The sequence below is a fragment of the Streptomyces sp. SN-593 genome (assembly GCF_016756395.1).
GTDB lineage: Bacteria > Actinomycetota > Actinomycetes > Streptomycetales > Streptomycetaceae > Actinacidiphila > Actinacidiphila reveromycinica.
The window spans coordinates 2,362,347-2,418,303 of sequence record NZ_AP018365.1; the positions used below are offsets into that span (position 1 = coordinate 2,362,347).

Annotated in this window: 52 protein-coding genes, 1 other RNA gene and 1 pseudogene (2 of these 54 only partly in view); 25 read left to right on the plus strand and 29 right to left on the minus strand. The window is 73.1% G+C overall.

Annotated features, from left to right (window positions below):
* The 6 genes from RVR_RS09640 to RVR_RS09665 all read right to left on the minus strand — a co-directional run.
* Nucleotides 1–1,186, minus strand: the beginning of a protein-coding gene (locus RVR_RS09640) for a type I polyketide synthase (protein ID WP_202233437.1). 8,333 nt of this gene lie to the left of the window's left edge; the window shows 1,186 of its 9,519 coding nt (coding positions 1–1,186); its start codon is at nucleotides 1,184–1,186; its stop codon lies beyond the left edge, outside the window.
* A 154-nt stretch (nucleotides 1,187–1,340) separates the two neighbouring features.
* On the minus strand, nucleotides 1,341–2,558 hold the full coding sequence (locus RVR_RS09645; protein WP_202233438.1) for a cytochrome P450: 1,218 nt from the start codon (nucleotides 2,556–2,558) through the stop codon (nucleotides 1,341–1,343).
* 90 nt (nucleotides 2,559–2,648) lie between these two features.
* Nucleotides 2,649–3,200 (minus strand): ferritin-like domain-containing protein, encoded by a 552-nt coding sequence (locus tag RVR_RS09650; protein WP_202233439.1) that lies wholly within the window; start codon nucleotides 3,198–3,200, stop codon nucleotides 2,649–2,651.
* Entirely contained in the window at nucleotides 3,197–4,237 is a 1,041-nt protein-coding gene (locus RVR_RS09655) for an SDR family oxidoreductase (protein WP_202233440.1), read from the minus strand. The genes RVR_RS09650 and RVR_RS09655 overlap by 4 nt, the downstream gene beginning before the upstream one ends.
* 106 nt (nucleotides 4,238–4,343) lie before the next feature.
* A complete protein-coding gene (locus RVR_RS09660; RefSeq protein ID WP_202233441.1) occupies nucleotides 4,344–5,303 on the minus strand; it encodes a 3-oxoacyl-[acyl-carrier-protein] synthase III C-terminal domain-containing protein in 960 nt (319 codons plus the stop codon).
* A gap of 288 nt (nucleotides 5,304–5,591) precedes the next feature.
* Nucleotides 5,592–7,220: an AMP-binding protein gene (locus RVR_RS09665; RefSeq protein ID WP_202233442.1), complete on the minus strand. Its 1,629-nt coding sequence runs from the start codon at nucleotides 7,218–7,220 to the stop codon at nucleotides 5,592–5,594.
* A gap of 140 nt (nucleotides 7,221–7,360) precedes the next feature.
* Between RVR_RS09665 and RVR_RS09670 the strand changes: the two genes are divergently transcribed.
* From RVR_RS09670 to RVR_RS09705, 8 genes are all read left to right on the plus strand, one after another.
* Nucleotides 7,361–7,501: a hypothetical protein gene (locus RVR_RS09670; protein WP_202233443.1), complete on the plus strand. Its 141-nt coding sequence runs from the start codon at nucleotides 7,361–7,363 to the stop codon at nucleotides 7,499–7,501.
* On the plus strand, nucleotides 7,498–8,370 hold the full coding sequence (locus tag RVR_RS09675) for a diiron oxygenase (protein ID WP_202233444.1): 873 nt from the start codon (nucleotides 7,498–7,500) through the stop codon (nucleotides 8,368–8,370). The genes RVR_RS09670 and RVR_RS09675 overlap by 4 nt, the downstream gene beginning before the upstream one ends.
* Nucleotides 8,360–8,599 carry a hypothetical protein gene (locus RVR_RS09680; protein ID WP_202233445.1) on the plus strand — a complete coding sequence of 80 codons (240 nt, stop codon included), beginning with the start codon at nucleotides 8,360–8,362 and terminating at the stop codon, nucleotides 8,597–8,599. Before RVR_RS09675 ends, RVR_RS09680 begins: the two co-directional genes overlap by 11 nt.
* Complete coding sequence (locus tag RVR_RS09685; protein WP_346731506.1) at nucleotides 8,599–9,441, plus strand: aminoacyl--tRNA ligase-related protein; 843 nt, start codon at nucleotides 8,599–8,601, stop codon at nucleotides 9,439–9,441. The genes RVR_RS09680 and RVR_RS09685 overlap by 1 nt, the downstream gene beginning before the upstream one ends.
* A 34-nt stretch (nucleotides 9,442–9,475) precedes the next feature.
* On the plus strand, nucleotides 9,476–10,027 hold the full coding sequence (locus tag RVR_RS09690; RefSeq protein ID WP_202233447.1) for a ferritin-like domain-containing protein: 552 nt from the start codon (nucleotides 9,476–9,478) through the stop codon (nucleotides 10,025–10,027).
* A gap of 20 nt (nucleotides 10,028–10,047) precedes the next feature.
* Nucleotides 10,048–10,704 (plus strand): phosphopantetheine-binding protein, encoded by a 657-nt coding sequence (locus tag RVR_RS09695; protein WP_202233448.1) that lies wholly within the window; start codon nucleotides 10,048–10,050, stop codon nucleotides 10,702–10,704.
* A gap of 61 nt (nucleotides 10,705–10,765) precedes the next feature.
* Complete coding sequence (locus RVR_RS09700) at nucleotides 10,766–11,320, plus strand: methyltransferase family protein (RefSeq protein ID WP_202233449.1); 555 nt, start codon at nucleotides 10,766–10,768, stop codon at nucleotides 11,318–11,320.
* A 252-nt stretch (nucleotides 11,321–11,572) separates the two neighbouring features.
* A complete protein-coding gene (locus tag RVR_RS09705) occupies nucleotides 11,573–13,051 on the plus strand; it encodes an MFS transporter (protein ID WP_202233450.1) in 1,479 nt (492 codons plus the stop codon).
* A gap of 16 nt (nucleotides 13,052–13,067) precedes the next feature.
* On the opposite strand, the gene RVR_RS09710 is transcribed toward RVR_RS09705, so the two are convergent.
* The 3 genes from RVR_RS09710 to RVR_RS09720 all read right to left on the minus strand — a co-directional run bounded on the left by RVR_RS09710 (nucleotide 13,068) and on the right by RVR_RS09720 (nucleotide 16,732).
* A complete protein-coding gene (locus RVR_RS09710; protein WP_202233451.1) occupies nucleotides 13,068–13,718 on the minus strand; it encodes a PAS domain S-box protein in 651 nt (216 codons plus the stop codon).
* A 747-nt stretch (nucleotides 13,719–14,465) separates the two neighbouring features.
* Nucleotides 14,466–15,089: a LuxR C-terminal-related transcriptional regulator gene (locus RVR_RS09715; protein WP_202233452.1), complete on the minus strand. Its 624-nt coding sequence runs from the start codon at nucleotides 15,087–15,089 to the stop codon at nucleotides 14,466–14,468.
* A 1,088-nt stretch (nucleotides 15,090–16,177) separates the two neighbouring features.
* On the minus strand, nucleotides 16,178–16,732 hold the full coding sequence (locus tag RVR_RS09720; RefSeq protein WP_237404663.1) for a TetR/AcrR family transcriptional regulator: 555 nt from the start codon (nucleotides 16,730–16,732) through the stop codon (nucleotides 16,178–16,180).
* Nucleotides 16,733–16,928: 196 nt separating this feature from the next.
* On the opposite strand from RVR_RS09720, the gene RVR_RS09725 reads away from it, so the two are divergent.
* On the plus strand, nucleotides 16,929–17,879 hold the full coding sequence (locus tag RVR_RS09725) for a zinc-binding dehydrogenase (protein WP_202233453.1): 951 nt from the start codon (nucleotides 16,929–16,931) through the stop codon (nucleotides 17,877–17,879).
* 312 nt (nucleotides 17,880–18,191) lie between these two features.
* Here RVR_RS09725 and ku read toward each other — a convergent pair whose 3' ends face one another.
* Complete coding sequence (gene ku / locus RVR_RS09730) at nucleotides 18,192–19,148, minus strand: non-homologous end joining protein Ku (RefSeq protein WP_202233454.1); 957 nt, start codon at nucleotides 19,146–19,148, stop codon at nucleotides 18,192–18,194.
* Between the two features lie 675 nt (nucleotides 19,149–19,823).
* On the opposite strand from ku, the gene RVR_RS09735 reads away from it, so the two are divergent.
* A complete protein-coding gene (locus RVR_RS09735) occupies nucleotides 19,824–20,282 on the plus strand; it encodes a CBS domain-containing protein (protein ID WP_202233455.1) in 459 nt (152 codons plus the stop codon).
* Complete coding sequence (locus RVR_RS09740) at nucleotides 20,279–21,574, plus strand: ArsB/NhaD family transporter (protein WP_202233456.1); 1,296 nt, start codon at nucleotides 20,279–20,281, stop codon at nucleotides 21,572–21,574. Before RVR_RS09735 ends, RVR_RS09740 begins: the two co-directional genes overlap by 4 nt.
* 73 nt (nucleotides 21,575–21,647) lie before the next feature.
* Here RVR_RS09740 and RVR_RS09745 read toward each other — a convergent pair whose 3' ends face one another.
* Nucleotides 21,648–22,550, minus strand: a complete 903-nt coding sequence (locus RVR_RS09745) for a LysR family transcriptional regulator (RefSeq protein ID WP_202233457.1) — start codon at nucleotides 22,548–22,550, stop codon at nucleotides 21,648–21,650.
* A gap of 150 nt (nucleotides 22,551–22,700) precedes the next feature.
* Here RVR_RS09745 and RVR_RS09750 point away from each other — a divergent pair, with 150 nt between their 5' ends.
* The 5 genes from RVR_RS09750 to eda all read left to right on the plus strand — a co-directional run bounded on the left by RVR_RS09750 (nucleotide 22,701) and on the right by eda (nucleotide 27,116).
* Nucleotides 22,701–23,414, plus strand: a complete 714-nt coding sequence (locus tag RVR_RS09750) for an SDR family NAD(P)-dependent oxidoreductase (RefSeq protein WP_202233458.1) — start codon at nucleotides 22,701–22,703, stop codon at nucleotides 23,412–23,414.
* 195 nt (nucleotides 23,415–23,609) lie between these two features.
* An RNA gene (gene rnpB / locus RVR_RS09755) (RNase P RNA component class A) lies at nucleotides 23,610–24,012 on the plus strand.
* Nucleotides 24,013–24,472: 460 nt separating this feature from the next.
* Complete coding sequence (locus tag RVR_RS09760; protein ID WP_202233459.1) at nucleotides 24,473–25,297, plus strand: alpha/beta fold hydrolase; 825 nt, start codon at nucleotides 24,473–24,475, stop codon at nucleotides 25,295–25,297.
* Nucleotides 25,298–25,559: 262 nt separating this feature from the next.
* The gene (gene yaaA / locus RVR_RS09765) at nucleotides 25,560–26,336 is read left to right on the plus strand and encodes a peroxide stress protein YaaA (protein WP_202233460.1); all 777 of its coding nucleotides are present in this window, start codon (nucleotides 25,560–25,562) and stop codon (nucleotides 26,334–26,336) included.
* Between the two features lie 162 nt (nucleotides 26,337–26,498).
* A complete protein-coding gene (eda, locus tag RVR_RS09770) occupies nucleotides 26,499–27,116 on the plus strand; it encodes a bifunctional 4-hydroxy-2-oxoglutarate aldolase/2-dehydro-3-deoxy-phosphogluconate aldolase (protein ID WP_202233461.1) in 618 nt (205 codons plus the stop codon).
* A 232-nt stretch (nucleotides 27,117–27,348) separates the two neighbouring features.
* Here eda and RVR_RS09775 read toward each other — a convergent pair.
* The 3 genes and pseudogenes from RVR_RS09775 to RVR_RS09785 all read right to left on the minus strand — a co-directional run.
* Nucleotides 27,349–28,086 (minus strand): annotated as a pseudogene (locus RVR_RS09775) (histidine phosphatase family protein); the annotation flags it as partial.
* A 28-nt stretch (nucleotides 28,087–28,114) separates the two neighbouring features.
* Nucleotides 28,115–28,858: a zinc ribbon domain-containing protein gene (locus RVR_RS09780; protein ID WP_202238511.1), complete on the minus strand. Its 744-nt coding sequence runs from the start codon at nucleotides 28,856–28,858 to the stop codon at nucleotides 28,115–28,117.
* Nucleotides 28,855–29,790 carry a Nif3-like dinuclear metal center hexameric protein gene (locus tag RVR_RS09785; protein ID WP_202233463.1) on the minus strand — a complete coding sequence of 312 codons (936 nt, stop codon included), beginning with the start codon at nucleotides 29,788–29,790 and terminating at the stop codon, nucleotides 28,855–28,857. The genes RVR_RS09780 and RVR_RS09785 overlap by 4 nt, the downstream gene beginning before the upstream one ends.
* A 180-nt stretch (nucleotides 29,791–29,970) precedes the next feature.
* On the opposite strand from RVR_RS09785, the gene RVR_RS09790 reads away from it, so the two are divergent.
* From RVR_RS09790 to RVR_RS09805, 4 genes are all read left to right on the plus strand, one after another.
* Nucleotides 29,971–31,263: a hypothetical protein gene (locus RVR_RS09790; RefSeq protein WP_202233464.1), complete on the plus strand. Its 1,293-nt coding sequence runs from the start codon at nucleotides 29,971–29,973 to the stop codon at nucleotides 31,261–31,263.
* An 85-nt stretch (nucleotides 31,264–31,348) separates the two neighbouring features.
* Entirely contained in the window at nucleotides 31,349–31,501 is a 153-nt protein-coding gene (locus RVR_RS09795) for a hypothetical protein (RefSeq protein ID WP_202233465.1), read from the plus strand.
* 99 nt (nucleotides 31,502–31,600) lie between these two features.
* Nucleotides 31,601–31,987 carry a hypothetical protein gene (locus tag RVR_RS09800; RefSeq protein ID WP_202233466.1) on the plus strand — a complete coding sequence of 129 codons (387 nt, stop codon included), beginning with the start codon at nucleotides 31,601–31,603 and terminating at the stop codon, nucleotides 31,985–31,987.
* A 216-nt stretch (nucleotides 31,988–32,203) separates the two neighbouring features.
* On the plus strand, nucleotides 32,204–33,484 hold the full coding sequence (locus tag RVR_RS09805) for a sensor histidine kinase (protein ID WP_202233467.1): 1,281 nt from the start codon (nucleotides 32,204–32,206) through the stop codon (nucleotides 33,482–33,484).
* 36 nt (nucleotides 33,485–33,520) lie between these two features.
* Here the strand turns inward: RVR_RS09805 and RVR_RS09810 are convergent, their stop codons facing one another.
* The 5 genes from RVR_RS09810 to RVR_RS09830 form a co-directional block, all read right to left on the minus strand.
* Nucleotides 33,521–34,873: an IS4 family transposase gene (locus tag RVR_RS09810; protein ID WP_237404605.1), complete on the minus strand. Its 1,353-nt coding sequence runs from the start codon at nucleotides 34,871–34,873 to the stop codon at nucleotides 33,521–33,523.
* A 247-nt stretch (nucleotides 34,874–35,120) separates the two neighbouring features.
* A complete protein-coding gene (locus RVR_RS09815; RefSeq protein ID WP_202233468.1) occupies nucleotides 35,121–35,408 on the minus strand; it encodes a hypothetical protein in 288 nt (95 codons plus the stop codon).
* A 197-nt stretch (nucleotides 35,409–35,605) separates the two neighbouring features.
* Entirely contained in the window at nucleotides 35,606–36,463 is an 858-nt protein-coding gene (locus RVR_RS09820; RefSeq protein ID WP_202233469.1) for a hypothetical protein, read from the minus strand.
* Nucleotides 36,464–36,607: 144 nt separating this feature from the next.
* Entirely contained in the window at nucleotides 36,608–37,540 is a 933-nt protein-coding gene (locus RVR_RS09825; RefSeq protein WP_237404664.1) for an N-acetylmuramoyl-L-alanine amidase, read from the minus strand.
* A gap of 43 nt (nucleotides 37,541–37,583) precedes the next feature.
* Complete coding sequence (locus RVR_RS09830) at nucleotides 37,584–38,255, minus strand: class I SAM-dependent methyltransferase (RefSeq protein WP_202233471.1); 672 nt, start codon at nucleotides 38,253–38,255, stop codon at nucleotides 37,584–37,586.
* A gap of 180 nt (nucleotides 38,256–38,435) precedes the next feature.
* Between RVR_RS09830 and RVR_RS09835 the strand changes: the two genes are divergently transcribed.
* Nucleotides 38,436–39,650 (plus strand): cytochrome P450, encoded by a 1,215-nt coding sequence (locus RVR_RS09835; RefSeq protein ID WP_202233472.1) that lies wholly within the window; start codon nucleotides 38,436–38,438, stop codon nucleotides 39,648–39,650.
* A gap of 61 nt (nucleotides 39,651–39,711) precedes the next feature.
* Here RVR_RS09835 and RVR_RS09840 read toward each other — a convergent pair whose 3' ends face one another.
* From RVR_RS09840 to RVR_RS09860, 5 genes are all read right to left on the minus strand, one after another.
* A complete protein-coding gene (locus RVR_RS09840) occupies nucleotides 39,712–40,980 on the minus strand; it encodes a cytochrome P450 (RefSeq protein ID WP_202233473.1) in 1,269 nt (422 codons plus the stop codon).
* Nucleotides 40,977–41,585 carry a GTP-binding protein gene (locus RVR_RS09845; RefSeq protein WP_202233474.1) on the minus strand — a complete coding sequence of 203 codons (609 nt, stop codon included), beginning with the start codon at nucleotides 41,583–41,585 and terminating at the stop codon, nucleotides 40,977–40,979. Before RVR_RS09845 ends, RVR_RS09840 begins: the two co-directional genes overlap by 4 nt.
* Nucleotides 41,566–41,922 carry a DUF742 domain-containing protein gene (locus tag RVR_RS09850; RefSeq protein ID WP_202233475.1) on the minus strand — a complete coding sequence of 119 codons (357 nt, stop codon included), beginning with the start codon at nucleotides 41,920–41,922 and terminating at the stop codon, nucleotides 41,566–41,568. Before RVR_RS09850 ends, RVR_RS09845 begins: the two co-directional genes overlap by 20 nt.
* Nucleotides 41,919–42,332 (minus strand): roadblock/LC7 domain-containing protein, encoded by a 414-nt coding sequence (locus RVR_RS09855; protein ID WP_202233476.1) that lies wholly within the window; start codon nucleotides 42,330–42,332, stop codon nucleotides 41,919–41,921. The genes RVR_RS09850 and RVR_RS09855 overlap by 4 nt, the downstream gene beginning before the upstream one ends.
* Nucleotides 42,333–42,592: 260 nt before the next feature.
* Nucleotides 42,593–44,722 carry an ATP-binding protein gene (locus RVR_RS09860; protein ID WP_202233477.1) on the minus strand — a complete coding sequence of 710 codons (2,130 nt, stop codon included), beginning with the start codon at nucleotides 44,720–44,722 and terminating at the stop codon, nucleotides 42,593–42,595.
* Nucleotides 44,723–45,398: 676 nt separating this feature from the next.
* Here RVR_RS09860 and RVR_RS09865 point away from each other — a divergent pair.
* Nucleotides 45,399–46,391, plus strand: coding sequence for an aldo/keto reductase (locus tag RVR_RS09865; protein ID WP_202233478.1), 993 nt, complete (start codon nucleotides 45,399–45,401; stop codon nucleotides 46,389–46,391).
* Between the two features lie 272 nt (nucleotides 46,392–46,663).
* Entirely contained in the window at nucleotides 46,664–48,109 is a 1,446-nt protein-coding gene (locus RVR_RS09870) for an MFS transporter (protein WP_202233479.1), read from the plus strand.
* Nucleotides 48,110–48,258: 149 nt separating this feature from the next.
* On the opposite strand, the gene RVR_RS09875 is transcribed toward RVR_RS09870, so the two are convergent.
* The 4 genes from RVR_RS09875 to RVR_RS09890 form a co-directional block, all read right to left on the minus strand.
* Nucleotides 48,259–49,140 carry an alpha/beta fold hydrolase gene (locus tag RVR_RS09875; RefSeq protein ID WP_202233480.1) on the minus strand — a complete coding sequence of 294 codons (882 nt, stop codon included), beginning with the start codon at nucleotides 49,138–49,140 and terminating at the stop codon, nucleotides 48,259–48,261.
* Between the two features lie 133 nt (nucleotides 49,141–49,273).
* The gene (locus RVR_RS09880; protein WP_202233481.1) at nucleotides 49,274–50,356 is read right to left on the minus strand and encodes a prenyltransferase/squalene oxidase repeat-containing protein; all 1,083 of its coding nucleotides are present in this window, start codon (nucleotides 50,354–50,356) and stop codon (nucleotides 49,274–49,276) included.
* Complete coding sequence (locus RVR_RS09885; RefSeq protein WP_237404665.1) at nucleotides 50,353–51,174, minus strand: class I SAM-dependent methyltransferase; 822 nt, start codon at nucleotides 51,172–51,174, stop codon at nucleotides 50,353–50,355. Before RVR_RS09885 ends, RVR_RS09880 begins: the two co-directional genes overlap by 4 nt.
* Complete coding sequence (locus RVR_RS09890) at nucleotides 51,174–52,685, minus strand: glycosyltransferase family 4 protein (RefSeq protein ID WP_202233482.1); 1,512 nt, start codon at nucleotides 52,683–52,685, stop codon at nucleotides 51,174–51,176. Before RVR_RS09890 ends, RVR_RS09885 begins: the two co-directional genes overlap by 1 nt.
* 231 nt (nucleotides 52,686–52,916) lie before the next feature.
* Here RVR_RS09890 and RVR_RS09895 point away from each other — a divergent pair, with 231 nt between their 5' ends.
* Complete coding sequence (locus tag RVR_RS09895; protein ID WP_202233483.1) at nucleotides 52,917–53,657, plus strand: TetR family transcriptional regulator; 741 nt, start codon at nucleotides 52,917–52,919, stop codon at nucleotides 53,655–53,657.
* 608 nt (nucleotides 53,658–54,265) lie between these two features.
* Nucleotides 54,266–55,177, plus strand: a complete 912-nt coding sequence (locus tag RVR_RS39125; RefSeq protein ID WP_430393121.1) for a response regulator transcription factor — start codon at nucleotides 54,266–54,268, stop codon at nucleotides 55,175–55,177.
* Between the two features lie 594 nt (nucleotides 55,178–55,771).
* Here the strand turns inward: RVR_RS39125 and RVR_RS09905 are convergent.
* Nucleotides 55,772–55,957: the final stretch of a hypothetical protein gene (locus tag RVR_RS09905; RefSeq protein WP_202233484.1), read on the minus strand. It continues 1,092 nt past the right edge of the window; the window shows 186 of its 1,278 coding nt (coding positions 1,093–1,278); its start codon lies beyond the right edge, outside the window; its stop codon occupies nucleotides 55,772–55,774.

Here is a 55,957-nt window from a genome sequence, read left to right on the forward strand (position 1 = left end):
ACGGCCCCTGCGCGGCCTGGACGCTCAGGCCCAGCTCGGCCAGCGGGATGGCGGGGTTGGGGTGCTCGTAGTTGAGGCTGGCCGGGACGTGGCGGCGCTCGATGCTGAGCAGTACCTTCAGCAGCCCGGCGACGCCGGACGCGCCTTCCAGGTGGCCGATGTTGGTCTTCAGCGAGCCGACGCGCAGCGGCCGGTCCGCCGGCCGGCCGGTGCCGAGCGCGGCGCCCAGCGCCGCCGCCTCGATCGGGTCGCCGACCTTGGTGCCCGTGCCGTGCAGCTCGACGTACTGGACGTCGTCCGGCCGGACGCCCGCGGCCCTCACCGCGTCGCGGATGACGTCGCGCTGCGCCTGCTCGCTGGGCACGGTCAGGCCGTCGGTGAGGCCGTCGTTGTTGACGGCGCTGCCCAGGATCAGGCCGTATATCCGGTCGCCGTCGGCGCGGGCCCGGTCCGCCCCCTTGAGCACGACGACGGCGCCGCCCTCGCCGCGGACGAAGCCGTTGGCGCGGGCGTCGAAGGTGTGGCAGCGCCCGTCGGGGGACAGCGCGTTGAACTGCTCGGTCATGGCGGTGGTGCCCGGGTCGAGCATGAGGTTGACCCCGCCGGCCAGGGCGAGGTCCGCCTCGCCTCGCCGGATGCTCTCCGCGGCCAGGTGCACCGAGACCAGCGAGGAGGACTGCGCGGAGTCGACGGTCAGGCTCGGCCCCCGCAGGCCCAGGCTGTAGGAGACCCGGTTGGCGATGATCCCCCGGTTCAGGCCGGTGAGCGTGTAGCGGGACAACCGGCCCTGCTGGCGGGCCATCAGCGTGGCGTAGTCGCTGGCGATGCTGGCGGCGAACACGCCCGCGCGGCCGCCGGCGAGGTCGGCCGGGACGATGCCGGCGTCCTCCAGCGCCTCCCAGCACAGTTCGAGCATGACCCGCTGCTGCGGGTCCATCGCGGCCGCCTCGTTCGGCGAGACGCCGAAGAACGCGGCGTCGAACGCGTCGACGTCGTCGATGAAGCCGCCCGGCCAGTCGGGCCCGTCGGGAGCCGTGGTCCGGTTCCGTTCGGACGCCCTGCCGATGGCGTCGCGGCCCTCGCGCAGCAGGTCCCAGAGCTCCTCCGGGGTGGAGGCTCCCGGCAGCCGGCACGCGATGCCGACCACGGCGATATCCGGTCCGCCAGCAGTGGGGGATTCAGTCATCACTATCTCCACTAAGGTCCGACCAGTGCCAGGACGGGACTGGAGCCGGGAACGCTTCCGGTGTGCTGCCGGGCCGGCCCGCGGCGCCTCCGGCCGCCGTGCGCGGCTCGCCGGGCACGGCTGCCGGAGGAGCCGGGCGTTGCCGCCCTCGCGGTCAGCGGAGGGTCACGGGCAGGTTCTCGTAACCGCGGATCGTCAGCCGGTCCCGGCGGGTCGGCTCACCGGCCGGCGCGACGTCGGGGAACCGGTCGAGCAGTTCGGTGAAGGCCACCGTGCCCTCCAGCCGGGCGAGCGGCGCGCCGAGGCAGTGGTGGATGCCGGCGCCCATGGACACCGGCTGGATGGCGGTGCGGGTCGGGTCGAAGCGGTCGGGGTCCTTGTAGCGCTTGGGGTCGCGGTTGCCGGCGCCGAGCGCGAGCAGGGCCCACTCGCCCATCGGGATGCGGGTGCCGGCGATCTCGGCGTCCTCGCGGGCGACGCGGGCGATGAGCTGCACCGGCGAGTCGAAGCGCAGCACCTCCTCGACGAAGTTGTCCGCGGCGATCTGCTTGGCGTGCAGCCCCGCGGCGACCTCCGGGTGCTTGAAGAGCAGGTTGAGGCCGTTGCCGAAGATGTGCGTGGTGGTCTCGATCCCCGCGGCCAGCACCACGCCGAGGTTGCAGACGAGTTCCTCCGCGGTCAGCGGCGCGTTCTCCTGGTCGGTGATCTGCACGACCGCGCTCACCAGGTCGTCGCCCGGCTCGGTGCGGCGCCGGGCCACCAGGTCCTGGAAGTACTTCTCGAACTCGGCGTACGCCGTGTCCGCGATGAGGGTGTCCTCCTCGGTGGGGGTCACCTCGAACACCAGGGTCCAGTCGTTGGCAAGCTGCTTGAACCGCGGCCAGTCCTCCTTCGGCATGCCGAAGAGCTCGCCGACGACGCCGACGGACAGGTTGAAGGCGAAGCGGTCCATGAAGTCGACCGGGGAGCCGTCCGACGTCGCGTCGGCCATCTCGTCGAGCAGGTCCCGAGCGATCTGCCGGATCATCGGTTCGAGCGCGGCGACCCGGCGGGCGCTGAACGCCCGGGCCATCACGTCGCGCATCCGGGTGTGGTCCGGCGGGTTGGTGTCCAGGATGCTGTTGGTCAGGGCGACGACCGACGGGTGCAGCTTCCACTCGGCGGCGGTGAACAGCCGGTTGTACCGGTCGTCCCAGGGGCCGAACTCGCTGGCGCGGAGCGTCTCGTTGATCGCGTCGTACCCGGGCACCATCCACAGCTTGTCGCCGAGCGGGGCGACCGGGCCCAGCCCGTGCGCGGCGGCGTAGTGCGGGTAGGGGTCGTCCCGGCCCTCAGGGGTGAGAAGCTCCCCCAGAATCTCGTTTGCATCCATGCGCTGACTCCTCAAGTTGCCTGATGTGGCGGTGGCGTTGGGGCCGGGAGCGGTGTGCGGCGGGTCGGCCGGACCGGCCTCGGACCCGGATCACTGGGCGGCGAAGCGTTCCTCGAACTCGGCCATGGCCTTGCCGTAGATCTCGACGTCGGCCGCGGTGTAGCGGGCGAGGGTGTCCTCGATCTCCTGCTTGCCGTAGCGCTGTTCCATGTCCTGGAGGGCCTCGCGGACGTAGCGCACGTGCCACCGCTCGTCGAGCATGATCTTCTCGATGGTGGCCCGCACCGGCGCCGGGGTGTTCGCCTCGCGCAGGTGCTGGTTGTAGTGGCCGATGGTCCGCTTCTCGAACACCAGCGTGATGGCCATGACCTCCATCAGACTGGCCGGCACACCGACCGCGTCCATGTACCGGTCCTGGTACGCGTCACGCATCGGGATCGCCCGCTGGTCCAGCGAGTCGATGCAGTTCGTCCAGTACGAGGCGTGCGCCGACTCGTCCGCGAAGTGGTGCGTCACGTCCTTCTGCAACGGGCCGCGGATCGTCCGCGCCACCCGCCCGAAGAACATCGCCCCGCTCATCTCCGACGACCGGTAGAAACTCGCTATCCACAACTCGTTCTCGGACAGTCGGATGTCACTCACGAGGTCCTCCCCCAGCGGGTGCGCACGAGGTACTCGGCGGTCTGCGACACCAGCGCGTCGGGGTCGGGCGCCTGGTAGCCGGGCCACGCCTTGTGCAGCCGGGTGTTGGTGAAGACCTTCGGCCGGAAGAGCTGCGCGGAGAACGGCGAGACCGACTCCAGCGCGTCGAGCACCGGTCCGTGCGGCAGGGTGCGGAGCCCGTTGATCAGGTTGGCGAAAGCCGCCTCGTCGACCAGCAGCGGGCGCAGGATCTGGCGCCGCAGGAAGCTGCTGTCCTGCTCGAACGCGGTGAACATCAGGTCCACGATCCGGCCGAGCCGCGGGGTCTGCTCCAGGTCCGGGCACACGTGGTAGTAGCCGGGCTCCGCGGACAGCAGCGCCATCGTCGCGTCGACGGTGAACTTCCCCGTCCCCAGCGACACCGGGATGTCGGAGAGGCCGGGCATCAGCGACAGCAGGCCGTAGTAGAGCAGCTTGAGCGTGTTGTGCACCGCGTTGTACTGGCTGACGTGCCCGGTGTCGTCGTCGGCGATGATCGTGGGCACCCGTGCGATGGTGGCGGGCAGCCCGCTGTCGAGGACCAGGCGCTCGGCGGCGTGCTTGGACCACTCGTAGTAGTTGGCGAAGTGGACGGCGTCCGGGTCGTCGTCGGACCGTCCGGCGGCGCGCGGCTCCAGGACGGGGCCGGCGGGCTCCTCCGCGATGTCGCCGACGGCGAGTCCCGCGGTGTACAGGGTCGAGAGCAGGACGACGCGCTCCAGGTCGGGGCAGCGCTGGGCCAGTTCGACGACCTGCCGGGTGCCGCCGATGTTGACCGCCTCGGCGGTCTCCTTGTCGACGGCGAACTTGGTGACCGCGGCGGTGTGCACGATGTGCGTGATGCCGGCGGTCGGGACGCCGTCCAGCGCGCCGGGCACGGTGAGGTCGGCCTCGGCGCGGCCGTAGGCGAGCACGTCGCCGTAACCGCCGTGCTCGCGCAGTGCCTTGACGAGCAGTCCGCCCACGTAGCCGGCGGCGCCCGTTACCAGGACGGTCATGACTCGGTCACCTCCGGGAGGCGGACGCGGCAGACCGCCTCGTGCCGGACGAGGCGGAACTCCTGCGGTGGGCAGGCGGGTTCGTTCGAGGGCCGGCGCTGGTCGCTCACACCGCCTCCAGGATGGTGGCCTGCCAGTTCAGGCCGAACCCGGCCATCGTCAGCAGCAGCCGGTCACCGGACCTGATCCGTCCGGACTCCACGAGCGCGGCGAGGTTCAAGACGTTGTCGGCGGAGATCACGTGCCCGGCCTCGGGCAGCGTGACGCTCACCACCTTCTCGGTGTCGATCTTGAAGAGGTGGGCGAGGACCGTCCAGGCCACGTCGTTGGTGTTCTGGGTGACCACCCAGTCCAGGTCGGTGGCCTTCATGTCCGCCCGCTGGAGCGTCTGGGCGATCAGCCGGTGCATGTAGCTGAAGTAGCTGCCGACCGTCTCGTCGTCGCTCGCCATGCCCAGACCGCCGTTGGTGATCTGGTGGCTGGCGACGAGCCGGAAGGCGCCCTCGCTCGGCTCCCTGGTGACGACGCAGGCGGCCGCGCCGTCGGAGATCACGTTGTACGCCTGCTCGTAGACCGCGTTCTCGGGGAACCGGTCGGCGGTCACGCACAGGACGCGCTGCCACGACGGCTCGGTGGCGAGCATCGCGCCGGCGATCCGCAGCGAGCCGAGCATCGAGGTGCACGCCTGCTGGTTGAGGCCGATGGCGATCGCGCCGTCCAGCTCGAAGTCCGCCTGGAGCCGGCTGACCGGGAAGTCCATCAGGTGCTTGACGTCCCGGGTGGTGCGCCACTCCTCGTCGCTGCCCACGTTGGCGTTGAGCGGCAGGCAGGTGGCGTACACGATGGCGTCGGCGCCGGCCGCCTTGTCCGCTATCGGGCGGACCGCGGCGCAGGCCAGGTCGTAGGCCGAGGTTTCCGGTTCACACATGTAGTGCCAGCGGAATCCCGCCGCCTTCATGTCCTCCGCGGAGGAGAAAAGCCTGCCCGCCGCCGCGGAATCGTCGACGTGGCTTTTCCGTTCGCCGAGCGCGTACTTGAACGAATCGATGTAGAGGGATTCCACCATCGCGCTCCCGTCTTCGCGCCGGGCCGTTGTCCGGCTCCGCGAATTGTGTGGTCGGAATCATCGATGGGACGAGCATAGGTCCGGCGGTTCAAGCAAATCCCTAGTCAGTAACGGGACCGGACCGGACCGGAGAACGCCCCTCCCGGGTTTCGCGCCGGGCCGGGAAACACGGCGGACCCGCCGTCGGCGGTGTGCGCCGACGGCGAGTCCGGCCGGGTCGTACGGACGTGCGCGGCGACCGCCGCGAGGCTGGCGGCGCGGGGCGGGCGGCGCCGGCCCCCGCAAGGGTCAGACGAGCCGGGTGCCGGGCAGCTTCCCGGCCGACCAGAGCTGCCACATGGCGCGCCGCTGCGGCTTGCCGCTGGAGGTGCGGCGGATCAGGCCGTGCTCGCCGACGATGACGGCGATCTCGGGGTCGGGCCCGAGTTCGGTGCGCAGCGCCTGGGTGACCTTGTCGGCCCAGGGGCCCGGCTCGGCCTCCGCGAAGACGGCGATGCCGGGGCGGCCGGCGTCGCTCATGCTGACCACGGCCAGCCGGTTGAGGCCGGCGGCCTCGCGGGCCTTGAACTCCAGGTCCTCGACGTAGACGGTACGGGCCCGGACCTTGAGGCTGTCGCCCATGCGGCCCAGGACGTACAGGTCACCGTCGTGCACGAAGCCGGCGTCGCCGGTGCGCAGCACCCCCTCGAACGGCTCCTCGCCGACGTAGCCGTCGGTGACCGAGCGGCCGCTGATGACGATCTCGCCGAGCGAGCCCTCGGGCAGGGCCTTTCCGTCGGCGTCCGCGATCTCGACCTCCACCCCGTCGACGGGCAGCGGCCACCCCTGCCCGGCCAACCAGCCGGTGCCGTCGCCGGCCTCGGGGGTCACCGCGCCGGGCGGCGGCAGCAGCAGGCCGGTCTCCAGGACGTCCACCGGCTCGCCGAACTGCATCTTCGCCCAGTCCGGGCGCGCGACCCGGCCGGGGCGGCCCACCGCGCCGGCGGTGACCGCGGAGGTGTTCTCCGCCAGCCCGTAGGCGGGGTGGATCACGGCGGGGTCGAACCCGGACGGCGCGGCCGCGGCGGCGAAGGCGCGCAGCGCGCCGGGGTCGGGCACCTCCCCGCCCACGATCGCCGACCGCCACCCGGACAGGTCCAACTTCGCCCACTGCTCCGGCCGCAGCCGGCGCGCGACGTAGCCGAAGCCGAACGACGGCGCCCCGGCGTGCGCCGCCTTGCCGGTGCCCAGGCACGACAGCCAGCGTTCGGGGCCGCGGATGAACTGGTCGGGCCGCATGAGCCACAGGTCGCCCTGGCGCGCGGCGGTCATCACGCAGGCCAGCAGGCCCATGTCGTGGTTGAACGGCAGCCAGGAGGCCATCCCGTCGCCGTCCTTCCACTCCATCCAGCGGTAGAGGACGGCGAAGTTCGCGACGATGTTGTCCCAGGTGACCTGGATGGCCCGCGGGCTGCGGGTGGTGCCGGAGGTGAACTGCAGCACCGCGACCCGGCCCGGCTCCCGCAGCTCCGCCGGCTCGGCCGCGTCCCTCCGCACCTCGCTGACCTGCGTCACGCCCTCCAGCAGGGGCGCCGACTCGGCGTCGGCGAACGTCACCGCCGGACGCGCCTGGTCGAGGATCGCGGCGGTGTGCGCGGTGTACTCCGCGCCCGCGCCGTATCCCGGGACCGGGAGCATCGTCGCGCAGCAGCCCGCGGCCCACGCGCCGAACAGCGCGGCCAGACCGTCGCGGCTGCCCGGCAGGGCGATCGCGACGACGTCCCCACCGCCCACGCCCCGCGCGGCCAGGTCCGCCGCCACCCTGCGGGCGTCCTCGGCAAGCTCGGCGTACTCCACCCGCTCCCAGCCGTCACGTTCCCCGGCGAACCACACGCCGCGGCCGGGAGACGGCGCACTCAGCCACCCAAGTATCGACATGAGCTCCATCCTGCACGAGACGGCTCCGATATTGACTAGGGATTTGCCTGAGTCACCCGGCCTACGCTCGCCCCATCGATGATTCCGGCCACACAATTCGCGGAGCCAGGCGGCAGACCTGGCACGAAGACGGGAGCTCGATGGTGGAACCTCTCGATATCGATTCGTCCAAGTCCTACCTGACGCTCAACGGCGTGAAAAACCGCGACGGCGCTGCATTTTCCGTCTCTGGAGGCGACATGAGTGATCGGCTGCATGGGCGCGCGGGAGACGAGACATGAGCCTCGCGGAATCCGTGGCGGCGGTGGCTCGGCGGCTCAGCGAGGTGTCCCAGCACTCGTACCAGAACCCGTACACCGCCCTGGACTGGCCGGAGCAGGTCGACCCCGAGGTCGACTGGTTCTCCTCCCCCGAGCTGCTCAGCCTGGCCGGCACCCCGCAGTGGGACAAGCTGTCCGAGGCGGACCACAAGCGGCTGGCGTTCTACGAGGCGGTGAACTTCTACAGCCTCAACATCCACGGCGAGAAGGGCCTGATGGCCGGCCTCGCCGAGCGGCTCTACCGCAAGGAAATGATCCAGGTAGCGGACTACCTGCACCACTTCCTCGACGAGGAGAACAAGCACAGCATCTTCTTCGGCGGCTTCTGCACCCGGTACGCCCGGGTGTACCGCAGCCGCCAGTTCTCCGTCAACGAGGAGGAGGTGCCGCGCGACGTCGGCGACTTCCTCTTCTTCGCGAAGACCATGATCTTCGAGGAGATCGTGGACCACTACAACTGGCTCCAGGCGCGCGACGAGCGGCTGCACCCGGTGGCCCGGTACATCAACCGCAACCACCACGTGGAGGAGGCCAGGCACCTGATCTTCGGGCGCCAACTGGTCACCGAGCTGTGGCGGACGAAGGACTGGGACGCGCAGACGGTCGAGGACGTGCGCGGCTACCTCGCGGCGTTCATCACCAGTAGCTGGCGGGAGTACTACAACCCCGACGTCTACGCGGACGCGGGCCTCGCCGACCCGTGGGAAGTAGCCGAAGCCGCCTGGCAGTCGCCGGCGCAGCGGGAGCACCGGCGCACGGTCACCGCCAAGTGCCTCGGCTTCCTCGCCACCGAAAAGATCCTTCCCGAGGAGCCCGTCGATGCTTTCTGAGCCGGATTTCCGCGCCGAGCTGCGTGCGTGGGTCAACGAGAAGTCGGGGGTCCAGGTCACCGACCACAGCCCGATCTTCGCCGACCGCACCCTGCGCTCCGTCCACATCCCGGAGCTGCTGCTGCTGATGGAGCGGCTGCGGGGCACGCCCATCGACGTCGAGGACCTGCGCCCGACGGACTTCCGCGACATCGACACGCTGGCGACCCGCTTCGGGAAGTCGTCGTGATGCGCTGGCACGCCTCGGGGCAGGTGTCCCTCTCCGGGGACCTGCTGCGGCTGGCCGCGAACGCCGACGCGGCGTTCGTCCAACTGGCCGGCGTGTGGGGGGCGGAGGCCGAGCGCCATCCGTCCACCCTGCCGTCCGAGGTGCTGAACCGGACCGGCTACCTGCGGTCGTTCCCGCACCAGGCCACCCTGGCGGTCGGGCTCGACCCGGCCACCGTCGGCGACTTCGCCAAGGACCCGGACCAGGACCCGCGGCCCTTCCTGGGCCCGGCCACCGAGATCCTCACCCCGGCCGCGTGCTACCACCTCTACCCGGCGCACGAGGGCGAGTCCCTCGACGAGCCGCTCTACCTGACCACGGTGAACACCTGCTACCGGCGCGAGACGGTCTACGTGCCGCTGCGCCGCCAGTGGTCGTTCACCATGCGGGAGATCGTCTGCGTGGGCACCGGCAAGGAGACCGCGCACTTCGCGCAGCGGACCACCGAGGCGGTCACGCAGCTGTTCGACCTCGCCGGCCTGGACGTGGAGTGGGAGCACGCGACCGACCCGTTCTTCGAGCCGGAGCAGAACCCGGCGTTCCTGATGCAGAAGCTGAGCCCGGTCAAGCGCGAGGCGACGTACGGGGACCTGGCGATCTCGTCGGTGAACCTGCACCACGAGCACTTCGGCGAGGCGTTCGGCATCACCAGGGACGGGCAGGACGCGCACACCGCGTGTGTCGCCTTCGGACTCGAACGCTGGCTGGCGGCGGTCCTGGGCACCCACGGCGAGGACCCCCGGTCGTGGCCCGACCTGTCCGCGCTCGCCGCGGAGGTGGTCGCCAAGTGGCACGTGTCGTAGCAGACCTTGTGCACACCCGATGGGAGAGGACCTCGTGAGTGACATCCAACTGTCCGAGAACGAGTTGTGGATAGCGAGTTTCTACCGGTCGTCCGAGATGAGCGGGGCGATGTTCTTCGGGCGGGTGGCGCGGACGATCCGCGGCCCGTTGCAGAAGGACGTGACGCACCACTTCGCGGACGAGTCGGCGCACGCCTCGTACTGGACGAACTGCATCGACTCGCTGGACCAGCGGGCGATCCCGATGCGTGACGCGTACCAGGACCGGTACATGGACGCGGTCGGTGTGCCGGCCAGTCTGATGGAGGTCATGGCCATCACGCTGGTGTTCGAGAAGCGGACCATCGGCCACTACAACCAGCACCTGCGCGAGGCGAACACCCCGGCGCCGGTGCGGGCCACCATCGAGAAGATCATGCTCGACGAGCGGTGGCACGTGCGCTACGTCCGCGAGGCCCTCCAGGACATGGAACAGCGCTACGGCAAGCAGGAGATCGAGGACACCCTCGCCCGCTACACCGCGGCCGACGTCGAGATCTACGGCAAGGCCATGGCCGAGTTCGAAGAACGCTTCGCCGCCCAGTGATCCGGGTCCTCGTCGCCACGGTGAACCGGCCCCGCGCCGGCCGGCACGCGCTGCGGATCGCGGCGGCCGTGGCCGGTCTGCCCGGTGACCCCGCCGGGTACCGCTTCCCGCACCCGCGCGCCTCGGTGACGCACACCGACCGCGCGGGGGTGGCCGCGGTGCTCGTCGGCGGCGCCGCCGACGGCGTCGGCGTCGACCTGGAGCACGACCAGCCGGTCCGCCCGGCGACGGCGCGGTTCTACCTGCGGGACGACGAGCCCCACGACGACCTCCTGCGGCTGTGGACGGTCAAGGAGGCCCTGTTCAAGGCCGATCCGGCCAACGCGACGCGGATGCTCCGCGACTACCGGGCGAACGACCCGGCGTACCAGCACGTTTCAGCCCGACACCTCGGCGGCTGGCTCACAGTCGCCGCCCGTCTTGCGAGGGAGCCCATGCCCGCCAACACGATCAGCTTCGAGACCGTGGCCGAGCGGGTCGCCGGGGTACTGCGCGTACCCGCGAGCGACCTCACGCCGGAAACCCTGATCAAGGACCTGGCCGCCGACAGCTTCATGCTGGTCGAGATGATCGTCGACCTCCAGGAGGAGTTCGACGCCGTGTTCACCCAAGCCCGCCTCCGCGAGATCGACAGCCTCGGCGAACTCGTCAAGCTGCTCCAGGACTCGGCCGCGTGACCCCCCGCCCCCTGCCGGCTGCCGTGGCCGGTACCCGTCCGTTTTCGGAGGCTGAAGTCAAGTGAACGTTCCCGTCATGGTGTTGGTGCTCGCCGACTTCGTGGTGATCGGTGTGCTGCCCCGGGTCTTCTTCAAGGGCGGCAGCTTCAACCTCGGCTGGTGGCTGACCGGAGCCCCCTTCTTCGTCGTCCCCCCGTTCCTGATCGCCGCGCGCCTGGCGCACTGGCACTCGTGGCTCAGCATGGGCAAGGCGATCACGACGTTGACCGCGATCGGCGCGGTGCTCGCCGGCGCGTCGATCGCCCTGATGTTCTTCACGCTCGGCACCCACCGCGTGCCGCTGGCGCTGTGGCACCAGGAGGACGACGCGCCGGTGTCGATCGTGACGTACGGCGCGTACTCGAAGATCCGGCACCCGTTCTACTCGTCGTTCCTGCTCGGGTTCCTCGGCGCCTTCGCGATGTTCCCGCACCTGGGCACCCTGCTGCCGCTGCTCTACGCGATCGGCCGGCTGACGGCGACCGCGATGCGGGAGGAGAAGCGGCTGTCCCAGTCCGAGTTCGGCGGCGAGTACCGCGAGTACATCGCGCGCACCGGCCGCTTCCTGCCCATCTGACGAGCCCGGAGCACCGGCGTCGTCGACCTCTCGCGTCAGAACCCCACGGGCATGGATCACGCCCGTGGGGTTCTGCGCACGCTCCCCGACCATCCGCACGGTTCCCCGTCCCACAGAGCGTGACCGACCGGTCGGTCACATGCTAGACTCCGTGAGGCAGGCGACCCGAGACACCCTCAGGTACATCAACGCACGAGCAGCGCGGAAGCGACGGCTCGACGCGGAAGGGAACAAGGCCCTGTGACATCAAGCATGGAGTCGGCAAGCGACCAGGCACAAGACACCGAAACGCCCGGGGAAGCCCCGGACCCGCTGCGGTGGTGGTCCCTACTCGCGGTCAGCCTGGCCACGTTCATGACCTACCTGGACCTGAACGTCATCAACGTCGCGATTCCCACCATCCAGCGTGACCTCCACCTGTCGGAGGCCGGGCTGGAATGGATCGTGAGCAGCTACCTGCTCACCCTGGCCGGCCTGCTCCTGGCCGGCGGCCGCCTCGCCGACGCCTACGGTCGCCGCCGGCTGTACATGATCGGCCTCACCGTCTTCACGCTGTCCTCGCTGTCGGCCGGCCTGGCCGGCAACGGCGGCATGCTGATCGGGAGTCGGGCCGTACAGGGCATCGGAGCCGCCCTGCTGACGCCGGCCACGCTGGCCATCATCACCGCCACGTTCACCGACCTGAAGGAGCGCACCAGCGCGATCGGCCTGTGGACGGTGAGTGCGGCCCTGGGCCTCGCCCTGGGCCCGGTGACCGGCGGCCTGATCACCCAGAACATCCGCTGGGGCTGGATCTTCCTGATCAACGTGCCGGTCGGCGTGGTGACGCTCGCGCTCAGCGCCAGGACCGTCCGCGAGTCCAGGTCCTCCGACTCCGGCAACGTCCTGGACGTCGGCGGGCTGATCACCTCCGCGGTCGCCCTGTTCGCGGTCACCTACGCGCTGATCGAGGGCAACGACGCGGGCTGGGGCGCGCCGGAGATCGTCACGGCCTTCGTGATCGCCGCGATCGCCACCGTGGCCTTCTTCGTCTTCGAGACCCGCACCCCCGAACCCATGGTGAACCTGGGGCTGTTCCGCATCCGCCAGTTCACCGGCGGCATCAGCACCCAGATGATCTGGGCCTTCGGCGCCCTGGCCATCTACTTCTTCACCTCGATGTACCTCCAGGACGTCCTCGGCTTCTCCCCCCTGAAGTCGGGCGTGCTCTTCGTCCCGATGGCGTTCGCCCTCGCCGCGTTCGCCGGCTTCTCCACGCTGATGGAGAGCTGGATCGGCGGGTTCCGCACCGTCTCGCTCGGCATGGTGATGATGACGGTCGGTCTCATCATGCTGAACATGCACGACGAGCACTCGACCTTCGCCTCCCTGCTGCCCTGTCTGATCGTGCTGGGCGGCGGCATGGGCATCATGAACGTGCCGATGACGAACGCCGTGATGCACAACACCCCGAAGGCGCAGGCGGGGGTCGCCTCGGCGCTGCTCAACGACGCCCGCGAGGTGGCCGGCCTGCTCGGCATCACCATCATCGGGGCCGTGCTGCGGTCCAAGCAGGCGTCCGAACTGCGGTCCGGATCGAGCGCGTCGCAGTCCTTCCTCAGCGGCTACCACGTCGGCCTCTGGGTGGCGACGGGCCTGGTCGCGGTGGGCATCGTGTTCACCTACGTGATGCTGCGCCCCAGCGGGGAGCCGCTCCTCGACGAGGACGCGGTTCCCGCCCCCCTGACCTGAACGCACCGGAGCGGACCTAGTAGGGATAGACGCGGGGCGGCCAGCCCGGGCGGATGAGACCTATGGAGTATGCCTTGGAGACCACAGCGGGCCGGTTCTTGACCTTGAGCTTACGCATCAGGGTGTCCACGTGGTAGCCGATGCCGCCACGGCTCAGGTACAGCATCGAGGCCAGGTTCACGGTCGACATGCCGAGCGCCACCCCCTCCAGGATGCGTGCCTCGATGTCGGTCAGCACCAGCCGGTGCGTCATCGGCGAGGGGCACAGCCGGGTACCGCCCTCGGGGCACACCAGGGCCATCAGGCCGTCGGCTTCGCCGCCGTCACCACCGACGGTGAAGCCCGTCAGCTCCCCGCTGAAGACGGTCGAGTCCTTCTGGCGGAACGCCACCGCCGGCTCGGTGAAACGGGACCCCTGGTCGGCGAGCAGCCGCGAGAACTGCCGGCTGACCAGGGTCCGGGCGTCGGCGTGCAGCAGCTCGACGAAGGAACGTCCGCCCAACTCCGCGGGCCGGCAGCCGAACTGGCCCGAGAACTCGGTGTTGACCTCCACCAGCCGGAAGCCGGTGTCTAACTTGGCCATGCACATGCCGGACCGCTCGAACAGCGACCGGAGGATCTCCTGCTGACCGCCCTTGCCGATCTCGGAGACGAGTGCCTCTGTCATTGCTTCTCCCCTGCTCGCCCAGTGAACGAAGGTGATGCGAAGACTGTCGTGACGTGACGCTCTCTCGTGGCCTCCCGCGACGCGGAGGAGCCACCGTACCGGGTGCTTTCGTCGTCAACCCGGCCGTGACGGCGATCCGGACCGACATGTCTCCCCATGAAGGACTACGGACACATCGGTGTCGGTTCTCCCGGAAGTCCCTTTTCTTCCCCGGACCCGGCCGGCGTACCGCCGCCACCGGGTCGGGTGCCGCTCGCCGCGGGGAGCGCCCTGAGGGCCCGTCACCCGGCACGGGGGGCGTCTGCCGCGGTCCGGCTCGCGGCGCGCTCCTGCCCCGGCTCTGCCGTGCCGCACGGCAGCCGAGCGTTCGGTGCGATCCGGCGCGCCTTCGTCGGCGACCCGCGGATATCCGGGATCGCCGTGGCCGGCCGGTCCGCCGGTCTCGTACATCGCCATGGATCAGACGCATTCCTTCTGCATGACCGCCCTGCGGCAATGTCCCGGCACGCACGCGAAGAAGGCAGGCCCCGTTCCTGCGGGTCGCCAGTCGCGATGCACTTCACCCTCCCGAGCGCCTTTGCGGTGACCGTCCGGACCGGGGCCGGACCCCCCTCGACGGGGTCGACCGCGACCGGCCCCGAACGTCCCGCCCCCACCGCGCACGCCTGCCGCGGGCGGGCGGCCGGGAGGCCACCGCCCGTTCGTGGCGCGTGGGGGGACAGCTTTCCAGCCCGGCACGGTGCGGCGCTACTCCACGAATCCCTCGGTCACCAGCGGCGGCCAACTGCCCATACGGAACAGGCCGGCCGAATAGGCTCGGGAGACCAGCTCGGATCGATTGGCCGCTTCGAGGTTTTTCATCAGCGCACTGACGTGATATTCGACTCCACCACGGCTCAGGAAAAGCTTCGAAGCGAGCTGAACGGTGGACATGCCGGCCGCCACACCCTCCAGCACCAGGGCTTCCATCCTGGTCAGCGGCTTCCGCAGCCCGGTCGGTGCGGGCGGGGCGCCGTCGGTCCCGGCCTCCGGCTCCAACTCCAGCAGGACGACGAGCGAATCGATGCGTCCCTCGTCGTTCGTCACCGCGATGCCGGTCAGGGCGGTGCTGGCCCGCCCTGTGCAGGTCAACGCGGCGACACGGTCGCTGAACCGGCTGCGCTCACCACGCGCCAGCGAGAGCAGCCGCTGCGTCAGCGCGTCCCTGGCGCGGACGTGCACGAGGTCGACGAGGGACACCCCCGGCAGCTCCTTGACCGACAGTCCGAACACGTCGGCGAAGCCGGCGTTGCTCCCTATCAGGCGGAGGCCGAGATCCACGTGCGCAATGCGCGCGGACGAGTTGTCGAACAGCGACCAGAGTCTGTACACGTCGTCAGCCTGCTCAGGTGAGCAAGTATTCGTCCCAGTGATCGCATCTTGTGCCGCCGACACGATTTAGCCTCCCCGCATGCTCAGCCAAGGCTCCGGCCGTTTATTGGTCTAGACTCCCATACAGAAATCCCAAAAACCAGCCCCACCGCAAACCGGATTCCGACCGCTGACTCAAGTCTAGGGTTTTTCCTGCTCGTCCCACCGCCGAGCGCCGGGAGACCTCTTCTGTAACCGGCGCGTAAACAAATGAGCCGGGGTCCCCACACCGGCGCAGGTCAGGTGGCATGCTTGCCGCGCGGAGGATCGGCGGCGGGTGTCACGGAAATCACTGTCCGTAGCATTCGCTACGGCGCGCATACATGCGCGGCCGCCCGGAGTTCCTGGGATTTTGTCCAATTTCGGCAGATTGAACAGGGAAATCACGTCGGTATCCGCAGCTTCTTTTGGTTGACTATTTACTTTCCAATGTTCTACCGTGACCATTCCGGAAGTTCGCTTTGCGTTTCCCTCTTTGCGGGACCGTTCGGCAAAGACGGTTGCCGCGGAAGGCAGGCAGAACAGCGGCACAACGGCGGCAGAACGTGGGCAGAACGCGGGCAGAAACGGGCGGGAGGCCGGCGGAAGCGGGCGGGGGGACGAGTGCGGGCGGGCCGTTCCCGTGAACACCGGGGACCGGTGTCCGCGGCGGTCGGGGTGCTCGCGGATGTGGTGGGACACGGCAGCGAAGGAGACAGCCCATGTCGGTCGCGGAACCATCGCACCCGCCGTTCTCCGGGGGGCCGACGCGTACGCGGCGAGCCTCCGGTGCGGCCTTCGCTGCACGGTGCGACGCCCGGGAAAGCCTTTCCACGGCGACCGGTGGCGGAGCGGCCGCGGAGGCGCGGCTTCCGGTCGGCGGATGCGCGGAAGGGGTGGAAAGCGCGGCTGGCGCCGGACCGCGGATGCCGGGAGCGGTGCGCCGGCGGCCGCGGACGCCGGACGGCTGCGGGGTCCCGCCGGGGGAGGGTGCGGTCGCGCCGCACGAACGGGGTGCCGCGCCGCACGAACGGGGTGCCGCTCCGGACGGGTGCGGCGGCCCGCGGTCCTCAGATGCCGAGGAAACGCTTGAGCACGCGCCGCGACGCCGGCAGCGGGCGCCCGGCGTCGAACTCCAGCACCGAGATCTCCCGGGTCATCGCCGCGATCAACTGCGCGGCGGCCTCGGCGTCGTCCCAGCCCATCACCTTCAGGTCGGCCACGCCCGCCGCCGCCAGCCGCTCCCGGCGGGCGGCCATCGAGCCCTGCACGGTCGGGTCCGAACGGGCCTCCAGCGACAGCGCCTTGACGCCGCGGTTGGCGATCGACACGTCGAGGTACGCCTCGGTGCTGCGGAAGATCCGCTCGGCCCCGGGCGCCAGTCCCGCGATCGCCTGGTCGACGGCCTCCTGCACCCGGGCGTGGAAGCGCGCGTGCATGGCGTCGACGAACGTCGCCCGGTCCTTGAAGTGGACGTAGAACGTCCCCTTGGCCACTCCGGCCCGCGCGACCACCATGTTCACGCTGAGGCCGCCCAGGCCGTGCTGCTCCGCCAGCGCCGCGCCGGCGTCGAGCAATGCCTCGCGTGTCTGCAACGCACCGGGCATCTGCACTCCTGCTGCCATAACTTCGGAGTATATGCCCGCCCGGCCGTCCGCAGCCGGGCATGACCTCGAACATTCGGTGACCGACCAGTCGGTCACGTGCTACGCTCCGGCTCATGCGCATGGTCTCGACACCTCCCTTACCGCTCGCGTACGACACCGGCAGCCGACCCCTTGACGCCGCCCACGGCGCCACCGCCGAGAAGGAGCAGCAGCGATGAAAGCGGCAGTGATCGAAGAAGTCGGCGCCGCGCCGCACGCGACCGACCTCGCCGACCCGACCCCGGCCACCGACAAGCAGGTGGTCGTCAAGGTCGAGGCGACAGCTCTGAACTCGATCGACCTGCATGTCGCGGAGGGCCACCACCGCGCCGGCCCGCCGAAGGTCCCGTACGTGCCCGGCTTCGAGGTGGTCGGGACCATAGCGACCGGCCCCGACGAGGGTCTCCGGGTGCACGCCACGGTGCCGGCCGGCCTGGTGCCGGGGGTCAACGGCGGCCTGGCCGAGCTGCTGCTGACCGACCGAGGGGCCTGCATCCCGGTCCCGGACGGGCTGGACAGCGTGGTCGCCGCGGCGATCGGCGCCGTCGGCGCCGGCGCGGACCTGTCCCTGCGCAAGGCGGGCCTCCAGGAGGGCGAGAGCGTCCTGGTGCTGGGAGCGACCGGCCCGCTGGGCACGGCCGCGGTCCAGCTCGCCAAGCTGGCCGGCGCCAAGCGCGTCATCGCGGCCGGCCGCAACCCCGAGCGGCTGGCCCAGGTCGCCGACGCGGACGGCGTGGCGGTCCTCGGCGACGAGCCGCTGTCCGAGCAGTTGGCGGCGCTCGGCGGTCCGGTCGACCTGGTCGTCGACCCGCTGTGGGGCGCGTGGGCGGTGCCGGCGCTGGCCTGCCTGCTGCCCGGCGGGCGCTACCTGAACGTCGGCGCGGCGGCGGGCGACGAGAGCGCGTTCCGGGTGGAGATGCTCCGCGGCGCGCAGCTTTCGCTCATCGGCTTCAGCGGGACCACGGCGAAGCCGGCCGACGCGTACGCCGCGTACAACCGCGTCGCGGCCCTCGCCGCGGCCGGCTCGTTCGTGCTGCCGACGGCCACCTACGCGCTGGAGGACGCCACCAAGGCGTGGGAGGCGCAGGCGTCCTCGCCCGGCAAGAAGATCGTCGTCACACCCTGATCCGCCCCTGACCGAGGGTCCCCGGCGGTCCGCGCCTGCACACGGACCGCCGGATGTTCCACCCGCCGGGGCCGGGTCGCGGTGTCCGCCCGCCGCGACCCGGCCCCGGCGTGTCGTCCCTCCGGCCGGAACACGGGAAGTCCGGCCGGGACAACGGCCGTCCGGCCGGGCACGGGGAGTCCGGCCGGACCCGGCGGTCCCCATCCCCCTGCCGAGGACGGCGACGGGGCCGGGGCCGGGTCGAGCGGTTCACGGGGCCACGGGTTCGTCGGCCGGTGCCGCATTCACGCCCAAGGCCTGAGCGGCGGACGGTCAGCCGGCGCGCTTGCGCGTCGTCTTCTTCGCCGCGGTCTTCTTCGCTGCGGTCTTCTTCGCCGTCGTCGCCTTCTTCTCCGTCGCCTTCTTCGCGGTCTTCTTCGCCGACGCCTTCTTCTTCGTGGCGCGTCGCTCGTGCATGTGGTGCACCTGCGCGTCCTCGTCCTGGCCCCGGTCGGCGCGTGCCCGGTCGGTGGCGGCCTTCAGCGCGGACATCAGATCGGTGACGCCCGCCTCTTCGCGCTCGCCCTCGGCGGGCGTCGGCGGGGCCTGGTGTCCGACCTTCGCTTCGACCAGGGCCTGGACGGCTTCCGCGTACTGGTCGTGCATCTGCTGCATGTCGAGGTCGCCCATGGCGGAGATGTACTCCAGTGCGGCGCCGACCTCGTCGTCGGCGAGGTCCACGTCGGCGGTCGGTTCCGCGCCGGCCGCGCTGCGGATCTCATCGGGCCAGTGCAGCCTGTGCGCGACCAGGACGTCGCCGGCCGGGTAGATCAGGGCGAGGGCCTCGCCGGACCCGCGCGCCGCGTACTTCCCGACGGCCGCCTTGCCCGCCTTGGACAGGGCCTCGCGCATGAGCACGTACGGCTTGTTCGCGGCCTCGCTCTGCGGGGTCAGGAAGTACGGCCGGTCGAAGTACTCCGGCGGGACCGCGGCCAGCTCCAGGAAGCCGCTGACCTCGATCGTCTTCGCCGTGGGCAGCGGCATTTCGTCGAGCTCGTCGTCGCTGACGGGTACGAGCCTGCCGTCGGGGGCCTCCCACGCCCTGCCGATCTCGTCCTGGGCGAGGACCGCGCCGTCGGCCTCGCAGGTCCTGCGGTACTTCACCCGCCCCATGTCCTCGGTGTGGACCTGCCGGAAGCTGATCTTGTGGCTCCGGGTCGCACCGATCATCTGCACCGGTATCGCGACCAGCCCGAACGCCAAGGTGAACGACCCGATCGTGGGCGGCATGGCATCCTCCGCAGGTCAGCCCCCCTGCCCGCAGGCTACCGCCCCTCGCGCCCGGCCGCAGGCGCGAAGCCAGGGGACGTACTCGATGCCGGGGCGCCGTTTTCGCCGCCCCGGAAGCAGGCCGGCCGTGGCGGAGGGCGAGCGCGTCACCTGCCTGGCCGGGCGTGACGACGAGGGCCAGGGACCAGCAGCGGCTGTCCGCGGCGAGGTGCCACCACTGAGGCCGGCCCGCCGACGGCGGCGACGCGGACCCGCCTCCCGTAATTGCCCTGCCTCATGTTTGCAGTATGCCAAGATGCCCTCGGGTGCGTCGCTCCGCCCCCGGACTCGACGGGCAGCGGGGGGCAGCGGCCGGACTCCCCCCGTGGCCGCCCGGTGCTCGTGTAAGTTGGCCATCGGTGTGCCGGGAAGTCTGGTCGGCGAATACGAGAGAACTCTCTTCGCTGATCGGAGTCGCCCGTGGAATCCGTCGTCGCCTCCTCACCCCGCACTCCCTTCCCCGGCGCGGTCGTACCGCGCCGCCGGGCCGCGCCGCTCCCCCGGTGCCGCCGAGGCGTCCACCCGCCGCCGTGTGCCCCGCCCTTCCGATCGGCAGGCGGCTCGGCGCGCCCGTTCCCCCGCCCGATGCGGGCGCACCAGTCCCCGCGAACGCGGCCCGTATCCAGGGGACCTCACATGCGCGCGCGTGAACTCGCCCAGCCCTACCCGACCGTGACCCTCGGCAGCCCCGCGCTGAACGCGGCCCGGCTGGTGGCGGACCGCCACCTGCCCGGCGTACTCGTCGTGGACGCGGACGGCGCACCGTACGCGATCCTGCCGGCCTCCAGGTTCGTCCGCCTGCTGGTGCCCAGCTACGTGATCGAGGACCCCGCGCTCGCCGCGGTCGTCGACGAACGGCACGCCGACCGGCTCTGCGCCTCCCTGGCGGACCGCGCGGTCGCCGACATCCTGCCCCGGGAGCGCACCGCGGCGCCGGCGGTCGCCGACGACGACACCCTGCTGGAGGTCGCGGCGCTGATGGCCCGCGAACGCAGCCCGCTGGTCGCCGTCATGGCGGAGGAACCCGACGGACCCCGGCTGATCGGCGTGATCACCGCCTCCCACCTCCTCGACCGCCTGCTGTCCGTCGCGTGAACTGGCACGCCTGGGCCGCCGTCGCCGTCTTCGCCGGCACCTACGCCCTGATCATCAGCGAACGCGTCCACCGCGTCGCCGCCGCGATGGGCGGTGCCGCGCTGATGCTGCTGGTCGGGGCGACCGACGGCAAAGCCGCGTTCTACTCCGAACGCTCCGGCATCGACTGGAACGTCATCTTCCTGCTGATGGGCATGATGATGATCGTCGGCGTGCTCAAACGCACCGGCCTGTTCGAGTACCTCGCGATCTGGTCGGTACGAAGGGCCCGCGCACAGCCCTTCCGCGTCATGGTGATGCTCGTCGTCATCACCGCCACCGCCTCCGCGCTGCTCGACAACGTCACCACGGTGCTGCTCGTCGCCCCCGTGACCCTGCTGATCTGCGAACGCCTCGCACTGCCGGTCGCACCGTTCCTGATCGCCGAGGTGTTCGCCTCCAACATCGGCGGGATAGCGACCCTCGTCGGCGACCCGCCGAACATCATCATCGGCAGCCGCGCCGGCCTGACCTTCAACGACTTCCTGGTCCACCTCGCCCCGCTCGCCGTGATCCTGGTCCTGGTCCTGATCGGCCTGGCCCGGATCATGTTCCGCACCGCGTTCACCCACGACGCGGAGCGCGCCGCGGAAGTCCTCGCGCTGGACGGCCGGGAGGCGATCCGCGACCCGCGGATGCTCGCGCAGGGCCTGACGGTCCTCGGCCTGGTGATCGCGGGATTCGTGCTCCACCCGGTGATCGGCTTCGAGCCGAGCATCGTGGCACTGCTCGGCGCGGGCCTGCTGGTGGCCGTCTCCAGTGCCGAGACCGGCGAGGTACTGGCCGAGGTCGAATGGCCGACCCTGGCGTTCTTCGCCGGCCTTTTCGTCATGATCGGCGGGCTCATCGAGACCGGTGTCGTCACCCACGTCTCCGACGCCCTCGCCGACGCCGTCGGCGACAGGGAACTCGGCGGCTCCCTGCTCATGCTCGGCGCCTCCGGTGTGCTGTCCGGCGTCATCGACAACATCCCCTACGTCGCGACCATGGCACCCGTCACCGCCGACCTCGTCCACCACCTCGGCGGCGCCGGGGACCACGTCATGTGGTGGGCGCTGGCCGCCGGCGCCGACCTCGGCGGCAACGCCACCGCCATCGGCGCCTCCGCCAACGTCGTCGTCCTCGGCATCGCCGAACGCGCCCGCCACCCCATCGGCTTCTGGCAGTTCACCCGCTACGGCCTCGTCGTCACCGCCGCCACCATCGGCGTCTCCGCCCTCTACCTGTGGCTGCGCTACTTCGCCCTCGCCTGAAGCACTCTCGTCAGGGACTGCGGGCCCCCTGGACTTCGAGCCGGCGCAACGGAGGCGACGGAGCTCTGCGCCGTCACCGACCGCCCGCAGGAGGCAGGCCCCGTGCTCCGGTTCCGGCTGATATACGCGCTTCGGGAGCGGTACGTGCCACGCGCTGGGCCGTGCGCACGAAGGAGGCTACCGCGGTGGAGCGCGACCGTTCCGGCCAGGCGATGGAGAGCGTGGCCGGGGCCAGTCCGGCGATGGGGCGATAGACGATGCCGGGCCGGGGGAAGCGTTCGGCCACCCAGACGGGCAGGAACCAGACGGCACCGCCCACTTCGATCAGGTTGAAGATCTGCGAGTGATCGAGCAGGTTGCGCGGCACGGACGGCGCGGGGTAGCCGTGTTCGGCGGGCTGCCCGTGCGGCAGGCTCCGTCCCGTCAGGTCCGGCAGGCGCAGGCTCGGGCGGGAAGCGAGCGGGTCGGACGCGGCCAGGGCCACGACACGCGGCCCGGTGACCAGAACCTCGCTGTCCAGCCTGCTGTCGTCGACTGTGTCCACGATGAGCGCCACGTCCGCCCTCCCGTCGCGCAGTGCCGTCGCCTGTTCGCCGTACGCGCCCAGCAGCAGTTCGACCGGTGTGTCCTTGTAGGCGGCGAGAATCCCCGGCAGCAGACCCGCGTCCTGGTCCGCCTTCAGCGCCAGCCGCAGCGTCGGTTCGCCAGCCCCGGCATGCCGGGCACGGCTCTCCGCCAGGGCCACGGCCTCCAGAGCCACCCGCGCGTGGTCGAGCAGGACCCGGCCTGCCCGGGTGAGGGCGACCCGGCGCGTGGTCCGCACGAACAACTGCACCCCGAGCTGCCGCTCCAGAGCGCCGATGGCACGCGACAGCGGCGGCTGCGCCATCCCCAGCCTCTCGGCGGCCCTGCCGAAGTGCTCCTCCTCGGCCACTGCCACGAAATAACGCAACTGGCGCGTCTCCAGCTCATTCATACCCGCAGGATATCAGTTCGAAGAGACAAGGTATTTCCCATCCGGCGCGGGCCGTCATTTACTGATCCCGGGATGCGTACCGAAAGGGACTGGGTTCACCCATTAATCTCCCTCGCATCCCTCTGCCTGTCACCATCTCGGGAGCGACCAGTGGAAAATCCCCTTACCGGGCACGTCGTCATCGTCACCGGAGCCTCGTCCGGAATCGGCGAAGCGACAGCAAGGTGTCTGCACGAGGCCGGCGCTCGCCCGGTCCTCGCGGCGCGGCGGGCCGACCGGATCGAGACCTTGGGCGACGAACTCGGCGGGGCCTTGGCCGTGCCCACCGACGTGACGGTGCCCGAGCAGGTGCACGCACTCGTGCAGGCCACCGTCGACACGTACGGCCGGGTGGACGGCCTGGTCAACAACGCGGGAGCGGGCGCCTTCCACCGGCTGGACGCCATCACCCCGGCCGCGTTCCTGGACCTGCTGAATCTGAACGTCGTGAGCACCGTGACCGCCATCCAGGCGGTGCTGCCCCACATGCGGGCGGCCGGCCACGGCCGCATCGTGAACATCAGCTCCGGCGCGACTCAGATGCCGATGGCGGGCAACGCCATCTATCCGGCGGCCAAAACCGCGGTGAACTGGCTCAGCCAGGTCGGTCGACTCGAACTCGCGGACGAGAACATCCAGCTTTCGGTGGTGCTGCCGTCGGTCACCCGGACCGAGTTCTACGAGGACGGCGAACTGCCTTCGGGCATGGTGGCGCATTCACCCGAATACGTGGGTCGCGTGATCCTTCGAGCACTGCGCACCGGCGAGGAACGTATCGACATCCCGCACGGTCCCGAGCAGCCGGACTTCCCCGCACACCGCTGACACCCCTGCCGACCACCCACCACCTCCGCCACGAAGATGATCGCGGCCAGAGCTTCACGGTCACCGGCCCTGCGCCGGCCACCGCCCTGAGGGCGCTTCATCGTCGCTGTGCGCCTGCCAGGGTTCCGTCCGTTACCGGGGTCGTGACCCGCCGTGGGAGCCCCCGGCGACGGGCTAGACTGGGGGTACGGCAGACGAGCCGGGCGGACGGTCGCGTCGGATCAGCAGTGATCCGCCGAGGAACGTCCGGGCTCCACAGGGCAAGGTGATGGCTAACGGCCACCCGGGGTGACCCGCGGGACAGTGCCACAGAAAACAGACCGCCGGGGATTTCGGTCGCCGGTAAGGGTGAAACGGTGGTGTAAGAGACCACCAGTGCCCAGGGCGACCTGGGCAGCTAGGTAAACCCCACCTGGAGCAAGGTCAAGAGGGCGCCATAGCGATATGGCCCCGCGCGGACGTTCGAGGGCTGCCCGCCCGAGTTCGCGGGTAGACCGCATGAGGCTGTCGGCAACGGCAGCCCTAGATGGATGGCCGTCTCCCCGGCCGCCGCGAGGCGACCGGGCGACAGAACCCGGCGTACAGCCCGACTCGTCTGCCGCCTCCTGCGGCTTTTCCTGGAAAGGGCCTCTGACCAGAGTCGGAGGCCCTTTCCGGTTTTTCAGGGGCTTGCCGCGTCAGGCCGCGAAAAGTCCCTCGGAAGTCCCTCGGACAACGGCGGGTGGTGCCGCCGACCGCGGTGATCCGGCACCGGCACGGGCGGTCCGCCGCCGGCCGCGACCCGCTCGGCTGGGTCCCCGCGCGCGGAGCGGCGGCCGGCGGATCGCGCCGCGTGCCCTGGACGCGGTCACCTCCCCCGGAGGAACTCCCGGTCGGCGGAAATTCCGCGCGCGAGGGCGTTTACGATTCCGCCCGGGGGTAAGGGCGCTGCGCTGCGGCGCGTGCCGACCGGCGGTAAATTTGACGAGGGAGAGTTTCCGCACCCGCGTCAATGCGCGCCCGCCACGCGGAGATTCCGGAACGACCACACCGCCCGTCACACAATGATTGGGAGAGCCATGGGTTTCGTGACGACGAGCGACGGCACGGAGATCTTCTACAAGGACTGGGGTTCGGGTCAGCCCGTGGTGTTCAGCCACGGGTGGCCGCTGTCGTCCGACGACTGGGACCCGCAGATGATGTACTTCCTCGGCCAGGGCTTCCGGGTGGTCGCGCACGACCGGCGCGGGCACGGGCGGTCCTCCCAGGGCCCCGACGGCCACGACATGGACCACTACGCCGACGACCTGGCCGCGGTGGTCGAGCACCTGGACCTGCGCGACGCGATCCACGTCGGCCACTCCACCGGCGGCGGCGAGGTCGTACGCTACCTGGCGCGGCACGGGCAGGACCGGGCGGCCAAGGCCGTGCTGATCAGCGCGGTGCCGCCGCTGATGGTCCGCACCGACGGCAACCCGGGCGGCCTGCCCAAGAGCGTCTTCGACGACTTCCAGGTCCAGACCGCCACCCGCCGCTCGTCGTTCTTCCGGGAGGTGGCGGCCGGCCCGTTCTACGGCTTCAACCGGGACGGGGTGGAGCCCGACGAGGCCGTCATCCAGAACTGGTGGCGCCAGGGCATGACCGGCGCGGCGAAGGCGCACCACGACGGCATCGTCGCCTTCAGCCAGACCGACTTCACCGGGGACCTGAAGCAGATCACGATCCCGGTGCTGGTCATGCACGGCGACGACGACCAGATCGTGCCCTACGCCGACGCCGGCCCGCTGTCGGCCGAACTGCTCCCGAACGGCACGCTCAAGACCTACGCGGGCTTCCCGCACGGGATGATCACCACCCAGGCCGACGTGATCAACGCCGACCTGCTCGCCTTCGCCAGGAGTTGACGGCCGCCGGCCGCCGACCCGACGGCCGGTGTCCGACGGCACCGGCGGCCGGGCCGCCCGACGGCCCCCACCGACGGCTCCGTCCGACGCGACGGACGGAGCCGACCGAGCCGCCGGGTCCCGTTCGGCCTCTTCGGGACCCGGCGTCGACACGGCCCCGCCCCGGGCACGGGGCGGGGCCGTCGTCCGCGGCCGTAGGCTGCTCAGGACGGCCGCGGCGCAAGGCGGCCGGGAGGACCCGTAGATCCGCGAGGGAGAAGCCGTGCTCGTCCTGCTGCCGCCGTCCGAGGGGAAGGCCACCGCCGTACGGGGGCGGCCGCTCGCGCTGGACGGGCTGTCGCTGCCCGCGCTGACCGGCGCGCGCGAGGCCGTCCTCGACGAACTGGTCGGCCTGTGCGCGGGCGACGAGGACAAGGCGGCCGAAGTGCTCGGCCTCACCCCCGGGTTGCGCGGGGAGATCGCCAAGAACGCGGCGCTGCGGACCGCGCCCGCGCTGCCGGCGGCCGACCTTTACACCGGGGTGCTCTACGACGCGCTCGGCCTGGCCACCCTCGACTCCGCCGCGCTGCGCCGGGCCCGCCGCTCGGTGCTGGTCTTCTCCGGGCTGTGGGGCGTGCTGCGGCCGGCCGACCGGGTGCCGTCCTACCGCTGCTCGATGGGGGTACGGCTGCCGGGCACCGGCGGCCTCGCCGGGTACTGGCGCCCGCACCTCGACGCCGTGCTGCCCGAGGTCGCCGACGGCGGGCTCGTGCTCGACCTGCGCTCAGCCGCGTACGCGGCCGCCTGGAAGCCATGGGGGGACGTCGCGCGGCGTACGGCGACGGTACGGGTGCTCCAGGTGAGCGTTGTCGCGGGCGTCGAGAAGCGGTCCGTGGTCAGCCACTTCAACAAGGCGACCAAGGGGGAGTTGCTGCGCGCGCTGCTGACGGCCGGGGCGGCGCCGAAGGACGTCGCCGGCCTCGCCGCCGCCCTCCGCGACCTCGGGTTCGAGGTCGAACGGCACGACGGCTCCCCCCGACTGGACGTCCTCCTCCGCTGACGCCCCGTCGGAGGCGCGGAACCGTGCCATCGGCCCCCACCGCCGAGTGGTCCCCGAACCGAACCGACGGGACGCCTCGCCCCGGAGGGTCCACCACCCCACCCCGTTGCAGGGAACGCAACGGCCGTTGCGCGAGGTGGTGGCCGCGGCCAGGATGACCGCATGGACAGCGTTCTCGACCTCGCCCCCGTCGTCCCCGTGGTCGTGCTGGAGGACGCCGCGGACGCCGTACCGCTCGCGCGGGCGCTCGTAGCGGGGGGACTGCCGGCGATCGAGGTGACCCTGCGCACCCCCGCCGCGCTGCACGCGATCGCCGCGATCGCGCGCGACGTGCCGGACGCGGTGGTGGGCGCGGGCACGGTACTCGGCCCGGACCACGTGGCGGCGGCGGAGGCCGCGGGCGCGCGGTTCCTGGTCAGCCCGGGCTGCACCGAGCGGCTGCTCGACGCGATGCACGGCTCGGGCCTGCCCTTCCTCCCCGGCGTCTCGACGGCGTCGGAGGTGCTGCGGCTCCTGGAGCAGGGGGTGACCGACATGAAGTTCTTCCCCGCCGAGGCGGCCGGCGGGGCACCGTACCTGAAGTCGCTGTGGTCGCCGCTGCCCCGCGCGCGGTTCTGCCCGACCGGCGGCATCGACGCCGCCCGCGCGTCGGGCTACCTCGCGCTGCCCAACGTCGCCTGCGTGGGCGGCACCTGGATGCTGCCGGCGGACGCGCTGCGGGCGAAGGCGTGGGACCGGGTCACCGGGCTGGCCCGCGAGGCGGCCGCGCTGGCGGGGTGAGGTGCTCCCGGTCCACGCCCTGTTCGGCCCCGGGGGCCGCCCGAGCGGCCCGTCCCGAGCGGTCGCGGGGTGGCGAACCCGGGCGGCGACGATCCGGCGCGGCGACAAGCCCGAGCGGCAACGATCCGGCGCGGCGACAAGCCCGAGCGGCAACGGTCCGGCGCGGCGACAAGCCCGGACTGCGACGAGCCCGGGCGCCGGCGAGCGCCGCACCGCCCCCGCCGCCGGCGGCCTACTCCCCCCGGCCCGCGGCCACGTCCCCGCGCAGGTGCGCCGTCGCGTTGACATACCGCACGGACGCGTTGCCGTCGGCGTAGTGGTCCACCGCGCACAGGGCCGCCGGGGCCAGGTACATCCGGAAGAGCGCCTCGGGCGGGGCGCCGAGGGCGAGCCGGACCAGCGTCTTGATCGGCGTGACATGGCTGACCAGCAGGACGGTCGTGCCCCGGTGCGCGGCGAGCAGCGCGTCGCGGGCTGCCTCCACCCGGGCCGCGACCTGCTCGAAGCTCTCCCCGCCCGGCGGGGCGACCCGCGGATCGCCGAGCCAGGCGGTCATCGTGTCCGGGTCGCGCCGCCGCGCCTCCGCGAAGGTGAGGCCGTCCCACGCGCCGAAGTCCGTCTCGCGCAGGCCCTCGTCGACGGTGACGTCCAGCCCCAGGCGCGCGGCGGCAGCGGCGGCGGTCTGCCGGCAGCGGGCGAGCGGCGAGCTGACCACCGCGCGCACGGGGGCGTGGCCGACGGCCCCGAAGCCGGTCCCGGCACCCGGGTCCCCGGGCGCCGATCCCTCCCCCGCGGCCGGCGGCGCCGCGGCCAGTTCCCCCGCGGCCAGCTCCGCCTGCGCCCGGCCCCGCTCCGAAAGGTCCGGGTCTCCTCCCCCGCTGCCGGAGAACCGCCGTTCGCCGGTGAGCGGCGTCTCGCCGTGCCGCAGCAGCACGAGCGTGGTGGGGGCGCCCAGATCGGGCGCGGCCGACGGGTCGGGCGCGCCCGCGGTCACCGCGCTACAGCCCGGAGTCGGCGGTGCGCACCAGGATGCGCCGGCAGTTCTCGCACCGCACCACGGTGTCGGCCGGAGCGCTGCGCACCTCGTTCAGCTCGGTGATGTTCAGCTCCAGCCGGCAGCCCTCGCAGCGCTTCTGGTAGAGCCGGGCCGCGCCGATCCCGCCCTGCTGGGCGCGCAGCTTGTCGTAGAGCTTGATCAGGTCGTCGGGGACGGCGGCGGCCAGCACCTCGCGCTCCTTGGCCACCGTGAAGCCCTCGGCGTCGATGCCCTCCAGCTCGGCGGTCCTGCGCTGCTCGACCTCGGCGACCTCGGCCTCCAACGCCTCGACCCGGCCGGCGAGTTCGGTGCCGCGCTCCTGCGCGCTCTCGCGGCGCTCCATCACCTCCAGGACGACGTCCTCCAGGTCGGACTGGCGCTTGGCGAGCGAGGCGATCTCGCGCTGGATGTTCTCCAGGTCCTTGGGGGAGGTGACCATCCCGGAGTCGAGCCGCTGCTGGTCGCGGGCGGAGCGCTGCCGCACCTGGTCCACGTCCTGCTCCGCCTTGGTCTGCTCGCGGGCGGTGTCGCTCTCCTCGGTGCGGGCGGCGACGAGCAGGTCGCGGAGCTGGGCGAGGTCGGCGCCCAGCCGCTCCAGTTCGGCGTGCTCGGGCAGGTTGCGGCGCTTGTGGTCGAGCTGCGCGATACGCGCATCGAGGGCCTGGACTTCGAGAAGTCGGATCTGGTCGGCGGGCGCGGCGTTCAGCGGGGGGCTCCTGAGCTGCTGGAAGGGGAATTCGGGTACGGCGACGGGTCGGCCGGGCCGGGCGGCCCGGGCACGTCGGACGGGTCCGGCGCGGTGGACGGCGCGTGGAGCGTCCACGGGTCCGTGACCGTCCGCGAGACATGGGTCCGCAGGTTCCAGCCGTGCCGGTCGGAGATCTCGTCGAGCTGGCCGGCCGCCTGTGCGCACCAGGGCCACTCGGTGGCCCAGTGCGCGGCGTCCACCAGCGCGGGCGGGCCGGCCTGCCGGGCTTCGGAGGCCGGGTGGTGCCGCAGGTCGGCGGTGAGGAAGGCGTCGACACCGGCCGCGCGGACCTCGGCGAACAGGCTGTCGCCGGAGCCGCCGCAGACCGCGACGGTGCGGATCGGGGTGTCCGGGTCGCCGGCGATCCGCAGGCCGGCGGCGGTGCCCGGCAGTCCGCGCGCCGCCCGGGCCGCGAACGCGGCGAGGCTCAGCGGCGCGTCGAGCTCGCACAGCCGACCCAGGCCCCGGCGGCCCGCGGGATCGGTCGGGTCGGGGACGAGCGGGCCGGTGACGCGCAGGTCGACGGCCGCGGCGAGCGCGTCGGAGACCCCGGGGTCGGCCCGGTCGGCGTTGGTGTGCGCCACCAGCAGCGCGACGCCGCCGCGGATCAGGTCGTGCACCACCCGGCCCTTGAAGCCGGCCGGGCCGACGGGCGCGACGGTGGTGGTGCCGCGCAGGTAGAGCGGGTGGTGGGTGACGAGCAGGTCCGCGCCGAGCCGTACGGCCTCGTCGACGACCTCCTGCACCGGGTCGACGGCGAACAGCACCCGGCGCACCTCGGCGGAGGGGTCGCCGCAGACCGGGCCGACGGCGTCCCACGACTCGGCCAGCTCCGGCGGCCAGAGGGCGTCGAGGGCGGAGAGCACGTCGGCAAGGGAGGGTGCGGGCACGCTACGAAGGTTACCCGCCGCGCCGGGCGGCCGGGATGCGAGCGCCCGACGCAGCACAACGGCTCGGACGACGGCGCCGGTTCGCGTGGAGCGACACCCTTACGTGTGAACTGTCCCGGTGCACGTTGATCGTCCTCACGTGCGAAAACTACGGTCCTGAGCCGGAGGTGGAGAACCCACATGACCCTCGACACCACTGGCACCCCGCGGACCCCGTCCCCGTCCCCGGCGACCGCCCCGTCCCCGGCGTCCGAGCCGGCTCCCGCGCCGGTCCCGGCCGGGCCCGTCCGGCGCCGCACCGGCTTCACGATCAGCGCGGACGGGGCGTACGCGGCCTGCCTCGCCGAGGTGACCGTGCCGAGCGAGGAGGGCGAGGGAGGCGGCTGGTACGTCGAGCGCTGGTCGCTGGACGGGCCCGAGCCGTACGCCGTGGCGCTGCCCGGCACGCAGCCGGAGGAGCCGGGCACCGAGGTCCTCCCCCTGCCGGACGGCCGCGTGCTCGTACGGCGCGAGGTCGGCACCGTCGCCGGAGTCGCGGCCGGGACCGGGGCGGAGGACGGGGACGGGGACGGGGACGGCGAGGGTCCGGTCCGCGCCGGCGCCTGCCACGACCTGTCCCTGCTCTACCCGTCCGGCACCGGCACCGGCGCCCAGCGGATCGGCGCCCTGGCGGGCACGGAGGTGCGGCTGCTCCCGCCCGCGCCGTTCGGCGCCTTCGCCACCTGTTACGACGCGGAGGGCGGCGCGACCTCGGTGTGGCAGCTATGCGACGCGGGGGGCGGCAGCGGGGGCGGCCCGGTCCGCCTGCTGACGGTGCCCGGCCGCTGCACCGGTGGCGCCTGGCTGGACCGTACCGGGCAACTGCTCGCGCTCGACCGCGAGTTGGACGGTCGGACGAAGGCGGTCGCGGTGGACCTGTTCGCCGGCCGGGTCAGCCCCCTGCTCCAGCTCACCGAGGACAGCGACGACCGGTTGCTGCTCGCCGAGCCGGACAGCGGGCTGATGATCGTCCGCAGTGACGCCACCGGGGAGCCCCGGCTCGGCTGGGGCGTGCTCGGCAGCCGCCACCCGGTGCGCTTCCCCGACACCCTGCGGGTCGCCGGCGCGCTGCTCTCCCCGGTCGCCGCGCAGCCCGGGCAGATCCTCACCCCGGAGGCGTGCGTGGTCGCCTTCCGCTCGGCGGTGCCCGGCGGCCGCTCGTCACTCGCGCTGTGGCGGCCGGGCGAGCGCCGCCTGCACTGGCGTCCCGCGCCCGCGGACTGGCTCGGCCCGGCCGCCCGCTGGCTGCCGCGCTCCCCGCTCCACCTGCCGGCGCCCGACGCCCTGCACGCGTACGACCCGCCGCCGGTGGCCGCCCCGGCGCCGCTCGCGCTGCCCGCGCCCCGGCTGGTCCGTCCGCGCGCCCTGCCCCGGGCCCGCCGCCCCCTCGCGGTGCTCCCGCTCCAGAAGGCCCCGCTGACCCCGGTCGCGTGACCCTCGGTAGACTCGCCCGCGTCACCCAGGGTGAACGCCCCGGGTGGTCGAGGCAGTCACGCGGGCACACGGGGAGAGCGGAACGATGTCGGACGCGACCAGGGCCGATCACGTGCGCGACCAGGCGCACCATGGCACGGACGAGGACATGGCGGGGCGCCACCGGGGCGAGGCGTCGCCGGAGGACTCCGAGGCGGCGGCGCCGCACGGCAAGCACCGCCGCGAAGGCGGGAACTGAGAGAACCCGGCGCACGGACGGTTCGCCGGCGGACCGCCGGCAGGCACACACGGACGCGGCACCCGGCGGGTGCCGCGTTCCGGATTCCGGGGGGAACCGATGGCGGAGCGCTGGGGCCTGATCGTCGAGGAGTCCAAGGGAGGCCGGTACGGCTTCGTGCGCTGCCGGGTGCTGGAGGTGGTCACCGGCAGCCGGGAGGACGCGCTCGCCCGGTTGGAGGGCCACGCCACCACCTACCAGCCGCGCCAGGAGCGGCACCCGCCCCGGACCCGGCTGTTCCGGTCGGCGGACGGCTTCCTGCTGGTCGGCAGCGGGGCCCCCGGCGAGTACGCCGACGACTGGCACGTGCTGTGCCGCTTCAGCGCCGCGGAGTTGCTGCGCGACAGCGAGGACACCCGGCGCGAGGCCGAGGCGGAGCGGCGGGCGCAGGAGGAGCTGACGGCGCGGGAGCGCGCGGAGAAGCGGCAGCGGCGCCGCGACCGCTGATCCACCGCGGCCGCTGATCCGGCACGGCCGCTGGTCCGGCACGGCCGCTGGTCCGCAACACCCACCGATACACCGCAGCCACTGATGCACCGCGGACCCGGAGCGCCTGGGGAGCACCCTGGCTCCGGCTTGGGTACGGTGGCCGTGCTCGTCGGCCGGCCGCACGAGCGGGCGCCGCACGAAGCCGCTGCGGCGCGACACCGGACGGGGACGGGGATGGCGGTGGACGCGAGACAGACGTCCGGCACGGCGGACGACGCCGCGCCGGACCCCGAGGGCAGGCGCGGCCGGAGGCGCGGCGCACGCCGTGAGCGGGACGCGGAGTCGCGCGGGAAGACGTGGTGGCGCCGGCACGGGCGGCTCGAGGACGAGATCGAGCAGTTGCGGAAGCCCGACGGCAACGCCCTGATCCCGTGGCTGCTGATGGCGCTGGGCCCGGTGATCGACGTGCTCAGGGGCGACGTCCCGCTGGCGTGGCTGGCGGGCGCGGGCCTCGTGGCGTTCTGCGCGCTCTACGTGCTGACCGTGCGCTCGTCGTTCAGCCCGCGCTACGGGACCGGGCCGGTGCCGCTGCGCCTGCTGGGCGGCCTGGGCGCGACCGCGCTGGCGCTGGCGATCGGCTACGGCGGCAACTTCCTGCTGCTGTTCGTGCTGGTGTCGCTCTGCGTGGGCAGCGTGGCCAGCAGCCGCCGGACCCTGGGGATACTGCTGGTCCCGACCAGCGCGGCCGCCGGGATCGTCTCGGGCCTGCGCCACGAGGGGTTCTGGTCGACGATCAGCCTGGCGTACGGGTCGTTCCTGTCCGGGCTGGTGGTCTCGGTGATCATCACGCTCTTCCAGGCGGTGGACCAGTTGAAGTCGACCCGCCAGGAGCTGGCGAGGTCCGCGGTGGCGCAGGAGCGGCTGCGGTTCTCCCGCGACCTGCACGACCTGCTCGGGCACACCCTCTCGGTGGTCGTGGTGAAGTCGGAGGCGGCCCGCCGGCTGGCACCGCGCGACCTGGACGCGGCCCTCGCGCAGGTCGCGGACATCGAGTCGGTCGGCCGGCAGGCGCTGACCGAGATCCGCGAGGCGGTCACCGGCTACCGCGAGGGCAGCCTGTCGACCGAACTGGACCGGGCCCGCTCGGCGTTGACCGCCTCCGACATCGAGGTGGTGGTCCAGGAGTCGGGCCCGCCGCTGCCGCCGCAGACCGAGGCACTGCTCGGCTGGGTGGTCCGCGAGGGGGTCACCAACGTGGTACGGCACAGCCGCGCCTCGAAGGCGACCATCGAGCTGCGGACCGAGACGGGCCGCACGCACCTGACCATCACGGACAACGGTGCCGGTCCGGCGGAGCAGGACGCCTGCCCGACGGTGCGCACCGGCACCGGCCTGCGCGGCCTGACCGAACGCCTCGCCGCGGCCGGCGGCTCGCTGGACTCCGGCCCGGCCCCGGCCGGCGGCTTCCGTGTCACCGCCGTCCTCCCGGTCGAGGAGGAGCCGGGGCGCTTCTAGGGCCAACGCCGTTCAGTTAGGGCGGGTTGGGTGGTGTCAAGGGCTGGTTGTGAGCATGTGGATGCTGATGGTGGCTTGGTGGGTGGTCCGGTCGATGGCGGGTCCTCGTGCGTTGTATTTGGAGATCGCTCGTTTGACGATGCGGTCTTTGGTGCGGACCCGCCGGGTGGGTAGGAGGTGGGCCAGGATGTGGCGGCCGATGGTGCCGACGAGGTCGATGTCGGTGGCGGTGGTGACGCCGGCGGCCAGGACGAGCTGGTCCCGGGCGGCGGAGAGGGCGGTGGTGAAGCCGGCCCGGTCCGGGTCGGTGCCCGGGATGCTGTCGGTGGCATCGGTCATCGCGGTCCGTAGTGCCTGGTAGGCGGTCAGCAGGGCCCAGACTTCCTGCTCGACGCCCGCCGGGGTGCGGGCCCGCAGGACGCGTCCGCCCAGCATCGTGGACTTCAGCTCCGCGTAGGCGGTCTCGATCTCCCAGCGCTCGTGGTAGAGCCGGACGAGTTCGGCGGCCGGGTGGGTTGCGGGGTCGGTGAGGGTGGTCAGCAGCCGGTAGTGGCCGGTGCGGGTGCCGTCGGCGGTGCGGACGGTGATCTCGGCGTCGATGACGCGGACGGTCAGCGCACCGATCCGGGCCAGCGTCGAGCCGTCGCGGCAGCGGGCCACCGGTGGCAGTTTCCGGTTCGTTTTGCAGCGCACCAGCAGGTCGGCACCAGTGGCGGCCCACTGGTTCAGCAGCGCGGCCGAGGCGAACATGCGGTCGCCCAGGAGCAGCATCCCCGTGCGCAGGTCCCCCGCCAGGCGGCGGGCGTACTCCAGCTCGCCGATCGAGGCCGGGCCGAAGGCGGCCCCGATCACCGAGCGGGTCCCGCAGGCGACCAGCAGGGCCAGCCGCAGCTGCGGATAGCCCGAGATCCCGTTGCCCAGCCGCTGCCGGGTGAACGCCGCGAGGTTGGCCGCAGCGTCCGGGACGGGCAGCAGGGTGCCGTCGACCGCGACCACCCTCAGCCCCCGCCACATCCCGGCGGCTGCGGTCGTGGCAGCAGGCCCCCGCACCAGGTCGAACAGTGCTTTCAGCGGTGCCGGCCCCAGCCGCTGACGGGCCTGGCGCAGCGCACTGCCGCTGGGGCGGACCGGCGCCGGGCCCGGTAGCCCGGCACACAACCGCTCGAAGACCTGCCCGTAGCCCAACCCGGCGAACAACGCCCCGGCCAGCAGCAGGTAGACCGTGACCCGAGCCGGCACCAGCCGCACCCTGCGCTGCACCGCGCCCGTGGCCGCCAGTACCTCATCGACCATTTCGAACGGCACGATCCCGGTCAGCTCGCCGATGTGCCCCGGCGCGAACACACCAGTCGCTACCCCGACCGTCCCTGATATGGCAGCCTGTTCCAACAGCGGAGCTCCTGTAGTGAGGATGTCTTGGAGGACAAACCTCTTCTACAGCAGCTCCGCTGCCTCGTTCACCAGCCTTGACTAACAGCCCCAGCACCTAACTGAACGGCGTTGCTTCTAGGGCCTGTCCGGCGGGTCCTGCCGGGCGTCACGGGCCCGGCACGATCCGCGGGACAGGCCCTGGGGTCGGGTCTGCGCGGTACGTGCCATGATCTCGGCGTGGGGAGGGCCCCACCGCCCGGGGGAATCAACTGCGGTTGACGCGGCCGGCCACCGCGTGGGCGACCAGCAGGTAGACCGCGGCGGGCAGACCGTAGTTGAGCACGGTGCGCCACTTCGCGTTGTCGACGGTGAACATGTCCTTCGACCAGGTCGCGAGCCAGTTCGCCGCATGGTGGACCGTGCTGACGAGGTCGTTGGCGCGGTTCGCGTCCAGGACGAAGAAGAAGATCCAGAGGATCAGGATGAGTGCAGCGATGTCTGCGGCGATGAGGATGATCACCGCGGCGGGGTTGCCGCCATATCGTCTGGCCATGGCTCTCGTTTTGCCCGGCCGCAGGGGGCGAAACCTGGTCCGTGCCGACCTGATGTGAGGCGGACCCGACAACTTTCGGAAGGCCGCGCCGCGGGCATGGCGACGGCCGGCCGCCGCCCTCGTCGAGGGTGACGACCGGCCGCTGTGCGCTGCCCGGTCACGAGGCCGTGCCCGCCCGGCGAACCGGCCCGACGCGGTCAGCCGCGCTGGATGCCGCTGCTGTCCTGGAGGACGCCGCGGCGGCCGTCCTGGGTCTGCGCGATGAGCGCCTGGCCGCGCTGGTCGACCGCGAGGTACCAGGTGCCCGGGGCCAGCTCGGCGATCTGCCCGCCGCTGCCGTCCTCGGCGAACAGCGGCCGCGGCACCGGCACCGCGAACCAGAACGCGGTGAAGTCCGCGGACGGCGACGGGGCGGCCGTGGTCGGCTGCGCGTGCACACCGGCGGCAGGCGAGCCGCCGTACGGCGGCTGCGGGGCCGGGGCGCCGGCGTAGGCCGGGTCGACCGACTGGGCGCCGCCCGGGTAGCCGTAGCCGGCCTGCGGCGGGGTCGCGCCGTAGGGCTGCGGGCCGCCGACGCCGTACGGCTGCTGCGGGCGCGGGGCACCGGCCAGCGGGGCCTTGAGCGCGGGCAGCCGGCTGTTGAGCACCGCGGCCGCGGCGATCACCACGCCGAAGATCAGGGTCAGCCAGGCGCCGACCTTCTTGTCGATGTTGTCCTGGTTGTTGAAGAGGGTGGACCACACCGCGGTCCAGCCGACGAACAGCGACAGCGCGATCGCCCACTGGTCCAGGGTCAGCCCCAGCACCTGCCGTCCCGCGAGCTGACCGGACCGGGCGAACAGCACGGCAGCGGCGGCGACGATCGCGGCCAGCGTCACCGACGGCAGGATCGGGAACGTGGCGGAGTGCCACAGGTTCTGCGAGCTGTGCGAGACGCCACCGGACACGGAGTAGCCGCTGGGGTAGCTGTAGAACGGCAGGAAGGAGGCGATCAGCAGCAGCGCCGCTGAGCCGATCACCAGGCCGTCTCCTCGGGTCAGGGAGCGGAAGTTCACGTCGGGTCCTGTCCTTTGCGATGCGAAATGCTGGAATCGGTTCGTCGGGGCGGGAAGCGGTGCCCCATCGTACGGGTGTGATCTTCGGCCGGGTGTCAGGTATGCGTCTTGGTGCACGATCCATACCGGACTGCTACAGCCCTGTCACCTCTTCCCGTCGGCAGGCCCCGCGGGGGAACCCTGGAGAAAGGCGGTGAGGCCGTCGGCGATCCCCTGGGCGGCGCGCTGCCGCCAGGCGGTGCTCGTCAACGACCTGGCGTCCTGCGCGTCACGCATGTTGCCGCACTCGATGAACACCTTCGGCACGGTGGAGAGGTTGAGCCCGCCCAGGTCGTCGCGGACCATCAGGCCCTTCCCGCCGCCGAGGTAGTTCGCGAAGGGCTCGCCGGTCGCCGCCTTGAAGTGCGCGCGCAGCGTGGTGGCGAGCCGCAGCGACGGCGCGGCGATCTTCCGGGTGTCGGCGGCACCGGCGTGCAGCGACTTCGGCGCGATGACGTGGAAGCCGCGCGCGCCGGCGGGGGCGCCGTCCGCGTGGATGGACAGCGCGGCGTCGGCGTGCGCGTCGTTGCCGATCCGGGCCCGCTCGTCGACGCAGGGGCCGTACGGGCGGTCGCCGTTCTGGGTCAGCACCACCTTCGCGCCGCGCGCGGCCAGGATCGTCCGCACCCGCCGGGAGACGTCCAGGGTGTAGGACGCCTCCGGGTAGCCGGAGTTCGTCTCGGTCCCCGTGGTGTCGCATTCCTTGCGGTTCGTGCCGATGTCGACCAGCCGGTCGATCTCCGCGGTGTGCTGGTAGTTGGTCGGGTTGTGCCCCGGGTCGAGCACGACGACCTTCCCGGCCAGGGGAAGCGTTTCAGCAGACGGCGTCGCCGCAGGGGTGGTGCCTGGCGTGGCGCTGCCGCCGCCGGCGTTCTTCCCGTCGGCGCCTGACGCGCTGCCGGTGCTGTGGGTGCCGCCGGAACCGGTGCCCGAGTCCGCCGCCGTTCCGCAGCCGCTCGCGAACACCACCGCCGTCACCACGACCGCTACGGCGAGTCCGCCGCCACGACCGCCCCCGTGTGACCCGTTGCTGAACACGCCCGCGACTCTATAGGCCCGCGCCGTCACCTTGCACCCGGCGTCACTTTCCGTGTCCGCCCGCCTCCGCGCCGGGCCGGTCGAACGGCCCGCCGCCGCGGCGCAGCACCCGCAGCGTGCGGGTCGCCGACACCTCGGTGAACGCGCCGGAGGCCAGTGCCCGCCGGTAGATCCGGTACGGGGCCTGGCCGCCGTCGGCCGGGTCGGGGATGACGTCGTGGATCACCAGCAGGCCGCCCTCGGCGAGCAGCGGCGCCCAGCCCTCGTAGTCGGCGCTCGCGTGCTCGTCGGTGTGGCCGCCGTCGACGAAGACCAGGCCGAGCGGCTGCCGCCACACCTTCGCGACCTGCGGGGAGCGGCCGACCACCGCGATCACGTGGTCCTCCAGGCCGGCCGCGTGCAGGGTGCGGCGGAAGTGCGGGAGGGTGTCCATCCGCCCGGTGACCGGGTCCACCAGCTCCGGGTCGTGGTACTCCCAGCCGGGCTGCTGCTCCTCGCTGCCGCGGTGGTGGTCGACGGTCACCACCACGGTGCCGGCCGACGCGGCCGCCTCGGCGAGCAGCAGCGTGGAGCGGCCGCAGTAGGTGCCGACCTCCAGCAGCGGCAGTCCGAGGCCGGCCGCGGCCTCCTTCGCCGCGGCGTGCAGGGCCGTGCCCTCGTCGAGCGGCATGAAGCCCTTCGCGGCCTCGAAGGCGGCGCGTACGTCCTTGTCCATGGCGCCAGCGTAGGCGGGTGTGCCGGGACCGGCCGGACCCGGTCACCCGGCGCGTCCCGGCGCGTCGCGGCGCGGCCGGCCGCGGCGGGGCAACTCGTATGGCCTGCACGCCAGTTCGTGCCTACGCTGGCCGGGTACGTTCCGGCAGGTTCCACAGGTCCCACCCACCCGAGGAGTCCCATGCCCGTACCCGGTCAGGCGCACGACATCCTGTCACCGCAGTTCGCCGAGGACCCCTACTCCAGCTACCGGGTGATGCGGCGGGAGACGCCGCTGCTGTGGCACGAGGGCATGCGGAGCTACGTCGTCTCGCGCTACGCGGACGTCGAACGCGCCTTCAAGGACAGCACCTTCACCACCGACAACTACGCGTGGCAGCTCGAACCCGTGCACGGGCGGACCATCCTCCAGATGAGCGGCCGGGAGCACTCGGTGCGCCGCGCGCTGGTCGCGCCCGCCTTCCGCGGCCGGGAGCTGCAGGAGACCTTCCTGCCCGTGATCGAGCGCAACTCGCGCGAGCTCATCGACGCCTTCCGGCACACCGGCTCGGCCGACCTCGTCGGGCAGTACGCCACCCGCTTCCCGGTGAACGTGATCGCCGACATGCTCGGCCTGGACCGGGCCGACCACGACAGGTTCCACGGCTGGTACACCTCGGTGATCGCCTTCCTGGGCAACCTCGCCCAGGACCCGGAGGTGATCGCGGCCGGGCAGCGCACCCGGGTGGAGTTCGCCGCCTACATGCTGCCGGTCATCCGGGACCGCCGGGAGCACCCCGGCGACGACCTGCTCTCCGCGCTGTGCCGGGCCGAGGTGGACGGCACCGCGATGGACGACGAGGACATCAGGGCGTTCTGCAGCCTGCTGCTGGCCGCGGGCGGCGAGACCACCGACAAGGCCGTGGCGAGCGTCTTCGCCAACCTGCTGCGGCACCCCGACCAGTTGGACGCGGTACGGGAGGACCGCAGCCTGGTGCCGCGCGCGTTCGCCGAGACGCTGCGCTGGACACCGCCGGTCCACATGATCATGCGGCAGGCCGCGCGGGACGTGCCGGTGGCCGGCGGCACCATCCCCGCGGGCAGCACCGTCACCTGCCTGATCGGCGCCGCCAACCGCGACGAGGAGCGGTACGCCGACCCGGAGGCGTTCGACATCTTCCGGACCGACCTGAACAGCACCAACGCCTTCTCGGCCGCCGCCGACCACCTGGCCTTCGCGCTGGGACGCCACTTCTGCGTCGGCGCCATGCTGGCCAGGGCCGAGGTGGAGGTCGGGGTCAACCAACTGCTCGACGCCCTGCCCGGGATACGGCTGGCACCGGGTGAACTCCCGGTCGAGCGGGGCGTGTTCACCCGCGGGCCGGCCTCGGTACGGGTGGAGTTCGACCCGGTGTGACCCGCCGGGCGGTCAGCGGCGCGGCCGGCCGGGCGGTCAGCCGGGGTGGGCGGCCGGGCGGTCAGCCGGCGTGGGCGGAGGTGAAGTGGACCGGGAGCGCCTCCAGACCGCGCATCCAGATCGACGGCCGCCAGACCAGCTCCCGCGGCGGCACCGACAGCTCCACGTCCGGCAGCCGGTCGAGCAGCACCTCCACCGCGGTCCCCGCGATCGCCTCGGCCAACTCCGGCGCCGGGTAGGGGCAGCGGTGCTCGCCGTGGCTGAAGGAGACGTGCGCGCTGTTGCCGCCGACCCCGGCGGGCCCGTCCGGCCGCACCTCCGGGTCGGTGTTGGCCGCCGCCAGCCCGAGCAGCACGCAGTCGCCCTGCCGGATCTGCCGCCCGCCCAGCCGGGTGTCCCGGGTGGCCCACCGGCCGACGAAGTTCTGCGTCGGGGTGTCCTCCCACAGCACCTCGTTGAGCGCCTGCCCGACGCTGCCGCGACCGCCGGACAGGGTGACGGCGAACCGGTCGTCGGTGAGCATCAGCCGCAGCGCGTTGCCGATCCAGTTCGCGGTCGGCTGCTGGGCGGCGGCGATCACCGTGATCAGGTCCTGGACGATCTCCGGGTCCGCGAGCCGGGCCGGGTGCGCGAGCATCCGGGAGGTCACGTCGGGGCCGGGCACCGCCCGTTTCTGCTCCAGCAGCGCCTGCACCCGCTGCTGGACCCGCAGGTAGGCCGCCACCGGGTCGTCGCCCTCGGCTGCGTCCAGCGACGCGATCAGGTCGCGGACCATGTCGGCGGTCTGCGACTCGGGCAGCCCGCACATCCAGATCGCCGCCAGCAGCGGCAGCCGGTGGGCGTAGGCGGCCATCAGGTCCGCGCGGCCCCGCCCGGCGAAGGCGTTGATCAGCCGGTCGGCGACCTCCTCGCACTGCCGCTTCAGCTCGAACTGGTCCACCTCGGCGAGCGCGTCGCTGATCACGCCGGACCGGCGCCGGTGCTCCGCGCCCTCGGTGAAGAGCACCGACGGCTGGTAGCCCACGAAGGGCAGCAGCGGCCAGTCCGCGGGGATGTTCTCCCACTGGTTCCAGCGGCGCGAGTCACGGGCGAACAGTTCGTCGTGGGAGGTGACGTAGTGCAGTTCGCGGTAGCCGAGCACCAGCCAGGCGGGCACCCCGCCGTCGAGCAGCACCGGCGCCACCGGGCCGTGCGCGAGGCGCAGTTCCTGGTAGAGGCGGGCCGGGGCCTGCTGGAACCCCAGGCCGCCGAGCGCCACGGCGCCGGGGTCGGCCGGGCAGGTCGGGGGCGGTGCGGACAGCGCGGGACCCGCGGGGACGTGGTCGGTCACTGGGCCATCTCCTGGGCACGGGACAGGGCGTAGAGGTGGTCGACGAGCGTGATCAGGACGGTCCTGCCGGACTCCCGGTCGCGCGCGTCGCAGTCGATCAGCGGGACGGCGTCGTCGAGGGTGAGGGCGTCCCTCACCTGGTCCAGGGTGTGCCGCGGCGGCCCGAAGGTGTTGCGGGCCACCACGAACGGCAGGCCGTGGTGCTCCAGCCGGTCGATGGCGTACCAGGAGTCGGCGACCCGGCGCGGGTCCACCAGCACCACGGCGCCGAGCGTGCCGGAGAAGAGCCGGTCCCACAGGAACCAGAAGCGCTCCTGGCCCGGCGCGCCGAACAGGTACAGCACCATCCGCTCGTTGAGGCTGATCCGGCCGAAGTCGAACGCGACCGTGGTGGTGGTCTTGCCCTCCACCCCGGTGGTCTCGTCGATGCCGATGCCGGCCCGGGTCATCGTCTCCTCGGTGTTCAGCGGGCGGATCTCGCTGACCGAGCGGACCATGGTGGTCTTCCCGACGCCGAACCCGCCCACGATCACGATCTTCAGCCCCTCGTCGGCGGTGTCGGCCAGCGGGGGGCGCGCGGGCGGTTCAGAGTTTGCGGAGTCCAACGAGCACCTGCTTCAGGAGTGCGGAATCGGGCAGCCCGGCGCCCTTCGGGGTACGGGGGTGGCGGGCGGTGACCTTGCCGGTGTCGAGGAGGTCGGCCAGCAGGATGCGCACCACGCTCACCGGCAGCCGCAGGTCCGCCGACAGCTCCACGACCGCGGTGGGGCGGCGGCAGATCCGCAGGATGGCGGCGTGTTCCGACTGCATGCCGGCCGCCGGCTGCGACTCGCTGACGATGAGCGCGACCAGGTCCAGCCGGGTGTCGTCGGCGCGGCTGCGGCCCCCGGTGAGGGTGTAGAGCCGGTCGGGGTTCTCACCCTCGACGGACTCGCGGCTCATGCCGGGCCCTCGGCCGGCCTTCGCGGCGGCGCGGTCAGGTAGTCGCTCAACTGCTCCACCAGCTCGCTGGTGTTGTGGCCGATCATCCCGGCGTCCGCGTCCTCCGCGGCCACGACCGCGAGGTGGGCGCCCTCGCCGGCCTCCACGATCACCAGCAGGCCGCCGTGGAACTCGGTCATCGACTGCCGCACGCCGCCGGTGCCGTCCCCGAACTCCACGGAGGCGCCGTGCGACAGGCTCTGGATGCCCGAGGCGATGGCCGCGAGCTGGTCGGCCTGGTCGACGTTCAGGCTGGTGGACCAGCTCATCTTGAGCCCGTCCCGGGAGAGCACCAGCGCGTGCCGGCTGCCCGGGGTGCGGTCGAGGAGGCTGTCCAGCAACCAGTCCAGGTTGCGATCGGTGGTCTGCATCGCGGTCGAGGTCCGCCCGGCACTGCTCCGGGCCGCGGGCCTCTTCCTCCAATCTGTTCGTCCTGACGCTGACGGATGGGGCGTGGGCGCCGGGGCCCGGGCCTGTCCGGCGGAATCCTTCGGTCGGGCCCGCGGCGTCCGTGCCGTGCTCCGCGGGGCGGAGGGCCGTCCTCGTACCGGGTCGTCCGTGGACGGTTCGGCAACGCCGGGGGCGCGGTAGCGGGCGTCGAGGGCCCGGCGCGATCCGCCGGACAGGTCTGCTAGGGGGCGTCGTCCCGCGGTGCGCGGTGCGACGGCCGGTGCGCCGGCCGGTACGGTGCGGCGCGCGGCGCCTCGTGCGCCCCGTCGTCCGGTGCGCGGTGCGACCCGGTCCGGAACGCCTCGCGTTCCTCGGACGGCGCCATGGCGTGGGACGCGTCCTGCGGTACGGCGCCGCGCTCGCGCGTGGTCTGCTCCCGCCGGCGCCGGCCCGCCGCGACGAACGCGCCGAAGCGGGCGCCCATGTCGCCGGTGGGCGGCCGGGGCGCGGGCGGGGCGCCGTCGGGCGGGAGATCCCCGGGCAGGGGGTGGTCGGCGCGGGAGAGGGTGCGGCCGCGCACCCGCTTGGGCAGGGCGAACAGGTCCTCCTCCGCGCCGCCTGCCGCGGCCTCGGACGCCGTGACGGGGACCGGGCCCGAGCCGGGCCCGGACGCGGCCTCGCTGCCCGCACCGGACGCCGTTGCGGATGCCGGCGCGGAACCGGAGTCGGGATCGGGGCCGGGGCCGGGGTCGAGGGCAGGGCCGGGCAGGGGAACGGGACCGGCCTCGGGGGCGGGGACGGGGACGGTCGCGTCCGACGGATCGGGGGTCGCCGGCTCCGTCACGGTCCCGCCCGCCGTACCGAGCTCGCTCACGTGACGGGCGGTCACGTCGGCCGCGGTGTCGCCGGGCGGCCGGCTGGACCAGGCGCCGCCCTCGGCGGAAGCGGCCGGCGCGGGCACCGGGCGCGCGGTGCGGGCGGCCGGTCCGGCCTGCCGCGTCGGCAGGCCGCCCGGCCCGGGCACGACCTCGCCGGAGGCGGCCGGGCCGCCCCCGGCCGCCGCCGACGGCGCCGCGGCCCGGTCCCGGGGTGCCGCCGACCCGAGCGGACTCTCCCGGGGCCGCGTGATCAGGTGCTGCGGGATGAGCAGCAGCACCCCCGTACCGCCGCGCGACGACGGCCGGAAGCTGACGGTCAGGCCGTACTTCCCCGCGACGCCCCCGACGACCGCCAGGCCCAGCCGGGTGCCGGACAAGGTGCCCAGGCGCAGCGGGTCGTGGGAGACGGCGTGCTGCGCGCGGCGCAGCGCCGGCGGGCTCATCACCAGGCCCGCGTCCTCGACGGTGATCACCACGCCGGTGGTCAGCTCCTCGACGTAGAGGTGCACCGTCTCGGTCGGCGGCGAGAACCGGGTGGCGTTGTCGACGAGTTCGGCGAGCGCGTGCATGACGCCCTCGGCGGCGTGGCCGACGACCGCCGCGGTGCTGGTCGAGTGCAGCCGGACCCGCTGGTACGCGCTGATCCGGCCGATCGCGCCGCGCAGGATGCTCTCCATCACGATCGGCTTGGTCCAGCGCCGGCCGGACCGGCCGCCGGTGAGCACCGCGATGCTGTCGGCCAGCCGCCCGGCCTGGGCGGTGGCGTGGTCCAGCCGGAGCAGGTCGCCGAGAACATCCTGGTCGTAACGGTTCTCCATCTCGCGCAGGTCGGCCATCATCGTGGTGGTCAGGGCCTGGACCCGGCCGGCGGCGTTGGCGCACGCCGCGAGGGTGGCCGCGCGCAGCCGCGAGCCGCCGGCGAGTTCGGCGGTGAAGACCTCCAGGACCCGGCGGTGCCGGGGGTCGGCGAGCGCGGGGGCGGCGGCCAGGGCGGTGCCCGCCGAGGCGCCGGCGCCGAGTTGCCCGACCATCGCCGGGATCGCCTGCTCCACCAGCACGCGCGCGTCGGCGGCCAGTTCCTCCAGGCGGGTGTTCAGCCGCTCCGACCCGGCGCGCGCGGCGGCCAGTTCGGCGTGCGCCGCGTCCGCCTCGGCCGCCATCTGGGCCACCCGCCGCTGGTGGCCATCGATGTACGCCTCCGTCTGCGCGACCTTGCGGCGCAACTCGGCGTTCCTGGCGTCGACGGCGGCGAGCCGGGCGGCCGCGTCCCGGCCGCGCCGGGCGGTGCTCCCGGCCCAGGCGACGGCCGCCACCAGCAGCGCGCCGTAGCCGATCGAGACCGCCCGCACCCAGGTCCGCGCGCCCTGCGGGGCGCCGAGGACGAGGCCCGCGCATGCCAGCCCGCAGACCACCACCGCCCCGAGGGCGAGGGCCGGGGCCGCGGGGAGCGGGCGTCTTCCGGCCTGCCGGCCGGCGGGTGAACGATCTGGCATCTGTCGGTCCTCGTGATCGGTCGGAGGCACGGCGAGGAGTCCGGGAAGCGGAATGCGCGTGCGCGGCGCGGACCTTCCGTCCGCCGGAACCGCGACCGGCCGATACGGCCCGCCCGCCGCCGACCGGTATTCGGCGGCGATTTCGGGGGCCGTAAGGGATAACCGGTGACGGCGTGCACCCGTCGAAGCCCGTCTGCGCATGAGGTTCCCGGACGTTCCATGCCCTTGCTGATCCGTGGTCGATCCCGCGCCGGGTCCATCCGAACTTCGGTGCGGGCCAGCGTACATGATGGTCCGCCCCTACCCGCTGTCCCTCACTCCGCCGGGTAAGTCCCTCGTTCGGGCGACGTTTTCGGTATTTCCCGCGCCGATATTCCGACCGTGCGATAGGCCGATGATTTTCTTCCCGGCGGTCCGGCCCGATGACGCGTCCGGTGATCCGCCGCGGTATTCCCCGAGCACCGGACCGGCCACCCGCGAATGGCGCCGGCCGCCCCGGGGAAACGTCTTCCGGAACGGTTTTCCCGCGGGACGGTTCGCGTCGGCGCCCGGCACGGGACGGCGGCGGCCGGCGGTCCTCCGGTTGACTTCGAGTGCGCTCCAAAACCTAGTGTCGAAGGCGTTCGCCAGCCCTCGAAGTGGCGCCCGGTCCGCCGGGCAGGAGGAGTGTCCGCACATGATCACCCGAACCGCGCTCGGCTCGCCCGGTCTCACCGTCAGCGCGATGGGTCTGGGGTGCATGGGGATGAGCGAGAGCTACGGCGCCCCCGACTGGGACGGCGGCCTGGCCACCATCAACCGGGCTCTGGAGCTGGGCGTCACGTTCCTGGACACCGCCGACGCCTACGGCACCGGGCACAACGAGGTGCTGGTGGGCCGGGCCGTCCACGGCCGCCGGGACCAGGTGCAGTTGGCCACCAAGTTCGGCATCGACCGCAGCGCCGGCGACCGGGCGCGCCGCATCCGCGGTGCCCGGGACTACGTGCTGCGCGCCTGCGACGCCTCGCTGCTGCGGCTGGGCGTCGAGGTGATCGACCTGTACTACGCCCACCGCCCGCCCCAGGACGTGGAGATCGAGGAGACCGTCGGGGCGATGGCCGAGCTGGTCGAGGCGGGCAAGGTCCGCCATCTGGGCCTGTCCGAGGTCGACGGCGAGCTGCTGCGCCGGGCGCACGCGGTGCACCCGATCACCGCGGTGCAGAGCGAGTACTCGCTGTGGACCCGCGACGTCGAGGCGGTCACCCCGGTGATGGCCGAGCTGGGGGTCGGGTTGGTGCCGTACTCGCCGCTGGGGCGGGGGTTCCTGACCGGCACCCTGGACCGCTCCACGCTGGGCGAGAAGGACTTCCGGAGCACCAACCCCCGTTTCGCCGGCGAGGCGGGCGAGGCCAACGAGAAGATCGCGCGGACCGTGCGCGAGGTGGCCGACCGGCTGGGCGCCACCCCGGCCCAGGTGGCGCTGGCCTGGGTGTACGCCCAGGCCGAGCGGCTCGGGGTGGCGGTGGCGGCCATCCCCGGCACCCGCAGCCCGGCCCGGCTGGAGCAGAACGCGGCAGCGCTGGAACTCACCCTGGACGCCGAGGCGCTGGCCGCCCTGGCCCCGCTGAGCGACCAGGTGAGGGGCGAGCGCTACCTCCCCGTGCACACCGCCGAGGTCGCCCGGGGGTGAGAAGCCGTCCGGCGGATCGGGCCGGTCGCGGGGAGCGGCGGCCTCGTGAACCGGCCTCAGGGCTGTCCCGCGACCCCCGACGGGCGTGCGTCGACAGCCACGGCGCCTCGCTTCGTTGTCGGGCTCATCCACAGACGACCCGGTATGAGGACGACCCTCCGCCTTGCGATCCACCGCAGCTGACGCCGCACGCTGATCCGCCGGGGAGGATGGGACAGCCCTAGGTCGAATTCCCGATGCCCCGGAGACGGGCCAACCGGAAGGATGGTCGTATGAGCGAACTCCTGGGGCGGCGTGCGCCTGCCTCCTCCCCCACCGGCCGTACCGCAGCACCCGCGTGGGTGGTGCTCGCCGCGGTGTGCGCGGGCCAGTTCCTGGTCGTGCTCGACGTGTCCGTGGTCAACGTGGCGCTGCCGTCGATGCGCACCGCGCTGGGGCTCGGCGACAGCGGCCAGCAGTGGGTGGTGAACGCCTACGCCCTGACCTTCGCCGGGTTCCTGCTGCTGGGCGGCAGGGCCGCCGACCTCTTCGGCCGCAAGCGCACCTTCCTGGTCGGCCTCGGCCTGTTCACCGCGGCGAGCCTGGCCGGCGGGCTGGCCCAGGACGGATGGATGCTGATCAGCGCCCGCGCGGTGCAGGGCCTCGGTTCGGCGGTGCTCGCGCCGACCACGCTGTCCATCCTCACCACGTCCTTCCCCGAGGGTGCCGAGCGCACCCGGGCGATCGGCACGTGGACGGCGGTCGGCGCCGGCGGCGGGGCGGCCGGCGGCCTGGTCGGCGGGGTGCTCACCGACTACCTCTCCTGGCGCTGGGTCCTGCTGGTCAACGTGCCGGTGGGCGCGCTGGTGCTGGTGGTGGCCACGCTCTGCCTGACCGAGAGCCGCGCGGAGCGGGCCCGCCGGCTGGACGTCCCCGGCGCGGTCCTGGTCACCGCGGGCGTGGCCGGGCTGGCGTACGGCATCGCGCAGAGCGAGTCGTACGGCTGGACGTCGGCGCGCTCGCTGCTGCCGCTGGCCGCGGGCGCGGTGCTGCTCGCGGGGTTCACCCTGGTCGAGGCGCGTACGGCGGCGCCGCTGATGCCGCTCCGGCTGCTCCGGGTGCGGTCGGTGTCGGCCGCGAACACGGTGCTGCTGGGGTGCGGTGCGGCGACCTTCTCGACCTGGTACTTCCTGTCCCTCTACATGCAGAACGTACTGGGCTGGAGCCCGGTGCGCGCCGGGGTGTCCTTCCTCCCGCACACCGTCGCCATCATCGTCGGCTCCAAGCTCGCGCCGCGGCTGATGGGCAGGACGGACGCGCGGCTGGTGGGCGCGGCCGGCGGGGTGCTGTCGGCCGCCGGGCTGGCCTGGCAGAGCACGCTCACCGTGCACGGCACCTTCGCCGGCACCATCCTCGGGCCGGGCGTGCTCACGATGTTCGGTGCGGGGCTGCTGATGACGCCGATCGCCGCGGCCGCCACCTCCGGGGTGTCGATGGGCGAGCAGGGCGTCGTGTCGGGGCTGTTGAACACCTCACGGCAGCTCGGCGGCGCACTGGGCCTGACCATCCTCGCCACGGCCGCCGCCGACCGCTTCGCCTCCCGCCACTCCCACGGCGCCGACACCGCCCACGCCCTGACCTCGGGCTACGGCCTGGCCTTCCTCATCGGCGCGGCCTTCCTCGCGGCCGCCACCTGCCTGATCGCCCTCCTCCCCAACCCGACCCCCAAACCCGCCTAGACCCGTCCGGCGGATCCCGTGACGGATCTCGTGGCGGGTCCTGTGACCGTCCCATGAGCGTTTCGCTGTGCCGATCACGGGGCGGGGCGGTCCGAGGGCCGGCGGCCCCGCCCCGTGTCTCCGCCCGACGCGGCTCCGGACCCGCGCGCTCAACAGGTATGGGCCGCCACGGCACCGATGAGCTCGGGCCAGAGTGCACGCGGCCGATCGTGGCCCATGTCGGGGACCAGCAGGAGCTTGGCGCCGGGCACCAGTTCCGCGGTGCGCCTCCCGCCGCTGGGGTCGATCAGCGTGTCGTCCAGGCCGTGGATCACCAGCGTCGGCACCCGCAGCTCACGCAGTGCGTCCGCACGTGAACCGCTGAGGATCATCGCGCCGAGCTGCCGCCCGATCCCCCCGGGGTGGTACGCGCGGTCGTAGCTCGCGGCGGCCAGCTCACGCAGCACCGCGGCGTCGCCGTACCGCCTGGAGGCCCACACCAGTTCCCGCTCCGCCGCCGCGGCGTATCCGTCGCGGTCCGCGGGCCTCGGGGCGAACAGCACCGCCTGGGCCTGGGGGGTGGACCGGCCGTACTCGCTCTCGCCGGTCGAGGACATCATCGACGTCAAGGTCAGTACCCGCTCCGGGCGGGAGAGGGCCATCACCTGCGCGATCATCCCTCCCATCGAGGCGCCGACCACGTGGGCGCGTTCGACACCGAGCGCGGTGAGCAGGCCGAGGCCGTCGTCCGCCATGTCGAGGAGCCGGTAGGGAACCATGGCGAGGGCGGCGCCGATGTCTCCCGAGCTGACGGCGGCGATGAATGCGCCCATGTCCACCGGGTGGTCGTCGAACGAGGTGGACAGCCCGCAGTCCCGGTTGTCGTACCGGATCACGTGGCGGCCGCGGTCCGCCAGCGCTCGGCAGAAGTCCTCGTGCCAGGCGAGCATCTGCGCGCCGAAACCCATCACCAGCAGGACGGGAGGGTCTCCGGGGTCGCCGAAGGTCTCGTACGCGAGGGAGACCTCAGGGGACACGTCCACGATCGGCATGACCGGAGACTGTCATGTCCGCCCATGGCGCGCACCCGGAATACCGGCGGGCGCGTTCCTCGTCACGCGGCGGCAGGCGGCAACCGCGGCCAGGGCCGCCGGGGTGACCAGGGCGGCCGGGCCACCGCCGCGGTCAGCAGCAGGGGGACGGCAGCGCGGAGGGAAGCTCGTCGGCGGCGAAGACCGTGGTGGTGGCGGTGTCCCCGCACAGCGCGGCGACCGCGAGGAGGACCGCGGCCGCGGTCCAGGTGGTGCGCTCGGCCGGCCACACCGCGCGGTCGGCGAAGACGTAACCCGTCCAGTACAGGCCGTCCTCGGCGCGCAGGTGCTGGATGTCGGCGAGCACGCGGACCGCGCGGTCGGACCGGCCCACCGCCCACAGCGCGAGCGCGAGCTCCGCGGACTCGCCGCCGGTGACCCACGGGTTGGGGTCCACGCAGCGCACCCCGAGCCCGGGCACCACGAAGCGGGACCACTCCGCGTCGAGACGGGCGAGGGCCGCGGGCCCGCGCAGCGTGCCGGTCAGCACCGGGTAGTACCAGTCCATCGAGTAGCGGGACTTGTCGAGGAACCGCTCGGGGTGCCGGCGCACCGCGTGGCCGAGCGTGCCGGCCGACAACTCCCAGTCCGGCTGCGGCTCCTCGCGGTGCTCGGCGATGGCCAGGGCGCAGCGCAGCGCCTGGTGGATCGACGAACTGCCGGTGAGCAGCGCGTCGTTGACGGCCGTACCGTCGGCCTCGCGCTTCCAGCCGATCTGCCCGCCGGGCTGCTGGAGCGCGAGGACGTACTCGACGGCGGCGTGCACGGTCGGCCAGATCCGCTCGATGAACGCGTCGTCGCCGGTGGCGAGGTAGTGGTGCCAGGCACCGACGGCCACGTAAGCGCAGAAGTTGGACTCCCGGCCGAGATCGGTGGGGTGGTCGGCACTGCCGTCGTGGTAGGCGGCGTACCAGGAGCCGTCGGGGTTCTGGTGCCGGACCAGCCAGTCGTACGCCGCCTCCGCGCGGTCGTGCTCGCCGGCCGCGTCGAAGGCCATCGCGACCTCGGTGTGGTCCCACGGGTCGAGGTGGTGGCCGCGGAACCACGGGATCGCCCCGTCGCCGCGCTGGGCCGCGGCCATGGCGGCGACGGTCTGCTCGGCCTGCTGCGCGGTGAGGACACCGGGCAGCTCCAGGCGCTCGGTGCGGCGGCCCTGGCCGCGGCTCGGCGAGGTCACTTGGCGCGTTCCGCGCCGGTCCCGCCCGCTCCGCCGACCGGCCCGCCCGATGGCGCGACCTCCTCGGTTTCCCCGCTCCCCCCGGCCCGCACCGCCTGCTCGGGCAGCCGCGGCTTCGTCGCGTAGGCCACGAAGCTCTTGCCGACCACCGGGTTGAGCACCTGCTCGGCGAGGCGGGTGGCCAGCGGCTTCTTCATGATGTCCCACACCAGCAGCTTGTGGTACAGCTTCACCGGCAGCGCCTGGTCGTCGTCCACACCGACCGCGCACTTGATCCACCAGTACGGCGCGTGCAGGCCGTGCGCGTGGTGGGTGCCGTACGGCTTCAGGCCCGCCTCCCGCATCCGGTCCAGGAGCTGGTCGCCCTTGTAGATGCGGATGTGGCCGCCCTCGACCTCGTGGTAGGCGTCGGAGAGCGCCCAGCAGATCTTCTCCGGGCCGTACCGCGGTACCGTCACGGCGATCCGGCCGCCGGGCCGCAGCACCCGGACCATCTCGGCGAGCACCGCCTTGTCCTCGGGGATGTGCTCCATCACCTCGGAGATGATGACGACGTCGAAGCTCTCGTCGGGGAAGGGCAGATGGAGCGCGTCGCCCTCCATCGCCAGCGCGGAAGCACCCGCCGGCGCCTCCCCCGCCTCCCGCATCGCCGCGAACCACCGGGCGACCTCGCGGATCTCCTCGCCGTTGCGGTCCAGCGCGATCACCTGCGCGCCGCGCCGGTAGCACTCGAAGGCGTGCCGCCCGGCACCGCACCCGAGGTCGAGGACGCGGTCGCCCGCGGCGAGCGGGAAACGGGTGAAGTCGACGGTCAGCATCAGCGATTGCTCCCCACGGGGTCTCCCGGATGTGCGGTCTTCTTGGCGTGTCCGTCCCGGCCGTTCCCCTGCGGGTCCCCCGCACCGGCGGTGGTACCGGCACCGGCGCTAGCTGCGGCACCGGCGGCGGCATTCGCCGGAACACCGGCCGAGGCGGAAGCGGCCGCCGACGCGGCCGCCGACGCAGGACTCGCGGCCCGGCCACCCGGGGTGCCGGCCGCGGTCGGCGAGGGCGGGCGCGAGGGCGCCGGCGCGGGATGCGCCGCGATCGCCGCGCGGTACAGCTCGGCGGTGGCCTCGGCCGCCCGCGTCCAGGTGAAGCGCTCCAGCACCCGAGCGCGCCCCGCGGCACCCAGCCGCGCCCGCAACTCCGGTTCGCCCAGCATCCGTTCGAGCGCGGCGGCGAGCGCGCCCGGGTCCCCGGGCGGCACCGCGAGGCAGGTCTCGTTGTCGGGTCCCGCCACCTCCGGTATGGCGCCGCCGGTGGTGGCCACCAGCGGCGTGCCCGTGGCCATCGCCTCGGCGGCGGGCAGCGAGAACCCCTCATAGAGCGACGGCACGCAGGCCACCTCGGCGCTGCGGATGAGGTCGACCAGTTCGGCGTCGCTGATGCCCTTGACGAACCCGACGGCGTCGGCGAGCCCGAACTCGGCGATCGCGCGCGCCACCGGGCCCTGTTCGGGCTGCTTGCCGACGACCACGAGGTGTGCGTCGGGCCGCTGCGTGCGGACCTTCGCCAGCGCCTCGACGAGGAAGACCAGGCCCTTGAGCGGCACGTCCGCGCTGGACGTGGTGACGATCCGCCCGGGCACCTCGGGCACCGACGCGTCCGGGGCGAACAGGCGGGCGTCCGCGCCGATCGGCACCGTGTGCACCCGCTCGGGGCGCACCCCGAGGTCGGCGACGATCTCCTGCCGCGAGGAGCCGGAGACGGTCAGCACCGACGGCAGCCGGCGGGCCACCCGCTTCTGCATGCGGGTGAAGCCGTACCAGCGGCGTACCGACATCCGCTTGCGGCGGTCGGCGGCGGCCGCGAGGTCGAGGCGGCGGTCGACGGTGATGGGGTGGTGGATGGTGGTGACCAGCGGCAGGCCGAGGCCGAGCAGCCCGTACCCGAGGGTCTGGTTGTCGTGCACGACGTCGAAGTCCGCGCGGCGGGCGGCGAGATGGCGCCGCGCGCGCAGGCTGAAGGTCAGCGGCTCGGGGAAGCCGCCGGTCCACATCGTGCCGACCTCCAGCACGTCGACCCAGTCGCGGTACTCCGCCAGGCGAGGGGTGCGGAACGGGTCCGGCTGCCGGTACAGGTCCAGGCTGGGCAGTTCGGTGAGGGTGACGCCCTCGCCGAGCGCGTCCAGTACGGGGTAGGGCTGCGCGCCGATCACCTCGACACTGTGGCCGAGTGCGGCCAGTTCGCGGGCCAGGTGCCTGACGTACACACCCTGGCCGCCGCAGAACGGGTTGCCCTTGTAGCTCAGCAGCGCGATTCGCAGGGGCCCGGACGGAGAGGTCACTCCGTCTCCCTTCTCGCTGCGATGTGGGCCGGAGCGTAACCGGTCGCGCTAATCTAGAACAAGTTTCAGATGGATCGTACAGGGGGCCGGTTCGCCCTCCCGCACCCGGCTGCCATCATGCACACACCACCGGCCGGGGCGCGCGGCGCGCGACCCGGCGGCCGCCGCGACCCGGGCGGCGGGCCGTCGCCGCCCGGCCGCACGGCGACGGCACGTCGGAGGACAGGACGGATGAGCGCACACCCCAGGCCACCGGCCCCGGCCCTGACCGCGCGGCAGGAGGCCCGGCGCAACCGCATCCTCGCCGCCAGCACCGAGCTGGCCTGCGGCGGCGGCTTCGACGCCGTGCAGATGCGGGAGGTCGCCGAACTGTCCGACGTGGCCCTCGGCACCCTCTACCGCTACTTCCCGTCCAAGATCCACCTGTTGGTGGCGGTCATGGAGGACCAGCTCGGGCAGCTCCAGACCGCGCTGCGCACGCGGCCCCCGTCCGCGCCGGAACCGGGCCGCCGCGTCGCCGACACCCTGCTGCGGGCCTTCCGCGCGCTCCAGCGGGAGCCGCTGATCGCGGACGCGATGTTCCGGGCGATGATCTTCGCCGACCGGTCGGTGCGCGCCCAGGTGGACACGGTGTCCCGGCTGACCACCTCCATCATCGTGGAGGCGATGGGCCGACCGGGTGTACCGGGCGCACCGGGCGCACCGGGCGCACCGGGCGCACCGGGAGCGGGTCGTACGGCGACGGGCGCCGCGGAGGCGCGCGGCGGGGAAGCGGGTGAGCCGGGGGCAGGCGCGTCGGGGACGGGCGCCGAGGACCTTCCGAAGGCCCTGCGCTCGACCGTCCGGGTGATCGAACACACCTGGCACGCGGCGCTGGTCGGCTGGATCTCGGGCCGCGCCTCGGTCGCCGAGGTGACAGAGGACATCCGAACGGCGTGCGGCCTCCTGGACAGGGCGGCGCGGGCCGGCTGAGCGGGCCTCGGCTCCGGCGGCGGGCGGAGCCGAGGCCGGGAGACCGGGCGGACCCGGTTCGGGCGGACCGGGCAGCGGACCGTTCAGGCGCCGGACCCACCGGGCATCGGGCAACCCACGGCCGAGCCGACCGGATTCCGGCCGACCGGGTTCAGACGGACCCGGTTCAGGCGGACCCGGTTCAGGCGGACCCGGTTCAGGCAGACCGTTCAGGTGCCGGACCCACCGGCCGTCGGGCAACCCGCGGCCGGGCGGACCGCGTACAGGGCGCCCCGCCGGCGGGCGGAACCGCGCCGGCCCACGAACATCCGCATGGCCAGCCCCGGCGCGCTGGTGTCCCCGAAAAAGCGCCCGCGCGTTTATCACGTGTCCCGTCCGGCGTCGGCGCCACCGCGGCAGGTTCCCTCGATGGGAGGGCGCGCGCCCGCAAGTCGCCCGCCCCCGGCGCCTCCTGCCACTCCATCCATGCACCCGACGGGCACCGAAGTTCACCCGCACGGGGCGATCCGCCGGGTATGAATGGGTTCGCGTTCGCCCGGGGGTCGCGGACATCACCCGCAGGGGGACGAGGGCGGCGCACCGATGCGACCACACGAGGGGAATGCCCGGTGATACGTGTACTGGTGGCCCACGACACCTGTCTGCTGCGCTCGGCGCTGGCGGCTCTGCTGGGCCGGGAGGCGGACTTCGAGGTGACGGACACGGCCTGGCCGCTCCCGGCGGAGACCGAGCGGTCCTTACGGCCCGACGTCTGCGTGGTGGACGCGGACTGCACGGGCTGGCGGCAGCACGTCGGCGCGGCGGCCGGCCCGTTCGGCGGCTCACCCGGCGGAGCGCTCGGCGGCCCACTCGGCAGACCGGTGCGCGCTCCCGCCGGCGCGGTCGCCGTCCGCGGGGGGAACGCGGCGCGTGGCCAAGGCACCCGCGCGGCCGGCGGGAACGGCGGCCCCCGGGCGCTCGGCGCGGGCCGACCGGCGAACGGCGGTGCGACGGGCGGCGATCCGAGGGGCGGCGATCCGAGGGGCGCCGGGCCGGGAGCCGCCGGAGGCTGGCCCCGGCCCGGAAGCGGCGGCCCGGGCCGCCCCGCCACCCACGGCCCGGCCGTCACCGGCCCCGGAGGCGGGCCGGCCCGGACGCGCTGCGCGCTGGTCGTGCTCACCGGCCCGGGCAGGCCGGGCGACCTGCGCCGGGCGCACGAGGCGCACGCACTGGGCTTCGTGAACAAGGACCGGTCGGCGGACCGGCTGCCGACGGCCGTGCGCCAGGCCGCGCAGGGGAAACGGTTCGTCGACGAGTCGCTCGCCGTGGAGTTCCTGCACGCGGCCGACATGCCGTTGACCAGGCGGGAGTTGAGCGTGCTGTCACTGAGCGCCGAGGGCGCCCCGGTCACCGAGATCGCGCACCTGCTGCACCTGTCCCACGGCACCGTGCGCAACTACCTCGCCTCGATCACCCGGAAGACGGGGGCCCGCAACCGGGTCGACGCGATCCGGATCTCGCGGGTCGCCGGCTGGGTGTGACGCGGCGCCCGCGACGTTCTCGGCGCCGAACCGCAGGCGCCCGGCGATCACCGAGGCGCGGCCCGTACCCGACCGCCGCCCGTCCAGGGCGGATCGCTCCGCCCACGCAGCACCTGGTCGACGGCGTGGGCGGGCGCGGCCGGCAGCAGCAGGCCGAGCCCGACGGGCACCCCGGCCGGTACCGCGACCGTGCCGGTGGCGGCCCTGCTGCCGCGCGTCGCGGGACGGGCCGCGCGGGGCCGTGGCGGGCCACACGGGTCCTCCTCCGGCGGCCGGCGGCGCGCGGGACGCGGGTTCGGGGGGCGGGTTCCCGGGCCGGTGCAGGGGCGGGTTCGCCGGCGGGTCGGGAAGCGGGTTCGGGGACGGCGGGCAGGCCGGGGCCCCGCCCCCGGGTGCGGAGGGCGGGGCCCCGGCCCTGTCGGACAGGGCCTCGGTCACCGGTCGAACCGCCGAGACGCGACGCGCGGTCGCGTCCCCGGCGGATCAGGAGCCCCCACCGAGCTGACGCGGTTCCCCGGACTCGGCGAGCCGGCGTCGTCGGCGCCGTGTCCGCGCTCGACGGACACCATGGTGTGCAGGTCGGCAAGGGCCGGGTCAGGTGCTCCTTTCCGTTGCCGCCGAGGAGTTCGGCGGGTGGTGGACGGCCCGGGTCGCTGTCCGGACCGGTTCGTGGGGCCCGCGGTTCAGCGCGCGGGCGGGGGGAGGAACGGCGGCCGGGGAGCCGGCGGCCGTCCGGCGGCCGCGGCGCCGAGGGCGAGCGGGCAGCCCGGCGGTGCGGGC

What these genes read in the sequence shown, in the direction of transcription:
- RVR_RS09815 (WP_202233468.1), bottom strand. Translation starts at nt 35,408, where the DNA reads ATGGCCAGACGATATGGCGGCAACCCCGCCGCGGTGATCATCCTCATC.
- RVR_RS09735 (WP_202233455.1), top strand. Translation starts at nt 19,824, where the DNA reads ATGCGCGCGCGTGAACTCGCCCAGCCCTACCCGACCGTGACCCTCGGC.
- RVR_RS09835 (WP_202233472.1), top strand. Translation starts at nt 38,436, where the DNA reads ATGCCCGTACCCGGTCAGGCGCACGACATCCTGTCACCGCAGTTCGCC.
- RVR_RS09670 (WP_202233443.1), top strand. Translation starts at nt 7,361, where the DNA reads ATGGTGGAACCTCTCGATATCGATTCGTCCAAGTCCTACCTGACGCTC.
- RVR_RS09725 (WP_202233453.1), top strand. Translation starts at nt 16,929, where the DNA reads ATGAAAGCGGCAGTGATCGAAGAAGTCGGCGCCGCGCCGCACGCGACC.
- RVR_RS09870 (WP_202233479.1), top strand. Translation starts at nt 46,664, where the DNA reads ATGAGCGAACTCCTGGGGCGGCGTGCGCCTGCCTCCTCCCCCACCGGC.
- RVR_RS09830 (WP_202233471.1), bottom strand. Translation starts at nt 38,255, where the DNA reads ATGGACAAGGACGTACGCGCCGCCTTCGAGGCCGCGAAGGGCTTCATG.
- RVR_RS09665 (WP_202233442.1), bottom strand. Translation starts at nt 7,220, where the DNA reads ATGTCGATACTTGGGTGGCTGAGTGCGCCGTCTCCCGGCCGCGGCGTG.
- RVR_RS09720 (WP_237404663.1), bottom strand. Translation starts at nt 16,732, where the DNA reads ATGGCAGCAGGAGTGCAGATGCCCGGTGCGTTGCAGACACGCGAGGCA.
- RVR_RS09655 (WP_202233440.1), bottom strand. Translation starts at nt 4,237, where the DNA reads ATGACCGTCCTGGTAACGGGCGCCGCCGGCTACGTGGGCGGACTGCTC.
- RVR_RS09710 (WP_202233451.1), bottom strand. Translation starts at nt 13,718, where the DNA reads ATGACAGAGGCACTCGTCTCCGAGATCGGCAAGGGCGGTCAGCAGGAG.
- RVR_RS09805 (WP_202233467.1), top strand. Translation starts at nt 32,204, where the DNA reads ATGGCGGTGGACGCGAGACAGACGTCCGGCACGGCGGACGACGCCGCG.
- RVR_RS09885 (WP_237404665.1), bottom strand. Translation starts at nt 51,174, where the DNA reads ATGCTGACCGTCGACTTCACCCGTTTCCCGCTCGCCGCGGGCGACCGC.
- RVR_RS09895 (WP_202233483.1), top strand. Translation starts at nt 52,917, where the DNA reads ATGAGCGCACACCCCAGGCCACCGGCCCCGGCCCTGACCGCGCGGCAG.
- RVR_RS09645 (WP_202233438.1), bottom strand. Translation starts at nt 2,558, where the DNA reads ATGGATGCAAACGAGATTCTGGGGGAGCTTCTCACCCCTGAGGGCCGG.
- RVR_RS09855 (WP_202233476.1), bottom strand. Translation starts at nt 42,332, where the DNA reads ATGCAGACCACCGATCGCAACCTGGACTGGTTGCTGGACAGCCTCCTC.
- RVR_RS09860 (WP_202233477.1), bottom strand. Translation starts at nt 44,722, where the DNA reads ATGCCAGATCGTTCACCCGCCGGCCGGCAGGCCGGAAGACGCCCGCTC.
- ku (WP_202233454.1), bottom strand. Translation starts at nt 19,148, where the DNA reads ATGCCGCCCACGATCGGGTCGTTCACCTTGGCGTTCGGGCTGGTCGCG.
- RVR_RS09790 (WP_202233464.1), top strand. Translation starts at nt 29,971, where the DNA reads ATGACCCTCGACACCACTGGCACCCCGCGGACCCCGTCCCCGTCCCCG.
- RVR_RS09875 (WP_202233480.1), bottom strand. Translation starts at nt 49,140, where the DNA reads ATGCCGATCGTGGACGTGTCCCCTGAGGTCTCCCTCGCGTACGAGACC.
- RVR_RS09800 (WP_202233466.1), top strand. Translation starts at nt 31,601, where the DNA reads ATGGCGGAGCGCTGGGGCCTGATCGTCGAGGAGTCCAAGGGAGGCCGG.
- RVR_RS09745 (WP_202233457.1), bottom strand. Translation starts at nt 22,550, where the DNA reads ATGAATGAGCTGGAGACGCGCCAGTTGCGTTATTTCGTGGCAGTGGCC.
- RVR_RS09760 (WP_202233459.1), top strand. Translation starts at nt 24,473, where the DNA reads ATGGGTTTCGTGACGACGAGCGACGGCACGGAGATCTTCTACAAGGAC.
- RVR_RS09795 (WP_202233465.1), top strand. Translation starts at nt 31,349, where the DNA reads ATGTCGGACGCGACCAGGGCCGATCACGTGCGCGACCAGGCGCACCAT.
- RVR_RS09660 (WP_202233441.1), bottom strand. Translation starts at nt 5,303, where the DNA reads ATGGTGGAATCCCTCTACATCGATTCGTTCAAGTACGCGCTCGGCGAA.
- RVR_RS09865 (WP_202233478.1), top strand. Translation starts at nt 45,399, where the DNA reads ATGATCACCCGAACCGCGCTCGGCTCGCCCGGTCTCACCGTCAGCGCG.
- RVR_RS09705 (WP_202233450.1), top strand. Translation starts at nt 11,573, where the DNA reads ATGGAGTCGGCAAGCGACCAGGCACAAGACACCGAAACGCCCGGGGAA.
- RVR_RS09675 (WP_202233444.1), top strand. Translation starts at nt 7,498, where the DNA reads ATGAGCCTCGCGGAATCCGTGGCGGCGGTGGCTCGGCGGCTCAGCGAG.
- eda (WP_202233461.1), top strand. Translation starts at nt 26,499, where the DNA reads ATGGACAGCGTTCTCGACCTCGCCCCCGTCGTCCCCGTGGTCGTGCTG.
- RVR_RS09850 (WP_202233475.1), bottom strand. Translation starts at nt 41,922, where the DNA reads ATGAGCCGCGAGTCCGTCGAGGGTGAGAACCCCGACCGGCTCTACACC.
- RVR_RS09680 (WP_202233445.1), top strand. Translation starts at nt 8,360, where the DNA reads ATGCTTTCTGAGCCGGATTTCCGCGCCGAGCTGCGTGCGTGGGTCAAC.
- RVR_RS09685 (WP_346731506.1), top strand. Translation starts at nt 8,599, where the DNA reads ATGCGCTGGCACGCCTCGGGGCAGGTGTCCCTCTCCGGGGACCTGCTG.